General features: G+C 65.4%; 49 protein-coding genes (1 of these 49 cut by a window edge). 19 read left to right on the top strand and 30 right to left on the bottom strand.

What is annotated here, in order from left to right; translation table 11 throughout:
- The 4 genes from hemW to HNP98_RS08085 form a co-directional block, all read left to right on the top strand.
- Positions 1-276 carry the 3' end of a radical SAM family heme chaperone HemW gene (gene hemW / locus HNP98_RS08070; protein WP_173809556.1) on the top strand. 882 nt of this gene lie to the left of the window's left edge, so the window shows 276 of its 1,158 coding nt (coding positions 883-1,158); its start codon lies beyond the left edge, outside the window; its stop codon occupies positions 274-276.
- Between the two features lie 157 nt (positions 277-433).
- Positions 434-847 carry a hypothetical protein gene (locus HNP98_RS08075; RefSeq protein ID WP_173809557.1) on the top strand — a complete coding sequence of 138 codons (414 nt, stop codon included), beginning with the start codon at positions 434-436 and terminating at the stop codon, positions 845-847.
- Positions 844-1,530 carry an alpha/beta fold hydrolase gene (locus tag HNP98_RS08080; protein ID WP_173809558.1) on the top strand — a complete coding sequence of 229 codons (687 nt, stop codon included), beginning with the start codon at positions 844-846 and terminating at the stop codon, positions 1,528-1,530. The genes HNP98_RS08075 and HNP98_RS08080 overlap by 4 nt, the downstream gene beginning before the upstream one ends.
- Positions 1,531-1,564: 34 nt before the next feature.
- A complete protein-coding gene (locus HNP98_RS08085) occupies positions 1,565-2,212 on the top strand; it encodes a hypothetical protein (protein WP_173809559.1) in 648 nt (215 codons plus the stop codon).
- Between the two features lie 88 nt (positions 2,213-2,300).
- Here HNP98_RS08085 and rpmA read toward each other — a convergent pair whose 3' ends face one another.
- Positions 2,301-2,570, bottom strand: coding sequence for a 50S ribosomal protein L27 (gene rpmA, locus HNP98_RS08090; protein ID WP_173809560.1), 270 nt, complete (start codon positions 2,568-2,570; stop codon positions 2,301-2,303).
- A gap of 116 nt (positions 2,571-2,686) precedes the next feature.
- A complete protein-coding gene (gene rplU / locus HNP98_RS08095) occupies positions 2,687-2,992 on the bottom strand; it encodes a 50S ribosomal protein L21 (protein WP_173809561.1) in 306 nt (101 codons plus the stop codon).
- 520 nt (positions 2,993-3,512) lie between these two features.
- Here rplU and HNP98_RS08100 point away from each other — a divergent pair.
- Positions 3,513-4,472 carry a ribonucleoside-diphosphate reductase small subunit gene (locus tag HNP98_RS08100; RefSeq protein WP_173809562.1) on the top strand — a complete coding sequence of 320 codons (960 nt, stop codon included), beginning with the start codon at positions 3,513-3,515 and terminating at the stop codon, positions 4,470-4,472.
- Positions 4,473-4,681: 209 nt separating this feature from the next.
- On the opposite strand, the gene HNP98_RS08105 is transcribed toward HNP98_RS08100, so the two are convergent.
- On the bottom strand, positions 4,682-6,145 hold the full coding sequence (locus tag HNP98_RS08105; RefSeq protein WP_173809563.1) for an SGNH/GDSL hydrolase family protein: 1,464 nt from the start codon (positions 6,143-6,145) through the stop codon (positions 4,682-4,684).
- Between the two features lie 34 nt (positions 6,146-6,179).
- Positions 6,180-7,490 carry an OmpP1/FadL family transporter gene (locus HNP98_RS08110; RefSeq protein WP_173809564.1) on the bottom strand — a complete coding sequence of 437 codons (1,311 nt, stop codon included), beginning with the start codon at positions 7,488-7,490 and terminating at the stop codon, positions 6,180-6,182.
- Between the two features lie 201 nt (positions 7,491-7,691).
- Here HNP98_RS08110 and HNP98_RS08115 point away from each other — a divergent pair, with 201 nt between their 5' ends.
- Together HNP98_RS08115 and HNP98_RS08120 are read left to right on the top strand one after the other, a co-directional pair.
- Positions 7,692-8,852 carry an acyl-CoA dehydrogenase gene (locus HNP98_RS08115; protein ID WP_173809565.1) on the top strand — a complete coding sequence of 387 codons (1,161 nt, stop codon included), beginning with the start codon at positions 7,692-7,694 and terminating at the stop codon, positions 8,850-8,852.
- A 166-nt stretch (positions 8,853-9,018) separates the two neighbouring features.
- Complete coding sequence (locus HNP98_RS08120; protein WP_173809566.1) at positions 9,019-9,945, top strand: AraC family transcriptional regulator; 927 nt, start codon at positions 9,019-9,021, stop codon at positions 9,943-9,945.
- A gap of 152 nt (positions 9,946-10,097) precedes the next feature.
- On the opposite strand, the gene HNP98_RS08125 is transcribed toward HNP98_RS08120, so the two are convergent.
- The 3 genes from HNP98_RS08125 to HNP98_RS08135 are packed head-to-tail and all read right to left on the bottom strand — an operon-like array spanning position 10,098 to position 12,069.
- Entirely contained in the window at positions 10,098-10,871 is a 774-nt protein-coding gene (locus HNP98_RS08125) for a geranylgeranylglyceryl/heptaprenylglyceryl phosphate synthase (RefSeq protein WP_173809567.1), read from the bottom strand.
- Positions 10,846-11,670, bottom strand: coding sequence for a hypothetical protein (locus HNP98_RS08130; protein WP_173809568.1), 825 nt, complete (start codon positions 11,668-11,670; stop codon positions 10,846-10,848). Before HNP98_RS08130 ends, HNP98_RS08125 begins: the two co-directional genes overlap by 26 nt.
- A gap of 30 nt (positions 11,671-11,700) precedes the next feature.
- Complete coding sequence (locus HNP98_RS08135; protein WP_173809569.1) at positions 11,701-12,069, bottom strand: phage holin family protein; 369 nt, start codon at positions 12,067-12,069, stop codon at positions 11,701-11,703.
- 183 nt (positions 12,070-12,252) lie between these two features.
- On the opposite strand from HNP98_RS08135, the gene HNP98_RS08140 reads away from it, so the two are divergent.
- Entirely contained in the window at positions 12,253-13,392 is a 1,140-nt protein-coding gene (locus HNP98_RS08140) for a J domain-containing protein (RefSeq protein WP_173809570.1), read from the top strand.
- A 77-nt stretch (positions 13,393-13,469) separates the two neighbouring features.
- Here HNP98_RS08140 and HNP98_RS08145 read toward each other — a convergent pair whose 3' ends face one another.
- Complete coding sequence (locus tag HNP98_RS08145; RefSeq protein WP_173809571.1) at positions 13,470-14,045, bottom strand: fasciclin domain-containing protein; 576 nt, start codon at positions 14,043-14,045, stop codon at positions 13,470-13,472.
- Between the two features lie 536 nt (positions 14,046-14,581).
- On the opposite strand from HNP98_RS08145, the gene HNP98_RS08150 reads away from it, so the two are divergent.
- The 6 genes from HNP98_RS08150 (at position 14,582) to chrA (ending at position 21,933) form a co-directional block, all read left to right on the top strand.
- Positions 14,582-16,399, top strand: a complete 1,818-nt coding sequence (locus HNP98_RS08150) for an acyl-CoA dehydrogenase (RefSeq protein WP_173809572.1) — start codon at positions 14,582-14,584, stop codon at positions 16,397-16,399.
- Positions 16,400-16,575: 176 nt separating this feature from the next.
- Entirely contained in the window at positions 16,576-17,322 is a 747-nt protein-coding gene (locus tag HNP98_RS08155) for an SDR family NAD(P)-dependent oxidoreductase (protein ID WP_173809573.1), read from the top strand.
- A 70-nt stretch (positions 17,323-17,392) separates the two neighbouring features.
- The gene (locus tag HNP98_RS08160; protein WP_173809574.1) at positions 17,393-18,631 is read left to right on the top strand and encodes an acyl-CoA dehydrogenase family protein; all 1,239 of its coding nucleotides are present in this window, start codon (positions 17,393-17,395) and stop codon (positions 18,629-18,631) included.
- Positions 18,628-19,707, top strand: a complete 1,080-nt coding sequence (locus HNP98_RS08165; RefSeq protein ID WP_173809575.1) for a phosphotransferase family protein — start codon at positions 18,628-18,630, stop codon at positions 19,705-19,707. The genes HNP98_RS08160 and HNP98_RS08165 overlap by 4 nt, the downstream gene beginning before the upstream one ends.
- Before the next feature lie 99 nt (positions 19,708-19,806).
- Positions 19,807-20,559, top strand: coding sequence for an SDR family oxidoreductase (locus tag HNP98_RS08170; RefSeq protein ID WP_173809576.1), 753 nt, complete (start codon positions 19,807-19,809; stop codon positions 20,557-20,559).
- Between the two features lie 75 nt (positions 20,560-20,634).
- Positions 20,635-21,933 (top strand): chromate efflux transporter, encoded by a 1,299-nt coding sequence (gene chrA / locus HNP98_RS08175; RefSeq protein WP_317171066.1) that lies wholly within the window; start codon positions 20,635-20,637, stop codon positions 21,931-21,933.
- A 23-nt stretch (positions 21,934-21,956) separates the two neighbouring features.
- On the opposite strand, the gene HNP98_RS08180 is transcribed toward chrA, so the two are convergent.
- From HNP98_RS08180 to HNP98_RS08190, 3 genes are all read right to left on the bottom strand, one after another.
- Positions 21,957-23,372: a chloride channel protein gene (locus HNP98_RS08180; RefSeq protein ID WP_173809577.1), complete on the bottom strand. Its 1,416-nt coding sequence runs from the start codon at positions 23,370-23,372 to the stop codon at positions 21,957-21,959.
- 191 nt (positions 23,373-23,563) lie between these two features.
- Positions 23,564-24,571 (bottom strand): SDR family oxidoreductase, encoded by a 1,008-nt coding sequence (locus tag HNP98_RS08185; protein ID WP_173809578.1) that lies wholly within the window; start codon positions 24,569-24,571, stop codon positions 23,564-23,566.
- A gap of 223 nt (positions 24,572-24,794) precedes the next feature.
- Entirely contained in the window at positions 24,795-26,168 is a 1,374-nt protein-coding gene (locus HNP98_RS08190; RefSeq protein ID WP_173809579.1) for a lysophospholipid acyltransferase family protein, read from the bottom strand.
- A 336-nt stretch (positions 26,169-26,504) separates the two neighbouring features.
- Here HNP98_RS08190 and HNP98_RS08195 point away from each other — a divergent pair, with 336 nt between their 5' ends.
- The gene (locus HNP98_RS08195) at positions 26,505-27,947 is read left to right on the top strand and encodes a hydrolase (RefSeq protein ID WP_173809580.1); all 1,443 of its coding nucleotides are present in this window, start codon (positions 26,505-26,507) and stop codon (positions 27,945-27,947) included.
- Between the two features lie 160 nt (positions 27,948-28,107).
- Positions 28,108-28,599, top strand: a complete 492-nt coding sequence (locus HNP98_RS08200; RefSeq protein WP_173809581.1) for a tetratricopeptide repeat protein — start codon at positions 28,108-28,110, stop codon at positions 28,597-28,599.
- Positions 28,600-28,655: 56 nt separating this feature from the next.
- On the opposite strand, the gene HNP98_RS08205 is transcribed toward HNP98_RS08200, so the two are convergent.
- From HNP98_RS08205 to HNP98_RS08225, 5 genes are all read right to left on the bottom strand, one after another.
- The gene (locus HNP98_RS08205; RefSeq protein WP_173809582.1) at positions 28,656-29,318 is read right to left on the bottom strand and encodes an SOS response-associated peptidase; all 663 of its coding nucleotides are present in this window, start codon (positions 29,316-29,318) and stop codon (positions 28,656-28,658) included.
- 222 nt (positions 29,319-29,540) lie between these two features.
- The gene (gene glgP / locus HNP98_RS08210; RefSeq protein WP_173809583.1) at positions 29,541-31,190 is read right to left on the bottom strand and encodes an alpha-glucan family phosphorylase; all 1,650 of its coding nucleotides are present in this window, start codon (positions 31,188-31,190) and stop codon (positions 29,541-29,543) included.
- Between the two features lie 183 nt (positions 31,191-31,373).
- Entirely contained in the window at positions 31,374-32,231 is an 858-nt protein-coding gene (locus HNP98_RS08215) for an SPOR domain-containing protein (protein WP_173809584.1), read from the bottom strand.
- A gap of 789 nt (positions 32,232-33,020) precedes the next feature.
- Entirely contained in the window at positions 33,021-34,268 is a 1,248-nt protein-coding gene (locus HNP98_RS08220; protein ID WP_173809585.1) for an SUMF1/EgtB/PvdO family nonheme iron enzyme, read from the bottom strand.
- Positions 34,269-34,349: 81 nt separating this feature from the next.
- On the bottom strand, positions 34,350-35,408 hold the full coding sequence (locus tag HNP98_RS08225) for a PorP/SprF family type IX secretion system membrane protein (protein WP_173809586.1): 1,059 nt from the start codon (positions 35,406-35,408) through the stop codon (positions 34,350-34,352).
- Positions 35,409-35,581: 173 nt separating this feature from the next.
- Between HNP98_RS08225 and HNP98_RS08230 the strand changes: the two genes are divergently transcribed.
- Positions 35,582-38,602: an AsmA family protein gene (locus HNP98_RS08230; protein WP_173809587.1), complete on the top strand. Its 3,021-nt coding sequence runs from the start codon at positions 35,582-35,584 to the stop codon at positions 38,600-38,602.
- 192 nt (positions 38,603-38,794) lie between these two features.
- On the opposite strand, the gene HNP98_RS08235 is transcribed toward HNP98_RS08230, so the two are convergent.
- The 10 genes from HNP98_RS08235 to HNP98_RS08280 all read right to left on the bottom strand — a co-directional run bounded on the left by HNP98_RS08235 (position 38,795) and on the right by HNP98_RS08280 (position 49,886).
- Positions 38,795-40,234: an efflux transporter outer membrane subunit gene (locus HNP98_RS08235; protein ID WP_173809588.1), complete on the bottom strand. Its 1,440-nt coding sequence runs from the start codon at positions 40,232-40,234 to the stop codon at positions 38,795-38,797.
- A gap of 194 nt (positions 40,235-40,428) precedes the next feature.
- Positions 40,429-43,599 carry an efflux RND transporter permease subunit gene (locus HNP98_RS08240; protein WP_173809589.1) on the bottom strand — a complete coding sequence of 1,057 codons (3,171 nt, stop codon included), beginning with the start codon at positions 43,597-43,599 and terminating at the stop codon, positions 40,429-40,431.
- Between the two features lie 112 nt (positions 43,600-43,711).
- A complete protein-coding gene (locus tag HNP98_RS08245; protein WP_173809590.1) occupies positions 43,712-44,869 on the bottom strand; it encodes an efflux RND transporter periplasmic adaptor subunit in 1,158 nt (385 codons plus the stop codon).
- Between the two features lie 36 nt (positions 44,870-44,905).
- Positions 44,906-45,145 carry a hypothetical protein gene (locus HNP98_RS08250; RefSeq protein ID WP_173809591.1) on the bottom strand — a complete coding sequence of 80 codons (240 nt, stop codon included), beginning with the start codon at positions 45,143-45,145 and terminating at the stop codon, positions 44,906-44,908.
- A gap of 145 nt (positions 45,146-45,290) precedes the next feature.
- Positions 45,291-46,667 carry a sensor histidine kinase gene (locus HNP98_RS08255; RefSeq protein ID WP_173809592.1) on the bottom strand — a complete coding sequence of 459 codons (1,377 nt, stop codon included), beginning with the start codon at positions 46,665-46,667 and terminating at the stop codon, positions 45,291-45,293.
- A 148-nt stretch (positions 46,668-46,815) separates the two neighbouring features.
- Positions 46,816-47,493, bottom strand: coding sequence for a response regulator transcription factor (locus HNP98_RS08260; RefSeq protein ID WP_173809593.1), 678 nt, complete (start codon positions 47,491-47,493; stop codon positions 46,816-46,818).
- 197 nt (positions 47,494-47,690) lie between these two features.
- Positions 47,691-48,182 (bottom strand): DinB family protein, encoded by a 492-nt coding sequence (locus tag HNP98_RS08265; RefSeq protein ID WP_173809594.1) that lies wholly within the window; start codon positions 48,180-48,182, stop codon positions 47,691-47,693.
- A gap of 122 nt (positions 48,183-48,304) precedes the next feature.
- A complete protein-coding gene (locus HNP98_RS21850; protein WP_246275037.1) occupies positions 48,305-48,769 on the bottom strand; it encodes a DUF6970 domain-containing protein in 465 nt (154 codons plus the stop codon).
- Between the two features lie 147 nt (positions 48,770-48,916).
- The gene (locus tag HNP98_RS08275) at positions 48,917-49,306 is read right to left on the bottom strand and encodes a diacylglycerol kinase family protein (protein WP_173809595.1); all 390 of its coding nucleotides are present in this window, start codon (positions 49,304-49,306) and stop codon (positions 48,917-48,919) included.
- On the bottom strand, positions 49,299-49,886 hold the full coding sequence (locus HNP98_RS08280) for a GNAT family N-acetyltransferase (RefSeq protein ID WP_173809596.1): 588 nt from the start codon (positions 49,884-49,886) through the stop codon (positions 49,299-49,301). The genes HNP98_RS08275 and HNP98_RS08280 overlap by 8 nt, the downstream gene beginning before the upstream one ends.
- Before the next feature lie 328 nt (positions 49,887-50,214).
- Here HNP98_RS08280 and HNP98_RS08285 point away from each other — a divergent pair, with 328 nt between their 5' ends.
- Positions 50,215-50,787, top strand: coding sequence for an arylesterase (locus tag HNP98_RS08285; RefSeq protein WP_173809597.1), 573 nt, complete (start codon positions 50,215-50,217; stop codon positions 50,785-50,787).
- Between the two features lie 97 nt (positions 50,788-50,884).
- Positions 50,885-51,553: a hypothetical protein gene (locus HNP98_RS08290; RefSeq protein ID WP_173809598.1), complete on the top strand. Its 669-nt coding sequence runs from the start codon at positions 50,885-50,887 to the stop codon at positions 51,551-51,553.
- A 79-nt stretch (positions 51,554-51,632) separates the two neighbouring features.
- Here the strand turns inward: HNP98_RS08290 and HNP98_RS08295 are convergent, their stop codons facing one another.
- The 4 genes from HNP98_RS08295 to HNP98_RS08310 form a co-directional block, all read right to left on the bottom strand.
- A complete protein-coding gene (locus HNP98_RS08295) occupies positions 51,633-52,079 on the bottom strand; it encodes a YceI family protein (RefSeq protein WP_173809599.1) in 447 nt (148 codons plus the stop codon).
- The gene (locus HNP98_RS08300) at positions 52,079-53,620 is read right to left on the bottom strand and encodes a c-type cytochrome (protein ID WP_246275038.1); all 1,542 of its coding nucleotides are present in this window, start codon (positions 53,618-53,620) and stop codon (positions 52,079-52,081) included. The genes HNP98_RS08295 and HNP98_RS08300 overlap by 1 nt, the downstream gene beginning before the upstream one ends.
- 230 nt (positions 53,621-53,850) lie before the next feature.
- The gene (locus HNP98_RS08305; protein WP_173809600.1) at positions 53,851-54,765 is read right to left on the bottom strand and encodes a DUF72 domain-containing protein; all 915 of its coding nucleotides are present in this window, start codon (positions 54,763-54,765) and stop codon (positions 53,851-53,853) included.
- Positions 54,766-54,897: 132 nt separating this feature from the next.
- Positions 54,898-55,914: a hypothetical protein gene (locus HNP98_RS08310; protein WP_317171067.1), complete on the bottom strand. Its 1,017-nt coding sequence runs from the start codon at positions 55,912-55,914 to the stop codon at positions 54,898-54,900.
- Positions 55,915-56,262: the final 348 nt, after the last annotated feature.

The following is a 56,262-nucleotide window of genomic DNA, read 5'->3' on the forward strand; positions in this document are numbered from 1 at the left end:
GCCACGGTGGAGGTCCTCACCGCCCGCGACCGGGCCAACGAGTACCTGCTCACCACCTTGCGCACGGCCCGCGGCTGCGACCTGGCCCACCTGCGCACCGCCCTGGGCCTCGACCTGGCCGCCGCGCACCCGGCCTACCTGGCCGCGCTCACGGCCCAGGGCTGGGCCACCATCCAAAACGAAGTGCTTACTTTGACCGATGCGGGCAAGCTACTGGCCGACCAGATTACGCTGGAGCTGTTTATCGCCGACGAATCGCAGATTGTGCGGCTTTGAAATTGATTTCGCAGATTCAATTTCAACCAAATCGTAGATTACGACGGCCGGCCGGTGGCTACGCAGCTTTTATCTGCCGTAGTCGGACAAACACTGACCGCCTTTAGCACCGTTTCAATCTGCGAAACCTCCCTCAAATCTGCATAATCAGTGATTTATGAGACTTTTGAGCGACAGCATTGCCGACGACGCCAATTTCTTCGTGGAAGAAGTGCACGTGGTGGCCATCGTGTTCGACAACACCGACGACGTGACCGTGTGGGCCACCACCCACTTCGACGGCGAGCTGCACTTCTTTCACCTCGCCCTGCCGTTCCAGTCCCTCGACACGCTGCTGCGCCTGGCCACCGACCGCGCCGCCACCCTCCAGGAAGAAGTGGCCGACGCGCTGGCCGCCAGCGAGTGGCCCGCCCTGCTCGAGTTCAACTCCGACGAGGCCCCGCCCGTGCCCCTGCCCAGCGTGGCCCTCAAGCTGTCCGTGACCTATCCCGCCGACGAAGAAGGCGAAGACGACCCCCAGCCCCACAACATCTTCTACCTCGAAGGCGTGTACGTGCGCCTCGACCCGTGAGCGAGGAGCCCGTTTTCTACTTAATTCCCGGCCTGGGGGCCGACGAGCGGGTGTTTCAGCGGTGGCAGCTGGCGGGCGCGGTGCACGTGCTGCAATGGCTGCCGCCGCAGTCGGCCGCCGAGGGCCTGCCCCACTACGCCGCCCGCTTGGCCGCGGCCGTGCCGCCCGGGCAGCCGTGCTGGGTGGTGGGCGTGTCGTTCGGGGGCCTGTTGGCGCTGGAAGTTGCCCGGCTGCGGCCCCGGGCGCGGGCGGTGCTGGTTTCCAGCCTGGCGGGGCCCCATGAGTTACGGTGGCTGCTGCGCCTCGCCCGCGCCACCGGCCTGTACCGCCTCGTGCCCCCGGCGCTACTCCAGCAAATGCCCCGCCTGGCCGGGTGGGCCTTCGGGGTGAAAACCCGCGGCGAGTACGCGCTGCTCCGGCAGATTATCGCCGACACCGACCCCGCGTTTGCCCGGTGGGCCATCGGGCAGCTGCTGCGCTGGCCGGGCGTGCCGGGCCCCGGGCCCGCCGCCCGGCTGCACGGCGGGCGCGACCGGCTGCTGCCCGCGCCCAACGCCGGCATCGACTACCTAGTGGCCGACGCCGGCCACTTCCTGGTGGTCAGCCACGCCGCGCCAATCAGCCGGTTTCTGAACCAGCTGGCCGCCGCCGCGGGCCCCCAGGATGATTTGCGCCTAACTTAGGGAATTGATTGTACCCGGGATTTTACTGGTTCCCATGCGGCTGTTCAAATTAATGCTGGCGGTGGTGCTGGTGGCCGGCATGGGCCCCGGGCGGGCCCTAGCGCAGCAGAGCCCGCCGCCCCGGCTGCGGGTGAAAGTCGGCTTCAACCTAGCGCACCTGGTCGTCATCCCCGAAGTGCGGGGCCGCCTGGTGGTGCCGCTGGCGCTGGGCCTGGAGTACCGCGTGGCCCCTCAGTTCAGCTTCTACGCCCAGGCCGAGGCGTACTTGCCCACGGGCCGCGCCCCGCGCGGCCGCCGGGTGGGCGCGGCCCTGCCGCTGGCGGGCGGGGCCGGGGCCCTGGGCATGCGCTGCTACTACCACCACGCCCCCGCGGCCGATTCGCTCGCCCACCCCGCCCGCTTCGGCGATTACCTGGCCCTCGAAGGCAACGGCGAGTGGCAAGACTTGGCGGCGGCCCGGGGCCGGGGCCGGACCCGCGTCACCCCCGCCCAGCTCACGCCCGGGCTCTACCTGCTGGCCGGCACCCAGCGCGGTTGGGCCGGCCACCCGCTGCTGTTCGATGCCAGCGCCGGCCTGGGCCTGCAAGCCCCGGCCTACTACTACCACCGGCCCGAACAACTGCCCAGCCGCGCCTGGGCCGTGGCCGCTCAAATCAACCTGCGGGTATATTTCGGCCACTAGCGGTCCGGAGCCGCTCGAAACCACAAAAGGGCTGCCCCGGTGGGGCAGCCCTTGCGTTGGCCTTTAGGTCAATTTCTCAGCGCTAAGCTTACGCGGCTTCGGCCACGGCTGGCACCACCGTCACAAACGAGCGGTCCTTGCGGCCCTTGTTGAACTGCACGGTGCCGTCGACCAACGCGAACAGCGTGTGGTCCTTGCCCATGCCCACGTTGGCCCCGGGGTGATGGCTGGTACCGCGCTGGCGCACGATGATATTGCCGGCGATGAGCGCCTGCCCACCGAAAATTTTCACGCCGAGGCGCTTGGAATGCGATTCGCGGCCGTTGTTCGACGAGCCGACACCTTTCTTGTGAGCCATTTTGTTTGAGCGGTTAGCTAATAGCGGTTAGCTATTGGCCTTCGGGTTAAAAATAAGACAACTGCCAGTAGAACAGAAAGCCAACAGCTAACAGCTGTTGGCTAACCGCTCAATAACTAGCCGATGCTGTTAATCATTACCTTGGTGTAATCCTGGCGGTGGCCGTTCATCTTCTGGTAGCCCTTGCGGCGCTTCTTTTTGAAGACGAGCACCTTGTCGCCCTTCACGTGGGCGAGGATGGTACCGGTCACGGCCACGTCCAACGTGGGGGCCCCTAAGGTGATGGAGCCGTTGTCATCGGTCAGCAGGGCGTTGCCCAGTTGCACGGTGTCGCCGACGTTGCCGGCCAGCTTGTAGGCGTAAACGAATTTGTTGGCTTCAACTTTGGTCTGTCGGCCAGCGATATTGACAATAGCGTACATCGGTCTGCGCGGGGTTTCTGAAAATCGGAAGGCAAAAGTACGAGGGCGCTTTCGAAAAACCAAACCTAAGTCGTTAATCTTCATTCGCCCGGCGTTCGGAAGCCGTCGCTTCGTGCCCCAAATTTTGTAACAGCGCCCCCTGGCCCGGCAGCCCGGCCCAAACCAGCCCCACCCCAATTGGATTGAGGGAAGGTGCTTTTTGTGGACAAGTACCACTTATCCACAGGCCTCGTGTGGATAAGTACCTGTAAATGGGTGAATTTTCGATGTTTTTCTGTAGTATTACTGGAATGTTTCCCAATTGGAAGGAACGGCACACTACCGGGAAAAAGGGTTTAGGGCAGCGCTTATTTTTTACCCGAAAGCCCGGGTTTTTATAATTTTTTGGGGCCTCAGGTAGTCCTCCAGTTGCCTATCTTTGAAGTCGGAGGGGCCACCAGACGGCCAAAACAACCAGCGGCCCGGCCGGGTTGCTCCCCGTCAACCTTCCCGCTTCTTCGCCACCACTAGCCGCTACCGCATGGAACCGCTCCTCGCCGAAAACCCCAACCGCTTCGTGCTTTTTCCCATCCAGAACGCCGACGTGTGGCAGTTCTACAAGCAGGCCGAAGCCTCGTTCTGGACCGCCGAGGAAATCGACCTGAGCCAGGACCAGAAAGACTGGAACAACCTCAACGACAACGAGCGCCACTTCATCAAGCACGTGCTGGCCTTCTTCGCGGCCTCCGACGGCATCGTGAATGAAAACCTGGCCGTCAACTTCATGCAGGAAGTGCAGTTGCCCGAGGCCCGCTGCTTCTACGGCTTCCAGATTATGATGGAAAACATTCACAGCGAGACGTATTCGCTGCTGATTGACACCTACATCAAAGACCCCAAAGAGAAAGATTACCTCTTCAACGCTCTTGAAACGGTACCCGCCGTACAGAAAAAAGGCGAGTGGGCCCTGAAGTGGATCAACTCTGAGAATTTCGCCGAGCGCCTCGTCGCCTTCGCCGCCGTGGAAGGCATCTTTTTCTCGGGTTCGTTCTGCTCCATCTTCTGGCTGAAGAAGCGCGGCCTGATGCCCGGCCTCACGTTTTCCAACGAGCTGATTTCGCGCGACGAAGGGCTGCACTGCGACTTCGCCTGCCTGCTCTACGGTTACCTGCAAAACAAGCTGCCCACGGAGCGCGTGCAGGCCATCATCGCCGACGCGGTGGCCATCGAGCAGGAGTTCGTAACGGAGGCCCTGCCCGTGAGCCTCATCGGCATGAACGCCAAGACGATGTCGCAGTACATCGAGTTCGTGGCCGACCGCCTGCTGGTGGCCCTGGGCTGCGGCAAAATATACAACACCACCAACCCGTTCGATTTCATGGAAATGATTTCGGTGCAGGGCAAAACCAACTTCTTCGAGAAGCGCGTGGCCGAGTACCAGAAAGCCGGCGTGATGAGCGAGCGCAACGACAACGTGTTCTCGCTGGACGAGGATTTCTAAGCTGGTCGCGGTGTGGTGGCGCTGCGTGGCACCCACGCCAACGACTGCCGTCAAAAAAGCCGTCCGGCTTGGCTTGTGCGCCAGGCCGGACGGCTTTTTTGTGCGCTTTGCGCCCCTGCCAACCACCCGCCGCGCTGTAAAGCAAAGAGGCAGCCCTGCTTTGCACGGGGCTGCCTCTTTGCTTTGGGGCACGAAACCCTGCGGGAAAACTACGGGAAAACCACGCCGCGATAGTTGTTGACGTTCACGTCCTGGAACGTGCTGCCGTACTTGGCGTTGATGGCCCGCAGGATTTCGTTGGCCACCAAGGCGTAGCCGCGGGGCGTGGGGTGCACCCCGTCGAGGCCGAAGATGTTGCCCGAAACGTACGACGCCGTGTTGTTCACGGCATTGGCGGCCTGGCCGCCGGTGGCCACGCCCCGGAAGTAGGTGTTGGCATCGAACAGCGCCAATCCGCGGGTAACGGCCGCCGACGAGATTATGCCGTTGTAGGCATTGGTGGCGGTGGCCACGTTGGCTTGCTCGGTGCCGTCGAGCACCAGAATGCTCGGGAAGGGGTTGCCCGTGCTCTGGCCGAAGGCCTTGGTCGTGTCAACGCCCATGGCCAGCAGAAACACGCTCAGGTTGGGCACCGTGGCCGGCAGCGACGGCTTCAGCTGCCGATAGTAGTCGCGCCAGTACTTGCCGGTGGGCTGCCCGTAGAGGCCGGCGTAGTCCGAGGAAGTCAGCGTGAGCAGCAGCGTGCCCACGCCCCCGGTGCGAATGTCGGCCAGCGTACCCGCCACGCGGGTGTTGGGCTGGCCGGGGGCCAGGATGCCGGTGGTGTACACAAACGGGGCCGCCGTGGGCACGTTGGCGGCCGCCAGCGTGGCCCGGAACGAGGGCCCCACGGTGGTGAAGAACGGAATGCCCGTCACGTCGGGGATGGTGGACACCACGCCTTTCGCCCCGCCCGTAGTCAGCGCGTCCAGCACCAGCCCAAGGTTGGCCGTGAACGTGGCCGTGGACGTAATGGCGGCCGTAGGGGACGGCGAGCCCCCGCCGGCCGTGGCGTAGAGGAGCACGTCGTTGCTGCCCAGCCACTCGGTGAAAAACGTGGGCTTGAGCGCGCCCACCGTGGCCTGCACCCGCTGCAAGTAGGTTTGCCCGGCCGACGCATCGGGCGTGATGCGCTCAAAAAATGCGTTACCGGCCACGCTGCCGTAGCCCACGGTTTGGATATCGGCCAGGCGAATGCCGGGCACCCCCAGGTTGTTCACCGGGTCGGTGTACTTGGTGTAGAGGTACTGCCCGTTGGCGGAGCTAACGCCCCGGATGGCCAGGTTGGTGGTCACGTTGGCCGTGATGGGCTTGCCCGCGGCCGTGAACCCGGTCAGCTTGAGGTAGCCCGAGCCGTTGGACTGGGCCGGGGTGAACAGCGGCTGCGTGAACGCGCCGCCGCCCACCTGCGCGAACTGCTGCGACAGAATGTTGGGGTACGAGTTGAGCTGGCCGTCGAGGTAGAGGCCCCCGTCGGCGTAGCCCGACGTGAGCGAGTTGCCAACGGCCAGGTACGTGGTGAACGTGGCCGAGCCGGCCGAAATCTGGGGCGCGTCGATGTTGGGCTGGCAGCCGCCCAGCGCCAGGCCCAGCAGGCCCAGGGCCGGCACGGAGTGCTTAAAAACTGAGTTCATAAAGACTTAGGAATGGAGGCGAGTGGGAAGAAGCTTAGAACTTGTAGTGCAGGCCCAAGCCGGGCACGTAAGCATCGGTGCGGAAGGTGCCGGCCACGCGGTCGGTGGTGCCGGCGCTGATGAGGTCTTGCTGGGTCTGGGTCCGTTGCAGCAGCTTTTCAAACAGGAAGGAGGCGTCCACCCCAAAGTTGTCCGTGACGTGGTACGAGAGGCCAGCCGAGCCGGTGAGGCGGTCGGAGTCGGGCGTTTCGGGGCCCACGTAGCCGTCTTTCACGGCCGTGAAGTCGTAGGACGTGCCCAGGCGCAGGTACAGCTTGTCGCTGGCCTTGTACTGGGCCCCCAGCCGGAACGCCAGCGCGTCCTGGTAGTAGCGCTTCGAGCTGCTGACGCTGTTGCCGCCCACCAGGCCGGAGTTGGCGTCGGTGGCGGCGCCGGCGTTGCCGTTGTTGCCGCTGAAGTTGAAGTCCAGGGTGCGGTAGTCGCTCCAGAACGTGAGCGCGGCGTCGAGGCCGATGGTGAGCTTGTCGGTGGGCATGATGCCAATGCCCGCCGCCGCCACGGCCGGCAGGGGCAGCGTGGCCCCGAAGTTGGTGGCCGTGAAGCTGCGGTTGACTGCGGCGGCGCTGGCCCCCGTGGCCAGCCCGGAGTAGGTGACGCTGCCGTTTTCTACCTTGGCGTCCATCTTCGAGCGGTAGCTCAGGCCGAAGCTCAGCTTGTCGGAGGGCTTGAAAAAGATGCCGGCGTTCACGCCGAACTGCGTTTTGGCTTTGCCGTCCAGCTCAATATGGCCGGTGCCGGTGGGCAGGGGCAAGTCTTTCTGCAGGTTCACCGAGCCGTAGGCCAGAATCGTGAGGCCCGCGCCCACGCTCAGCTGCGGGGTGAGGGCGTAGGAGAAGGTGGGCTGCACGTAGATGGACTGCAAGTCGATGGACGTGAGGGCGTAGCGGCCTTCCCAGGCGGGGTCGTAAGTGAGCTTGTTGCCGTAGGGCGTGTACACGGCCACGCCGAACTTGTACTTGCCGTCCTTGGGGCCGAAGCCGGCGTAGAAGTTGAACGGCGTCACCACCGAGTTTTGCAGGTTGCGCTGGGGGCCGCCGTCGCCGCTGCGGTAGCTTACGCGGGCCAGGGCCCCGTTCACGCCCACCTGCACGCCGTTGTCGCGCACCAAAGCCAGCGCCCCGGGGTTGTAGTACATGGCGGCCTGGTCAAGCGACAAGCCCACGCCGACACCGCCCATGCCGATGTTTTTCTGGCCGCCCAGGTTCACCTGGAAGCCGCTGGCCGAAGCGGCGGTGGCGCTGCCCAGCAGGGTGCCCCCCGCAAGGAGTAAAATTTTTACCGTCATAATGAAAACCGTTGAGTGGGGGAGTGAATTTCAGGCCTTAAATGTAGTAGCAAAACGCGCAATCGATTTCCAAAATTGCTCGGCGTGCCGACTATCTTCCGCCGGCTTTGTATCTTGTTAGTACTAAAGGGCAACCCGCAGGTTAATTTTGTGTTGCTTGATTTTCTCACTCCCACCCCAGGCCCCGGCCGCTTTCATCATATGCTAACCGACACGACTTCCTCTATTTACCAGCTTAGCGAAGAGCAGCTGGCCGTGCGCGACGCCGCCCGCGACTTTGCCCAGTCCGAGCTGTGGGCCGGCGTGATTGAGCGCGACGAGCACCAGAAATTTCCCGCCGAGCAAGTCAAGAAAATGGGCGAGCTGGGCTTCATGGGCATGATGGTGAGCCCCGAATACGGCGGCAGCGGCCTCGACACCATCAGCTACGTGCTGGCGATGGAGGAAATCAGCAAGGTCGATGCCTCGTGCTCGGTCATCATGAGCGTGAACAACTCGCTGGTGTGCTGGGGCCTGGAGCAGTACGGCACCGAGGAGCAAAAGCAGAAGTACCTGCCCCGCCTGTGCTCGGGCGAAATCATCGGGGCCTTTGCCCTGAGCGAGCCCGAAGCCGGCTCCGACGCCACCAGCCAGCGCACCACCGCCGAAGACCGCGGCGACCACTACCTGCTGAACGGCACCAAGAACTGGATTACCAACGGCACCACCGCTTCGGTGTACTTGGTCATCGCCCAAACCCACCCCGAGCTGAAATCGCGCGGCATCAACGTGCTGATTGTGGACAAGGACACGCCCGGCTTCCTCCGGGGCCCCAAGGAGAACAAGCTCGGCATCCGCGGCTCCGACACCTGCTCGCTGATGTTCACCGACGTGGTGGTGCCCAAGGAGAACCGCATCGGGGCCGACGGCTTCGGCTTCAAGTTCGCCATGCAGGTGCTGGCGGGCGGGCGCATCGGCATCGCGGCGCAGGCCCTGGGCATTGCTTCGGGGGCCCTGGAGCTGAGTTTGAAGTACGCCAAGGAGCGCAAGGCCTTCGGCGTGCCCATTGCCCAGCACCAAGCAATCCAATTTAAGCTCGCCGACATGGCCACCAACATCGACGCCGCGCGTTTGCTGTGCCTGCAAGCCGCCGCCGACAAGGACCACCACGGCGATTATGCTAAATCCGGGGCCATGGCCAAGCTCTTCGCTTCCAAAACGGCGATGGACGTGGCCGTGGAAGCGGTGCAGATTCACGGCGGGTACGGCTTTGTGAAGGAATACCACGTCGAACGCTTCATGCGGGACGCCAAAATCACCCAGATTTACGAGGGCACCTCCGAAATTCAGAAAATTGTAATCTCGCGGGAAATCCTCAAATAAGCGGAATTGCCACATTTTCAGATTATTTGCACAAAACCCAGCCAATTTTTGGCTGGGTTTTTAGTTTTTCTCGTTGTTTATCTGTTGTATTGCACTGGGATTGTAACATTTATTTGTATTTGCACTAACTCTACAACTATTAACCGGCTAACCAACGCCAAACAAAATGGAAGATTACAATAAAGTCATTGAATCGTTAGGTGTCCGCTATATCAAATCGAAGAATCTGATATTGCAGCAGCCGTTTACCGTCCGCAATTCTTACGACGTCGGCAACACGCTTATCCTCCTGCACAAGGGCCGCATCACCTTCGGCGAAGACTCGCACCTGGTCGAAGAAGGCGAGATGCTGTTCATTCCCGGCGGCCGCGGCACGCGGGTGGGCTACGGCCCCGAGCCCGGCGGCCGCGTCATCACCAACGACGACCTGATTACCAACAAAGACAAGTTTTTTTCTTCGAACGACCACCTGGACCTGATTGGCGACGCCGAGCAGAGCCACAGCTTCGTGAGCTTCGACGCCAAGGTGTTCGATTCGGTGAACTTCTTCGCCTCGCTCGACGTGCCGGCGTTCCTCATCAACCGCAACGAGAAGCTGGGGGCCCTCATCAAGCAGGTGGTGGCCGAAAGCATCCAGGACCTGCCCGGCCGCGAGCGGCTCATCAACATCTACACCGAGAACATCGTGGTGGAAGTGGTGCGCTACGTGCTGCAAAACAACATGTTCGTGGAGCAGCTGGCCACCAACAGCACCTACTTCAAGGACCCCCGCCTGATTGACCTCTTCAACTACATCAAGGAGCACCTCGGCGGCGACCTGAGCAACAAGGTCCTCAGCGGCGTGGCCAACGTGAGCGAGGACTACGTGGGCCAGTACTTCAAGATGCTGACCAATATCAACCCGCAGGACTACATCGAGTACCAGCGCATGGAGCGGGCCGTGTTCCTGCTGCGCACCACCAAGAAAAGCATCCGCGAAATCGGCAAAGACGTGGGCTACAAAGACACGGCTTACTTCTGCCGCCGCTTCAAGATGATGTTCGGCATCCCCGCCGGCAAGATGCGCCGCCGCGAGTCGGCGATGAACATTTAACCGCGGATTTAGTGGGCCCGAACAAATTACTTACGACTCCTTACCGATAGGCATTGCTATTGAAAAGCCCCACTGGCGTTGACCAGCGGGGCTTTTTGCATTTCCACGGGGCGTGGAATAGCGGCAAGGGCCGCGCCACATGGCCACGCGGCTTACTGGCTCACCGCCAGCCGTTTTTTGGCGCCGCGCACGGCGGCCACGGCCTCGGCCAGAAAGGCCGGCTCTTCGGTGATGCGGTTGCCGACCACCACCACGTCGGCCCCGGCGGCCAGGGCGGCGGCAATTTTTTCGGCCGTATTGAGGCCCCCGCCCACGATGACGGGGGCGTCAACCGTGGCACGTACGGCGGCTATCATGGCCGCCGACACCGGGTGCAGGGCCCCGCTGCCGCCGTCGAGGTAAGTGAGGCGCAGGCCGAGCTGCTCGCCGGCCAGGGCCGTAGCGGCGGCAATGCCGGGCTTGTCGTGCGGCAGCGGGGCCGTGCCGCTCATGTAGGAGGCCGTGGTGGGCCGGCCGCTGTCCACGAGCAGGTACGCGGTGGGCAGCAGCTCCAGGCCGCTGGCCCGCAGGCGCGGGGCGGCCACCACGTGCTGCCCGATAAGGAATTCGGGGTTGCGGCCCGAAATGAGCGAGAGCAGCAGCAAGCCGTCGGCGGGGCCGTCCAGGTGCAGGCTGTGGCTCGGAAACAGCAGCACCGGCACGGGGCTATGGGCCTTCAGCAACGCAACGAGGGCCGCTTGGTGCGCGCTCAGCACCAAGCTGCCCCCCACAAAAAAGTAATCGACGGGCTGCGCGGCTACCCGCGCCAGCAAGTCCCGCACGCCGGCTTCGGTGAAGTCGTCGGGGTCGAGCAGCACGGCCAGTGCCTTGCGGCCGTGCCGCCGGAGGGCAACGAATGAATCAAGCAGGGTGCTGGCGGGGGGCATCCGGGGAGCTGGGCTGGGCGGGGGGAAACGGCCCCGCGGCCCCCGCATCGGCGGCGGCCGCATCGGCGCGGGCCGCAAGGTCGGGATTTTTGGGCGCTTGCGCATCCTCCACGGCCGATTTCACCGCCGAATGCCCGGCCACGGCCGCCACGCCCGCCGCCAGGGCCTGCGTGATGAGGCCCCGGGCGGTGTCCGACTGCCACGCGGCCTTGACCAGCGTGCCCAACGTACTCCCCGCCGCCGACTTAAGCCACGAACCGCGGGGCTCGCCCGATGCCGGAGCGTCCTTTTTGGGGGCAGCAGCTTTCGGTTTCACCGGTGTCAAAGGCTTGACAGCCGGGGCTTTCGGTAAGGCCGGGGCCGCGGGTTGGGGCTCGAAAGGGTCGGGGTCGTGGGCCGCCGGGGCCGGCGGCGGCCCGGCCGGCCGCACCGGGGCCCACTTGTCGGCCGGCTCGTCGAAACCCAGGACCTCCTGAAACACGGCGGCCGAAGCGGCCGCCGACTTGGGGGCGTTGGGGTCTTTGGGGCCCTTCTTGTCTTTTTTGCCCTTCGGCTCCCCGGCCGCGGGGCCGCTGTCGTTGTCGTAGCGGCGGGGCCGGTTTTTCTTGCCGCCCAGCAGGCGCGTAATCAGCCACACGCTGCCGGCCAGGCCCGCCCCGGCCGCGGCCACTTTGCCCACCTGCACGGTTTTTTCCTTGATTTGGGCAACGTCGCCGCGCAGGGCACGCTCGTATTCGCGTTTCTTTTGCTCCAAGAACTCTTTCTCGTTCTCAAAAAGCGGGTTGTGCGGGTCACTCATGGCAAAGAGAGGGGGTAAGGAGGGACGAACTTAGCGTTTGTCGGCTTTGTAAATGGCGTCTTTCAGCGTTTTGTCAGCCAGGCCCTGGAACGCCTTTTTATCGATGCCCACCAGCACCAGCACCAGCAGCAGCAAATAGAAACCCGCCACGGCCGCGAAGCCCAGCGAAGGGCTGTCGAACGCGTCGTTCAGGGCCAGGGCGGCGTACAGGTTCAGAAAAAGGAAGAACATCAGCCCGAAAAACGCCAGAAACACCCCGTGCAGCACGTTAACAAACAACGAGTTGACGCGCTGCTGCAATTCCAGCCGCACCAGGTCGATGCGGGTATCGAGGTAGCCGGTGAGGTTGCTGATAAGGGTGTCGGGGCGCGGGGCAGAGGATTGGTCGTCGTGGGCCATGATGCAAAAAAAAGCGGTACAACAGCGAAAATTCGGTGCCAGCGGGACGGCACCGCGCCACTTCTACGCAAAACCGCCGGGCAGGGCTGACTTTTGTGCCCGGTGGGGCACACGCAACTCCTCGCCTTGCTTTGGTGTTGCGTGTGCCGGGGGCCCCGGGCCCGTTGCGTTTCCAGTTTTCTCGTGAGCCAAACCCATTACCAGGTGCTGGGCGTTGCCCCCACCGCGTCGGCCGCCGACGTGAAGCGTGCCTACCGGCAGCTGGTGGTGCGCTACCACCCCGACAAGCACGGCGGCGACACCCGCTACGAAGAGGAATTCAAGGCCGTGGCCCGGGCCTACGGCGTGCTGGGCGACCCCGGCCGGCGGGCCACCTACGACTTCCAGCTGGCCCAGGCCGTGCGCCGCGCCGACGAAGAGCGCCGCCAGCAGCAGTACCGCCCCGCCGGCCAGCACGTGTACGGGGTGCCCATGCCGCCGCCGGCCCCGCTGCGCACCCGCCCGCCCGCCGGCAGCCGCGAGCGGCACTACCAAACCATTCCGCGCCAGCGGGCCCGCTTCGTGCGGCGCGACTGGCTGCTGACGCTGGCCTTTCTGGCCGCCACCACCTTGTTCAGCCTGTCGGTGAAGGCCACGATGGACCGCGTGACGGCCAACGCCCACTACCGCGACGGCATCGCGGCCTACGCCGCCGGCGACTGGGCCACGGCCTACAACGAGTTTGAGCAGGCCCTCGATTTCCGGCCCACGGCCGCCGCGGCCCTGCGCCGCCGCGGCGAGCTGAAGCTGCTGGTGGCCCACGACCCCGCCGGGGCCCGGGCCGACCTGCAAGCCGCCCTGCTCCAGCCGGCCCGGCCCGCCGTGGCGGCCCGCCTGCGCTACTACCTGGGGCGCTGCGAAACCGAGCTGGACCGCCCCGCCCGGGCCGACGCCGAGTACTCGCGGGCCCTGGCCCTCGACTCGGCCCTGGCCCCGGCCTGGCTGGCCAGGGGCCGGGGCCGCCTGCTGGACCTGCGCCACCCCGCCGCCGCCCTCGCCGACTTCGACCGCAGCCTGCGGCAGGGCCCCCCGGGCCGGCCCCAGCCCTGGCGGGCCTTGCAGCTGCGCGGCCTGGCCCTGGCCGCCCTGGGCCGCTACGCCGACGCCCGCGCCGCCTACGAAGCCGCGCTGCTGGTGCGCCCGCGCGACGGCCAGACGCATTTCCTGCTGGGCCGCCTGGCCCAGCACCTGGGCGAGCCGGCGGCGGCCTGCGAGTTTTTTCGGCGGGCGCTGGCCCTGGGCTACGCCTACGCCGGCCCGGCCTACGGGCAGGGCTGCCGCTAGCCCGGGGCCCCGTGCGAGCCCAAAAAAACCCCGCCGGCCAGGGGCCAGCGGGGTTTTCAACCGGTGCTAAGCGGTGCTTAGTTAGGCATCAGCACGGTGTCGACAACGTGAATCACGCCGTTGCTTTGGATGACGTCGGCGATGGTCACGGTCGACGTGCCGCCTTTCTCGTCTTTCAGCTCGATGGTTTTGGGGCCTTTCATCATAGCCGTCAGGGTGCCGCCGCTCACGGTTTTGAGGGTGGCTTTGCCTTTGCCCGCTTTGATGGCTTTCTTGAGGTCAGCCGCAGTCATACGGCCGGCTACCACGTGGTAGGTCAGGATTTTGGTGAGCGTTTCCTTGTTCTCGGGCTTCACCAGGGTTTCCACCGTACCGGCGGGCAGCTTGTTGAAAGCCTCGTTGGTGGGAGCAAACACGGTGAAAGGACCGGGGCCTTGCAGCGTCTCTACCAGGCCCGCGGCTTTCACAGCGGCCACCAGCGTGGTGTGGTCCTTCGAGTTTACGGCGTTCTCAATGATATTTTTCGTGGGGTACATGGGTGCGCCACCCACCATCACGGTGCCAGGAGTCATCGTGGCCTGGGCCGAGGCAGCGGTTGAAATACCAGCACTCAGCAGGGCGGCCGCAGCCAGGGAAAACAGAGTCTTTTTCATCAGAGTAAAAGAAAGTGGTAGGGGTTTGGAATTGATGACCCACCTACGCCGGAGCTTGGCCCGCCGGATTGCGGCACGATATTATTTTCCTGCATCTCTCCGGCCCCGCCTAACGGCTTGATTACATAATCAACAAATAGATAAGTATTTATGAAAACTAAAAATACTTTTTAATTACTCTTTTCCGTCTTTATCACCCGGGGCCGTGCCGCAGGGCGGGCCCCGGGCCGGGGGCTGGCGGCGGAACCGAAGCTTTTTTTGCCCGCGCACCGCGCACCTAAAACCGCAGCGGAGCGGGTTTGCTCCGGGCCGCAGCGGCGGGAGGGGTTGAAACCCCGCGGGGTGGCCGCGGACGGCTGGCCCGCCCCCGGGGCCGTGCCACGCCCGGGCCGGGAGCTGAGCGGGCCGGCCCCGCACCGGGGGCCGTTGCGCCCGCGAGCGCCGGCAAAACCCGGGGGCATTTCTTAACCTAGGTCATTGGGGCGGGTGCGGCGGGCGGGTACTTTTACCATCCCTCCCACCCGTTAGTTTTCCGCATGGCCACGCCCGCTTATTCCCGCCGCGACCTGGCGTTTCAGCTCCACGAGGTGCTGCACGCCGAGGCCCTAGCCCGCTTCCCGTACTTCCAGGACCACGACCGCGGCTCGATTGATTTGGTGCTGGACACGGCCGGCCAGTTCGCGGAAACCCTCTTGCGGCCCCTGCTCACGGAGCTGGACCGCCGGGAGCCGCAGCTCGTGGACGGCACCATCCGGCTGCACCCCGGCGTGCGGCCCATCATCCAGCGCTTCGGGGAAGACGGCTGGATTTCGGCCCTGTTTCCTTACGAAGAAGGCGGCCAGCAAATGCCGCACGTGGTGTACAGCGCGGCCGTGTTTGCCATGCAGGCCACCAACTACTCGGCCAGCGTGCCGCCCTTCCTCACGCTGGGGGCCGCCAACCTGCTGCGCAGCTTCGCCGCGCCCGCCCTGGCGGCCGCCTTTACCCCGCCGATGTACGCCGGCCAGTGGCAGGGCACCATGGCCCTCACCGAGCCCGACGCCGGCAGCTCGCTCTCGGATATTACAACTTCGGCCGAACCCACGGCGGACGGCTACTACCGGATGCGGGGGCAGAAAATCTACATCTCCTCCGGCGACCACGACGCCTGCGACAACGTGGTGCACCTGATGCTGGCCAAAATAAAGGGCGGGCCGGCGGGGGCCAAGGGCATCTCGCTGTTTGTGGTGCCGCGCCAGCGCGTGGCCCAGGGCCTGCCCACCGGCCTCGAAACGCCCGCCGATTTGGTATCCAACGACGTGGTGACGGCCGGCATCTACCACAAGCTGGGCTGCAAGGGGGCCCCCATTGCCCACCTGATGATTGGCGGGGCCGACGACTGCCGCGGCTACCTCGTGGGCGAGCCGAATAAGGGCCTCAGCTACATGTTCCAGATGATGAACGAGGCCCGGCTGGCGGTGGGCGTGAGCGCGGCGGCCATCGGCACGGCCGCTTACCACGCCGCCCTGGAGTACGCGCGGGCCCGGCCCCAGGGCCGCCCCATCGCCAGCCGCGACGTGGCCCAGCCCCAGGTGCCCATCATCCGGCACGCCGACGTGAAGCGGATGCTGCTCTTCCAGAAAGCGACGATGGAAGGGGCCCTGGGCCTGCTGCTCCAGTGCAGCTACTACATGGACGTGGCCCAAGTGGCGGAGGGTGCGGAAAAAGAAAATGCCGAGCTGCTGCTCGACCTGCTGATGCCCATTGCCAAAACCTACCCCTCGGAAATGGGCGTGCTGAGCACCAGCGCGGCCATTCAGGTGCACGGCGGGGCGGGCTACACCACCGATTTTCCGGTGGAGCAGTTTTTCCGCGAGTCGCGCATCCACCCCATCCACGAGGGCACCACCGGCATCCAGGGCCTCGACCTGCTGGGCCGCAAAATCACGCAGCACGGCGGCCGGGCCGTGGGCCTGCTGCTGGCCGAGATGCAGGCCGCCGGGGCCGCGGCCGGGGCCCACCCGGAGCTGGCCGGCCTGGCCGCGCAGCTCGCCAAAGCCGTGGGCACCTGGCAGCAGGTGACCGGCCACCTGCTGGCCGTGGCTGCCCGGGACCACGAGCGGTTCCTTGCCGACGCCACGCTGTACCTGGAGCTGGCCGGCCTGGTAGTAGTGGCCTGGCAGTGGCTGCGGCAGGCCACGGTGGCCCAGCAGGCCCTGCCCGCCGCCCACGCCGCCGACCAGGATTTCTACCGCGGCAAACTCATGGCCGCCCAGTACTTCTACGAGTACGAGCTGGTGAAAGCGCCCGGCCTAGCCAAGCGCCTCCAATCGGCCAACGCCGTGACGGTGGACATGCAGGAGGCGTGGTTTTAGGGAGCCGTTCAACGAAGCGCCTCACCCTCCAGCCCCTTCTCCGAAAAGGAGAGGGGGTGCGTTCAAGAGTTGATTTATTAAAAAAAGGTGCGTTCGCAATCGTCTATCTCCCCCTCTCTTTTTCGGAGAGGGGGCCGGGGGTGAGGCGCTCCGTTGAACAATTCAAATTCCCACCCATGAAAAAACTCGAAAACAAGGTCGTCTTCATCACCGGCGGGGCCTCGGGCCTGGGCCGCGCCGCCGCCGCGGCCGCCGCCCGGGAAGGCGGCCAGGTCGTCATCGCCGACTTGCCCGGCTCCGACTACCAGGCCGCGCTGGACGAGGTGAAGGCCGCCGGCCGCGACGGCTTCTTCGTGCCGCTCGACGTGACCGACCCGGTCAACGTGCAGCAGGCCGTGGCCGCTACCGTGGCGAAGTACGGGCGGCTCGACGTGGCCCTGAACAACGCCGGCATCGGCGAGGGCTTTTTCAGCTTTCTGGAAACCAGCGAGGAATCGTTTCGGCGCATTTTAGACGTGAACCTGACGGGCGTATTCGTGTGCATGAAGCACGAATTGGCGCAATTTATGAAGCAGGGCGGCGGCGTGATTGTCAACATGTCGTCGCTGGCCGGCCTGAAGGGGGCCCCGGGCCTGAGCGCCTACGTGGCCTCGAAGCACGGCGTATTGGGCCTGACGAAAACGGCGGCCCAGGAATTTGCCCGCCGCAACGTGCGCGTGAACGCGCTGTGCCCTTACTACATCGACACGCCGCTCATCAAAGACGCCAACCCCGACCAGCGCCAGCAGATGATTGCCGCCAGCCCGATGAAGCGCCTGGGCACGGCCGAAGAAGTGGCCAAGGCGTTCATTTACCTGGCCTCCGACGATTCAAGCTACACCAACGGCACCCAGCTGGTTATCGACAGCGGCGTGCTATCCTAGCAACCTTCGCTGCGAAACCCTGCGATGTTAACCCTGCGAAACCCTGCGTGAAAGCCCCACGCCTCCGCCAATGGATTTCACCCCCAGCCCCAAAACCCAGGACTACCTCGCCCGCGTGCGGGCCTTCGTGGCCGCGCACATTGCGCCCGTGGAAACGGCTTACCACCAGGAAAACCTGGCCGCCAACCCGGGCGGCGACTGGCACACTTGGCGGGTACTGCCGGTTATTGAAGAATTGAAAACCAAGGCCAAGGCTGCCGGCCTCTGGAATCTATTCCTGCCCGATGCTGCGCTCGGCGCGGGCCTGAGCACGTTGGAGTACGCCCCCGTTGCCGAGGAAATGGGCCGCAGCCTGCTGGCCCCCGCCGTGTTCAACTGCAACGCGCCCGACACCGGCAACATGGAAGTACTGCACTACTTCGGCAGCGACGCTCAGAAGCAGCAGTGGCTGGGGCCCCTGCTGGCCGGCGACATCCGCTCGGTGTTCTGCATGACCGAGCCCGACGTGGCCTCGTCCGACGCCACCAACCTGCAGGCCACCATCCGCGCGGAAGGCGACGCGCTGGTGCTGAACGGCAAGAAGTGGTGGGCCACCGGCCTGGGCCACCCCGACGCCCGGCTGGCCATTTTCATGGGCCTTTCGGACCCCGCGGCGGCGCCCCACGCCCGGCACAGCATGGTGCTGGTGCCGCTGCCCACGCCGGGCGTGCGCATCCAGCGCATGTTGCCCAGCTTCAGCGAGTTTGACCCGCCCTACGGCCACGGCGAAGTGTGGTTTGAAGACGTGCGGGTGCCGAAAAGCAACTTGCTGGTGGGGCTGGGCCAGGGCTTCGCCATTGCCCAGGGCCGCCTGGGGCCCGGGCGCGTCCACCACTGCATGCGCTGCCTCGGCGCGGCCGAGCGGGCCCTGGAATTGCTGGTGCGGCGGGGGCTGGCGCGCACGGCCTTCGGCCAGCCGCTGCTGCACCTGGGCGGCAACCTCGAGCGCGTGGCCGACCTGCGCATGGCCATCGACCAGGCCCGCCTGCTGACGCTGTACGCGGCCTGGAAAATTGATGCGCAGGGCGTGAAAGCGGCCATGAGCGAGATTTCGGCCATCAAAGTGGTGGCCCCCAACGTGCTGCAACGGGTGGTGGACGCCGCCATCCAGATTCACGGCGGGGCCGGCGTGTCGCTCGACGTGCCGCTTACGGCCCTCTTCACCGTGGCCCGCGTGCTGCGCCTGGCCGACGGCCCCGACGAGGTGCACCGCGCGATGGTGGCGCGGGTGGAGCTAGCGAAGTACAAACCCGCCGCGCCGCGCCCATGAGCCCCGAAATCGCACCCCGCTTCCTCGACACGGCCGGCCCGCTGCGGCCCGGCGAGGCGCTGGACGCGGCCGCCGTGGACGCCTGGCTGAAGCAGCAGCGGCCCGGGCTGCGCGGGGCCCCGCGCGTGACCCAGTACGCCGGCGGGGCCTCCAACTGGACCTATCGGCTGGAGTACGACAACGCTGACCTGATTTTGCGCCGCCCGCCGGCCGGCACCAAGGCCAAGTCGGCGCACGACATGGGCCGCGAGTACCGCGTGCAGCAGGCGCTGAAGCCGGTGTTTCCCTACGTGCCCGCGATGGTGGCGTACTGCGAGGACGCGTCTGTTATCGGGGTTGATTTCTACGTGATGGAGCGCGTGGCCGGCATCATCCCGCGCAAGAACCTGCCCCGGGGCCTGGTGCTGCCGCCCGCCACCGTGCGCCAGCTCTGCCTGAACGTGCTCGACGCCCTCGTGGCCCTGCACCAGGTGGACTACCAGGCCGCCGGCCTGGCCGGCCTGAGCAGCGGCAGCGGCTACACCCAGCGCCAAATCACGGGCTGGGGCAAGCGCTACGCCCAGGCCCGCACCTGGAATGTGCCCCGGGGCCGCGCCATTACGGCCTGGCTTGAAGCGAACCAGCCCCGCCAGGAGCGCATCTGCATCACGCACAACGATTTTCGGTTCGATAACGTGGTGCTGGACGCGGCCGACCCGACGCGCATCCTGGGCATCCTGGACTGGGAGCTGGCCACCCTCGGCGACCCGCTCATGGACCTGGGCAACCTGCTGGCCTACTGGGTGCAGGCCGACGACGACTTCCTGGCCCAGGCCACCCGCCGCCAGCCCACCCACCTGCCGGGCATGCTCACGCGCAAAGAAGTGGTGGCCTACTACTGCGAGAAAACCGGCTTCCGGCCCGAAAACTGGGCCTTCTACGAAGTGTATGGCCTGTTCCGCCTCTCGGCCATCGCGCAGCAGATTTACTACCGCTACCACCACCAACAGACCCGCAACCCGTCCTTCAAGAACTTTTGGATTTTTGTGCACTACCTGCACTGGCGCTGCCGCCGCGCCATGAAACAGAACTATTGACGGCCACAAGAAAACGTCATATCAAGAGAACGGTCATGTCGAGCGCAGCCGGGACATGACCGTTCAATTCTTATCACAGCAATACAAATTCCCACCCCAATGACCACCCGCCAAAACATTCTCATTACCGGGGCCAGCTCGGGCCTGGGCGAAGGCATGGCCCGCGAATACGCCCGCATGGGCCGCAACCTGGCCCTGTGCGCCCGGCGCACCGACCGCCTCGACGGACTGAAAGCCGAGCTGGAAGCCGCGCACCCGAACATCAAGGTATTTGTGCGGGCCCTGGACGTGAACAACCACGACCAGGTATTCGAGGTGTTCCGGGCTTTTAAGGCGGATTTGGGCACGCTGGACCGCGTGATTGTGAACGCCGGCATGGGCAAAGGGGCCTCGCTGGGCACGGGCTACTTCTACGCCAACGTGCAAACGGCCCAAACCAACTTCGTGGCCGCGCTGGCCCAGTGCGAGGCGGCGCTGGAAGTGTTTCGGGCCCAGAACGCGGGGCACTTGGTTACGATTTCGTCGGTGACGGCCATGCGCGGCATGCCCCGGGCCCAGACTACCTACGCCGCCACCAAGGCCGGCCTGGCGGCCCTCACCGAGGGCATCCGGGCCGATTTGCTGGGCTCGCCCATCCAGGTGAGCATCATGTACCCAGGCTACATCCGGTCCGAAATCAACGCCCGGGTAAAGAGCACGCCGTTCATGGTGGACACCGCAACCGGCTGCCGGGCCCTGGTGAAGGCCATTGAGCGCGAGCCGGTGCAGGCCTTCGTGCCCGGCTGGCCCTGGGGCCTGATGGCCCGCGCCATGAAGTGGCTGCCGCTGCGCTGGGTGATGAAAATGATTTAGCCGGGGCCCGAAACCCGGCCGGCCAACCGGCGGCCCGGCCCTACCTTCGGCGGCCGTTCCCTGCCCCACCCGCTTGTGCTGCCCTCTGCCGATGCCCCCCTCCTGCCCGTGCCCCTGGCCCCGCTGCGGCGCACGGGCCGCCGCCTGCGCCGGACGCGGAACTTCATTTTCCTGAAAGACGTGGCCGCGCTGGCCTGCACGGCCTTCGGGGGCCCCTCGGCGCACCTGGCCATGATGTTCCGGCTGCTGGTGGAAAAGCGCCGCTACCTGAGCGCCGCCGAGCTGCTGGAGCTGCAAGCCCTGTGCGCCCTGCTGCCGGGGCCCACCTCCACCCAAACCGTGACCGTGATTGGCTACCGGCTGGGCGGGCCCAACCTGGCCTACCTCACCTTGCTGGTCTGGATTACGCCGGCCACGCTGCTCATGACGCTGGCCGGCCTCACCCTCAGCCACTTGGACGCCGCGCGGGTGGGGGCCCTGGTGCAGTTCGTGCAGCCGGTGGCGGTGGGCTTCGTGGCGTTTTCGGCGTACCGGATTGGCGAGAAGGTCATTCAAACCAAGACCGCGGTGGCCCTGGTGGTGGCCTCGGCCATGCTGGCGTACTTCTTCCAGCTGCCGTGGGTGCTGCCGGTGCTGCTGCTGGCCGGCGGGGCCGTGACCACGGCGCGTTACCGCAAGCACGCCATCGAAACCGATAAAAAACCCTTGCAGGTGGAATGGGCCAACTTTGGGCTGTGGCTGGGCATATTGCTGGGGGCCGCCCTGCTGGGCCACTACACGCACTGGCTGCCGGTGCGCCTGTTCGAGAACTTCTACCGCAACGGCTCGCTGGTGTTCGGGGGCGGGCAGGTGCTGGCCCCGCTGCTGTTCGCCGAGTTCGTCGAGTTCAAGCACTACCTCACGGCCCCCGAGTTTTTGTCGGGCCTGGGCGTGGTGCAGCTCATGCCGGGGCCCAACTTTTCCATCGCCGCCTACATCGGGGCCCTGGCCATGCGGCCCGCGGGGGCCGGCCCGGCCGGGCAGGTGCTGGGGGCCCTGGTGGGCACGGCGGGCATCTTTTTGCCGGGCACGTTCCTGATATTCTTCGTGCTGCGCTTCTGGGAGCGGCTGCGGCAGTACCGCATCGTAAAAGCCTCGCTCGAAGGCATCAACGCGGTGAGCGCCGGGCTTGTCTGCGCCGCCACGCTGCTGCTCTACCACCCCCTGCCCGACCGCCTGCTGGCCCTGCCCTGGCACTGGCACGTAGGCCCCGTCGGCGCCGTGCCGCTGAACCCGCTGCTGGTGGGCACCACGTTTCTGCTGCTGCTCTGGGAGCGGGTGCCGGCCGTGGTGCTCGTGGGGGTGGCCCTGGCAGCGGGGGCCCTGGCGGGCTGAGCGCGGCCGGGCGCGGGCCCGGGCTACGGGGTGGGCGGGGCTTCGGCGGGCGCGGGCGGGGCTTCGGCGGAGGCGGGCGGGCGGCGCTGATCCATCGTTTCGCGCACGAAACCGGCCTTCAGGTGCTCATAGAGCGAGTGCTTGTCCACGAGGGCGGCCACGCCCTGGGCCAGCAAGCCGCTGAGCAGCAGCTGAAAGATGGCCCCGTGGCGGTCCGTCATCTCCAGCACCAGGATGGCGGCCGTGAACGGCGAGCGCACCACGCCGGTGAGGAAGCTCACCATGCTCACCAGAATCAGGATGTTGCGGTCGGCCACGGCCACGCCGGCCAGCCGGGCTATGCCGTCGCCCAGGATGGCCCCCGCGCTGAGTGAGGTGGCAAACACGCCGCCCGCCCCGCCGCTGCTGTAGCTGAGGGCCATGCCGGCAAACCGCACCGGAAACAAGTACCAGGGCGTCAGGCCGTTGTTTTGGAACAGCAGCCGGTTGATGATGGGCTTGCCCGTGCCCACGCCCTCGGCCCCCACGAAATAGGCCAGCGTGCCCAGCGCCAGCCCGCAGCCCAGCACCCAGCCCGCCTGGGCCGCCAGCGTGGTGAACCGCTTGCGGTAGGCGTTGAGCAGCAGCAGGCTTTTGGCGAACAGGGCCCCGGCCAGGCCACACACCCCGGCCACCGCCGCCAGCACCACCAGCACCCAGCCCCCGGGCGAAGTAATTTTGGGGTAGCCCAGGTAGAGGTACGGCCCCAAAAACTCCTGCGCCGTGAGCCCGGCGATAATAACGGCCGTGAACACGGCCATCCGAAACTGGCTCAGGTGGATTTGGGTCAGCTCTTCGACCACGAACACGATGCCCCCCAGCGGCGTGTTGAAGGCCGCCGCCAGGCCGGCCGCCCCGCCCGTTACCAGCGCAATCTGGCGCGAGAGCTGCGGCCAGCCCGCCGGCTGCAACCGGTTGATGGCCCGGAAGATGGCGGCCGACACCTGGATCGTGGGGCCCTCGCGCCCAATTACGCCGCCGCCCAGCAGCAGCACCACGCTGCTCAGCACCTTCACGACGGCCACGCGCAGGCTCAGCAGGTAATCGGTGTGGCGGTGGCGGGCGGGGGTCGACAGCTCGATGCCCGCCATCACCTGCGGAATGCCGCTGCCCCGCGCGGCCGGGGCCAGCCGCACCAGCCACCACGACAGCCCGAAGGCCAACGGGGTGAGCCCGAACGCCAGCCACGGGGCCCGGCCCAGCCAGGTGAAGCTGACCCGCTCGGCCCAACCAAATACTTTTTCGTAGCCCACCGCCATCAGGCCCGTCAGCAGCGAAGCCACCCAGAACGGCACGCTTTGTAAGATGAGCCGGCGCACCCGGGCCGTGTAAAACGGGCGGATGACCTGCTGGTCGAGCCAAGCCAAGGCTTGCGTGTAATGGGAGGGAGCGTCGGGCATCGGCGGGCAATAAGTGGCGAATGGAGCGCAAGTTCGCCCACAACCCGGCGCGTTGGATGAGCAAGGAAGCCGGGCAGCCTACTTCCGCAGCATACGGCCGTGGGGCAATACCGGCCGGCCTTACACACGAAAGCAGCGAAGGAATCCTCCGCTGCTTTCATTTTTTTACGTTTCAAAAAATACCCAGGGCCCTACGGCTGGCCCTTGCCGCCCGCCGAGCCGTACACCTGGCCATTGGCGTAGCTGGCGTCGCTGGCGGCCAGCTGCACGTAGATGGACGCCAATTCCGCCGGCTGCCCGGCCCGGCCCAGGGGCGTGTCCCCGCCGAAATTTTTTATTTTTTCCTGCGTGGCCCCGCCGCTTACTTGCAGCGGCGTCCAGATGGGGCCCGGGGCCACCCCGTTCACCCGAATGCCCTTGGGCCCCAGCTGCTTGGCCAGCGACTTCACGAAGTTCATGGTCGCCGCCTTCGTCTGGGCGTAGTCGTAGAGGTTCGCCGAGGGGTCGTAGGCCTGCTCGGAGGTGGTGGCGATGATGGCCGCACCGGGCGGCATGTGCGGCAGGGCCGCCTTGATGATCCAGAAGGGCGCGTAGAGGTTGGTCTTCATCGTCCAGTCGAACTGCTCGGTCGAGATGTCGAGGATGGATTCGTGGGCCTGCTGCCGGCCCGCGTTGCTCACCACGATGTCGAGCCCGCCCAGGCCGCGCACGGCCTCGGCCACCAGCCGCTGGCAGAAGGCCTCCTCGCGCAGGTCGCCCGGGATGGCGAGGCCCTTGCGGCCGGCGGCCTTGATGAGGGCGATGACCTCTTTGGCGTCGGCCTCCTCGGCCGGCAGGTAGTTGATGGCCACGTCGGCCCCTTCGCGGGCGTAGGCGATGGCAGCGGCGCGGCCCATGCCCGAGTCGCCGCCGGTAATCAGGGCCTTGCGGCCGGCCAGGCGGCCCGAGCCCTTGTAGCTGGTTTCGCCGTGGTCGGGCCGGGGGTCCATCTGGCTGGCCAGGCCCGGCCAGGGCTGCGACTGCCCCTTGAACGGCGGCCGGGGGTACTTGGTGGTCGGGTCCTGGAGCGGGGCCGGGGCCGCGCCGAGGGCCAGGGGGGCCGCTTGCACGCCCAAAATCGGGGCCGCGGCCGCGGCGGCCAGGCCCACGCCCAAGCCGCTCAGCGCTTTGCGCCGGCTCACGTTGCTGTCTTCGCTCATCTTGCTAATCGTTTTTTTGGGTGAACCCGCCGGGTAGCGGCGGGTGGTCCGGTGGGGGGCGCGCAGCGGCCGGTAACCGGACGCCGTTTGGCCAACCCGTCCGGCCCCCGCCTACTCCCACCGCCCACCGGACTACCCGCTTAAACGGGCCCCCGGACCGGGCGTTGCCCAAAAAAACCTGCACAGACGAGCTTGCGGGCACTTTTTTTCGTTTTTTTCCGCCTCACGCCTGCGCCAGGTACTGGGCCCGGGCGTCCTCCAGGTCGGCGAGCAGGGCGGCCCGCTGGGCCAGCAGGGCGGCCCCCTCGGCCGGGGCCCGCCGGAACAGCCGCAGGGCCCGCAGCCGCCGTAGGCGGGCGGCCAGCTCGGCCCCGTAGCCCAGGGCGTAGAAGCCGCTGACGGGCAGGCTGAGCACGTAGAGGGCCGTGAGCCACCAGCGGTGCGCGAGCCAGTGCTGCACGGCCGCAGCTTGCAGGGCGTAGCACAGCGGGAACACCACCAGTCCCACGCCCATCAGCACGGCGGCCCGGAACTCGGGCTCGGTGGGCGTGGCGCGGCGGGCCACCAGCGCGGGCAATTTGTAGGGCAAGTAGTTGTTGACCAGCCCGTAGGCCCACACGGGCAGGCCCAGCGCCAGGTTGAGCAGCCCGGCCAGCCGGCCGCGCCGCTGCGCGTCGAGGGCCGCGTCGTCGAGGCCGTGCCGGTGCAGGGCCCCCAGGTAGTGCGCCAGCCGGGGGCGGGCGGCGGCGAGGCGAGCGGGGTCGTGCCGGGCGAAGTAGGCCACGGCTTGCAGCAGGGTGCGGCTGAGCTGAAAGTTGTCGTAGAGCGTGTCGGGGTCGTCGTCGGGGTTGAGGTGGTCGCCGAAGGTGTGCTCGATTTGCTGGGCCAGCGCGTCGCCGGCCGCGTCGTGGCTGACGACGAGCTGCCACTCCAGCGCTTCCTGGATGGCGGCGGTGAGGGCCGCGGCTGCGGCGTCGGGGTCGGCGGCGTAGGCGGCGGCGTAGGCGGCCACCCGGATGGGCGGGGCCACGTTCAGCAGCACGTCGGAGCGGAAGCGGGTGGGGTCGAAGTAGTTGAGGCCCACGGGCAGCACGTGCAGCCCCAACTGAAAGTCGTGCCGGGCCTCGGCCCCCAGCGCGATGCGGGCGGCCCCGGTTTTGAGGGGCCGCAGCGTGCGCTCGTTCAGGCTGATGCCCTCGGGAAAAATCATGATGGCCCGGCCCTGCCCCAGGTAGTCGTAGCACTTGCCGAAGGCGGCCTCGTTCTGGGCGTGGAGCTGGGCGGCGTTGAGGGCCTGGCCGCCGGCGGTGGCGGCGGCCTCGGCGTCCTGCCGGCGGTAGATGGGCAGGCAGTTCACCGCCTCGAACACGGCCTTCGACACCGGGTTTTTGAAGAACGTGCTCTTGGCCAGGAAGGCCGCCGGGCGGGGCATGTGGGCGGCCACCAGCAGCGGGTCCATGAGGGTGTTGGGGTGGTTCACGGCCAGCAGCAGGGGCCCCGGCAGCGCCAGCCGGTCGCGGTGCCGCACTTCCGCGCGCCGAAAGAAAACGCGCAGGGCCACCTGCACAATGGGTTTCATGACGTGGTAAGCCAGCATAGGTAATGAGCGGTTAGCTTTTAGCTGCTAGCTATTAGCAGGGGCCGTTAAGCGGTCCTTGTTTGGATAAACAACGAGTTGCCAATAATGCAATGTTAGTTTAACGCCGCCTGACTGCTTAGCCGGCAAAATACGCACGCCGGGGCTTTGCCCGAGGCAAGGGCAAGCGCCCGGGCAAGCCCAACCGGAGCCGGCCGGAGCCGCCCCCGGCATTCGTCTACCTCATTCATCGCGGATTAACAATTTATTACCATGCGCTAACCTTGCTTCCAACGCTTCGCAACCGCCCTAGCTTTGTCCCGTACAAGCTCAAAATTTTCACATAATTACTTCTCAATGAAGCATTTGTTTCGTCCCCTGGCCCTGTTTTCGGCCCTGACGCTGCTGGGCGGCTGCGCCAAGCTCGACACGGCTCCCGCCGTGCTCACGGCCCAGGCCACCGCCCAAAACGCCGCGGCCGCAGGCTTCCCTGAGGCCTTCGAGACGGGCTCCAAAGCGGCCTACGCCAGCGCCACCGTGGCCCTGGCCTCGGGCACCTGGACGTTCGACGACGCGCTGCTGGGCACCGCCAGCGCCGACGCGAAGACCGGCAGCCAGTCGGCCCGGGTGCGCAACAGCGGCACGCTCACCATGAACTTCGACCTCACCGCCGGGGCCGGCGTCGTCACCCTCGACCACGCCCGCTACGGCACCGACGCGGCCGGCACCTGGGAGCTGTGGGTTTCTACCAACAGCGGCTCGTCGTTTAGCAAGGTGGGCAGCACCGTCACCAGCAGCGGCACCGCGCTGGCCACGGCCAGCTTCACCGTGAACCTGGCCGGCCCCGTGCGCCTGCAAATCCGCAAAACCGACGGCGGCACCAACCGCCTCAACTTCGACAACCTGACGGTGCAGACCTACGCCGGCACCGGCGGCGGGGGCACCACCCCGCCCGCCACGGGCAAGAAATTCCTGTTCGACGCCAGCCACGCCGAAACGGCCGGCAACGCCGACTGGGTGCTCGACGTGGACGGCGGCGCGGTGCCGCGCTTTCCCACCCCGGCCCAGAGCGGCATCACCAGCAGCACGGCGGAGAGCTACTGGACGGCGGCCCTCTCTTCGTGGGGCGTGGCCCTGGTGAAGCTGGGCGACACCGTGGAGAACCTGCCCGCGGGCACGGCCATCACCTACGGCAACGCATCCAACCCCCAGGACCTGAGCAACTACAGCGTGTTCGTGGTCGATGAGCCCAACACACTCTTCACCGCCAGCGAGAAAACGGCCATCGTCACCTTCGTGAAGAACGGCGGCGGCCTGTTCATGATTTCCGACCACGACGTGTCGGACCGCAACAACGACGGCTACGACTCGCCCGCCATCTGGAACGACCTGATGACCAACAACTCGGTGCAGGCCAACCCCTTCGGCTACAGCATTGCATTGACGAACATCTCCGAAACTACCACCAACGTGCTGGCCAGCAGCAGCAACGTGGTGCTGCACGGCTCGCAGGGCAACGTGTCGCAGCTCAAGTTCAGCAACGGGGCCACCATCACCAAAACCAGCGGCTCGCAGGCCCAACCGCTTATCTGGCAAAGCAGCTCGGCGCAGGGCAACGCCAACATCATGTGCGCCACGAGCACCTTCGGCACCGGCCGCGTCTTCGTCATCACCGACTCGTCGCCGGCCGACGACGGCACCGGCAGCCCCGGCAACACCGTGTACCCCGGCTGGACGGAAATTGCCAGCCACGCCCCGCTGCACCTCAACGCCTCGCTGTGGCTGGCCAAGCAGCAATAGGTTGGTTTGAACTGCTGGCTTTTAGCTGCTAGTTGTTAGCGCTGTTTAGGGCCCGCTGCCAATTTTGGCGGCGGGCCTTTTTGGTGGGCCCGGGCGGGGCTTGGGGCAAACGGTGGTTATTTGCCTCTCCGATTCGTTTAGCTCCCTCGCCCCCGTTTTCATGCGTTCTGTTTTGATTGCCTTTGGCCTGCTGCTGGCCGGGGCCCCCGCCCGGCTTTGGGCGCAGGCCCCCGGAGCAGTGCCACCCCCGGCCACGGCCCCCGCCGGCCCCTACGCGGCCCTTCGGGGCGAAGTAGCTGCGGCCGTTGCCGCCCACTCGCCCCAGGCCCCGACGCTGGCCGACAAGCTGTTTCGCCTCGACCCCAACAATGCCCAGGTGTACCGCGACCTGATGGACATCTACGAGGCGCAGAACGAAGCCCCGGCTCTGCTGGCTTTCTTCACCAGCAAGCTGCCCACGGCCCCGCCCACGCCCACTGCCCAGGGCTACCTGCACTACTACACGGGCATTTTACTGATGCAGCAAGGGCAGCTCGTCGCGGCCCACCCGCATTTCGCCCTGGCCAAAACCCAACTGCACCGGGTGCTGAAGCCCAACGACCCAGCCTTCCGCACCATCGAGCAGGGCTTGGGCGAAGCCAAGCGGCACTAACGGGTAAGCAGCAGGGCCTGGGCGAGGGCACCCGCGGGGCCCCACCCCGGCCCCAGCTACGCCGCTTCCAGTACCTCGGCGTCGTTGTGGGCCGGCGAGTTCACGCGCTTCGTAACCTCGTATTCGCGCATAGCGGCCGCGTCGTAGGGCACCAGCAGCTGCTGGTGGGCAGCGGGCCCCAGGCCGTCGTCGAGCCAGGCGCGCTCGGCGGCGGGGCCCGGCAGGATGACGGGCATGCGGTTGTGCAGCTTGGCCATCAACTCATTGGGCTCCGTCGTGACGATGGTGAAGGTGGGGTGCAGCTCGCCGGTGGCGCGGTCCAGCCACTCGTCCCACAGCCCGGCGAAGGCAAACGGGGCCTCGTCGCGCAGCAGGATGCGGTGCGGCACCTTGCCCGCGGGCAGCGCCTGCCACTCGAAGAAGCTGTCGGCCAGCACCAGGCAACGCCGCCGCGCCAGCAGCTGCCGGAAGCTGGGCTTCTCGGCCAGCGTCTCGGCGCGGGCGTTGATGGGCTTGGGGCCCGCGGCGGGGTCGCGGCTCCAGCTGGGCACCAGGCCCCAGGCCACCAGCTGGATGCGGCCCGGCGCGGCGTTGGTCACAACGGGCAGCCGCTGCGACGGCGCTGCATTATAGGTGGCCGGTGCGGGCGCGTCAAACTTTGCCCCGAAGCGCTGCTCGGCCGCGGGGGCCGGGGTAATGAAGGTGTAACGGCCGCACATAAGACCACAGATTTAACGGATTTTTAACGGATTTAACGGATTTTTAACGGATTTAACGGATTTTTTGTGGTTGTGACCTTTCTGCCGGACATAACTTGGTGATTGGGGTGTTTGATTGGGGCAAAAAAGGAAGGCCGCTCATATCGAGTGGCCTTCCTTTTTACACTTGCATGACGAACTTGAAAACCGGAAGAACTACAAAAAATCTATTCTATCCGTGGTTTAAATCTTGTACAGCTTTTCGTAGTATTCCCGGGCCATACGGCCGCTTTCGAAGGCCGGCTCCACGTCTTTCATGGCCGTTTTCACCACTTTGAGGAAGTTCTTGGGCTGGTCGTAGTACAGGGGCAGCACGTGGTTTTCGAGGATGTCGAGCAGGGCCGTGGCCTCGGCGTCGTCCTTCACGTTGTCGGGCTGCTCCACGGGGGCGTGGGCAATCACGAAGCCGTTTTCCCCATCTTTTATAAATTCGGGAATCCAGCCGTCGGCGATGCTCACGTTCACCGAGGCGTTCATGGCGGCCGTCATGCCGCTGGTGCCGCTGGCCTCGCGCGGGTAGCGGGGCGTGTTCAGCCACACGTCGGAGCCCTTTTTCAGCTCGGCCGACAGCTCCAGCTCGTAGCCCATGAGCACGGCGCAGTTGGGCAGGTTTTTGGTGCGGGAGATGAGGCTGTTGAACACGCTGATGGCCCCGTAGTCGAGCGGGTACGGCTTGCCGGCCCAAATCATCTGAATGGGGTGCTTGGCGTTGGTGGCCAGGGCCACGAAGCGCTCGAAGTGGTGCAGAATCAAGTCGGCCCGCTTGTAGGCCGCGAAGCGCCGGGCCCACACGATGGTCAGCACGTCGGGGTCGAAAATGTTGCCCGTTTGGTCGGCCACTGCTTTAAAGAGGGCCTGCTTCAGCTCGCGCTTGCGGGCCAGCAGGGCCGCGTCGTCCTTGCCCTTGAGGGCGGCGGCCAGCTGCGGGTCGCGCCAGTAGGTGCCGTTCTGGCTGTTGGTGATGGGGATGATGGGGCAAATGCCCTCGTAGTGGCCCCACATCTCGTTGGCCACCGTGCCGTGCACCTTGCTCACGGCGTTGGCGCGGTGCGCGAAGCGCAGGGCCGTGAGGGTGTAGTTGAGCGTGGTGCCGTCGAGCCGGGCCACTTGGCGGATTTCCGCTTCCGGCACCGGGCCAAAAAAGCTCATGTCCGTCAGCAGCTTCAGCGGGCGCTCCTCGTTGCCGGCCAGCTCGGGCGTGTGCGTCGTGAACACGAGGCGCCGCTGCACCTCGGCCAGTTGGCGGCCGTGCTTCTCGTATAAGTAGAAGGCCAGCGGCAGGCCGTGGCCCTCGTTGAGGTGGTACACGTCGGTTGGGCGCCCCAGCAGGTCGAGCAGCTTGCCGCCGCCCACGCCCAGCAGAATCGACTGCGCCACGCGGGCCGCCGCGTCCGGATCGTAGAGGTGGTGCGAAATGGTGCGCGAGAGGTAGTCGTTTTCCGGGATGTCGGTGGTCAGGAAAAACATCGGGGCCGTACCGAACGTCTCCGGGGCCAGGTACAGGGCCCGCACGTGCACGTCGGCCCCGTGGATGGTGATGGGAAACACCAGCCCGGTGTCCTGCAAAAACGAGTACTGCTTCTGGGTGTAGTCCACGCGCAGGGTGCGGTCCGGGTTGCGGCCCTGGTCGTAGTAGCCGTAGCTCCACAGGATGCCGATGCCCACCAGGTTCTGCTTCAGCTCAAAGGCCGAGCGCATGTGCGAGCCGGCCAGGAAGCCCAGGCCGCCGGAGTAGATTTTCAGCGCTTGGTCGAGCGCAAACTCCATCGAGAAATACGCCGCCGCCTGCTTGTACTTGGGCGCGGGCGCGTAAGGTTGAAACGTGAAAGCCATAGAGCGAAAGGGGGCCGCCGGGGCAGCAGTAAAAAGAAAAAGCGCAAAGCCAGGTACGGCCCCCGCCCGGGGCCCGTTGCCGCAAATGTGGCACAGGAACGCAAAAAAAGCGGCAACCGGACATGCATCCGGTTGCCGCTTGCGTTGTCGGCCGACGAAAAAGACGCGTCGGGGTGCCCGTACTTAGCGCAGGGCCACTTCGCGCACCTGTCCGCCAATGCCCCAGACAAGCAGCCAGCGGCGCACGGCTTCGGCCTGGGGCCGCTCGCCGAAGGTGCCCACCAGCACGCGGCTGCGCTGGCGGCCGTCGAGCAGGTCGTTGGCCAGCTCCACGTGCATGCTGGGGTCAAGGGCCTGGATTTTAGCCAGCACGGCCTGGGCTTCAACGGGGGTGGCAAACTCGCCCACCTGCACCAAGAACGAGGCCGGGGCAACGGTTGGCGCGGGCACGGCAACCACGGGCGCGGCGGGGGCTACCTCCGGGGTGGGGGCCACTTCGTAGGTTGTGAACGGGGCATGGGGGTGCGGGTCGCCCAGGCACAGGGCCAGCAGGTTGTCGGGGGCGGTGGTGGGGCCCAGGGGGGTGTCGGGGCTTACCACTTCGGCCACGATAGTGGCCGCGCCCAGCTCTTTCAGGTTTAGTTCCTGGCCCGCTTTTTCGCTCAGGTCGATGATGCGGCGGTTGCGGAAGGGGCCCCGGTCGTTTACACGTACCACCACCGAGTGGCCGGTGAGTACGCTCGTGACCCGCAGGCGGGTATTAAAAGGCAGCGTTTTGTGGGCGCAGGTGTAAGCAAACCGGTTGTAGCGCTCGCCGTTGCCCGTCTCCATGCCCTGGAAGTACTTGCCGTACCAGGAAGCCCGCCCCCGCAGCACCATGTTGGCGCTGGTGGCGTGCGGCTCCAGTACGTGCTTGCACATGTGCGTGTGCGCCGAGTGCCGCACCCGGGCCGTCCGCTTCGAGCGGGCCGAGCCGGGCAAGCTCAGCGTTAACGACAGGAGAAGAACGAAAGCGGAAGCAGGACTACGGAATAATTTCATCGATGTATAGGATGGTGAACCGGCCAAAAGTAGCCGGCCCTTCCTTGCTTGCTAACCCCAAAGCCCCACGCTGCCAAGCGAACTAGTCAAAAACTTGTCTTTTTTTAATAAAACTTGCATTTAATTTATTCAATTACTAAAAAGTAAAAGCTGCCTTACCGAGCCGGTGGGGTATTTTTTGAAAAACCAACCCGGTTTGGAGACCTCATGGCGAAATAAGATTCTGCGACGGGTACAAAATTTTGGCCTCGTGTGCCCGCCCCACGGGTTTGCCGGGTTGCACAAGTCGGCTTTATTTTGTAATGCCTGAAGTGGCACTTTAAGCCGACCACGGCCTTACGTAAGGAACTCGCAGCGCTCCCTCGAAGGCGGCTCCACCGGCCTTTGCAGAAGTATTTTCGAGCCGTTGCTTGTCGGTAGGCTGCCCGGGTTGCCCATCCCTGCCCGAGTGCGCCCGGCGGCCGCTGCGACCCGCAACAAGCGGCTTGGTCGCCCACCCCAGGTTTGCGGTCACAGCGCCCGGAGGCCTTGCAGGCATCGGCAAATTTGCGCGCTTACCGCGCCAATACCCCGCCCCCGCCAGGCGCTGCACTCCCGGCAGCAAATATCGTCCGCTCAGCAAAAAGCAACCGGCCGGAAAAGAGCCAAGCCGCTTTATCAGTTTTGCGGCTCAGTTGGCCCTTCGCGCCAAACGAAAGAAGGCCCCTCGGTGGAGGGGCCTTCTTTCGTTTGGCGGACCAGAAGGAATAAACCTTAGAGCGACTAATCCATTCAGCGAATCTGCGGGCTTTACTTGTTCGAGCCAGCGTTGATCATGGCGCAGCGGAAACCGATGGTGGCCGTGGCCGAATCCTGGGCCATGAAGCGGCGGGTGCCGGGCGCAAGCCAATAGGCCACGTCGCGCCACGAGCCGCCTTTGTACACGCGCACCTTGTCGTCAATCAGCGACTGGTAGCCTTTCTTGTCGTACTTGTCGGCGGGGTCGAGCACGCCGTTGCGGCGGAAGGGGTTCAGGTCTTCCACGTCCTGGAACGAGAGCGGGCGGTACACGTCCTGCACCCACTCGTTCACATTACCGGCCATGTTGTAGAGGCCGTAGTCGTTGGGCGGGTAGGCGTACACCTGCTCGGTAATCATGGCCCCGTCGTTCAGGCTACCGGCGATGCCAGCGTAGTCGCCGCGGCCGCGCTTGAAGTTGGCCAAGAACTGGCCCTGCTTGCTGCCGTAGGCGTTGCGCGTCGTGCGGCCGTCCCAAGGGTAGATGCGCTTCTCCTCCTGGTTCTCGTTGCCCACTTCCTGGGTGCCCACGAGGGCGAGGGCAGCGTACTCCCACTCGGCCTCGGTGGGGAGGCGGTAGTTGGGCAGCGTGTTGCCGTTTTCGATGGAGATGCGGTTTTTAGCATCGGCGGCCGTGGTGCCCTCGGCGGCGGTGCCTTTCTTTTTGCGCGAGAACAACCCGCCGCCTTTTTTCTTACCGGTGTCGCCCTCTTTCATGGCCAGGCCTTCGTTCACCTTGGCGGTGCGCCAGGTACAGTAGTCGTTGGCTTGCAGCCAGCTCACGCCCACTACGGGGAAGTACCGGAAACCAGGGTAACGCAGGTAATACGTCACGTAGGGGTCGTTGAACGATAGGTCGCGGGCCCACACGGTGGTGTCGGGCAGGGCCGACTTATAAAACTCCTCGGCCGAGTCGGTGCGGATAAAGTGCAAATACTCCAGCCAGTGAATGTTCGCTACTTCGGCTTCGTCCATATAGAACGAGGCAATGGTAACGGTGCGCTCCATGTTGTCGTGCGAGAGCGTCACGTCCTCCTCCTGGGTACCCAACACAGTGCGGCCACCCTCGATGAATACGAGGCCCGGACCGGCCGGAATGCCCTTGTAGCTGGACACCTGCATGCCCTTTTCGGTGTTGTATTCGACCCCCGTGGTCGAGGATTCCTTGCCGGGATTGGTGGCGCTACGCTGCCCGCCCGTGCAGCTGGCCAGGGCCCCGAGCGCAACCGCGCCCAGGCATAGATAGTTGGATAATTTCATGACTGGACTAGTTCGACTAGAGGTGAAAAAGTGTTATCAGTAGTAATTCGGTTGCAATTTAAATGCAATATTACAAATAATCTAGAAAGTTGGGCAAGGCGCAATAGGATAATTTCGGCGGCGCAGCCGTTGGTAGGCATTTTCGAGCTTGTCAAACGCACGGATGGCCAAAGTTATTTCGTGCGCCCCGCCCAAATTTGCGCTTAAGCTGCTCAGGCCCACGTCGTAGCTGTAGCCCAGGCGCAAGGCCCCGGCCTGCACGCCCACCACCACGGCCAGCAGCTGCTGCGGCCCAACGCCGGTGCTGCCGGAAAGGTTGCGGTACACGGCCCCCAGCGTGACGGGCGACGCGGTGAAGTACAATCCGGTTTCGAGGCGGTGCGAGCCGCCTTGCCGGCTGTAGGCCGCTACGGGCGTATAACTCAGCTCCTGGGTGGCGGTGCCGGCACCAGGTTTTTTAACGAAAAATTTGTAGCCGCCGCTCACGCTCAGCAGCAGCGGGAGCTGGCTTTGCTGCCGGAAGCCCAGGCTGGGCTGGTTGAGGTGCTGCCCGGCGAGGCTCAGCCAGGCCTGCTCGGTGTAGAGCACCGCGCCGGTGCCCACGCTGAGGTAGTTGACGGGCGCGAAGTCGGGGTTTTCGGCCGAGGGCCCGGTGATTTGGCCATCGGCCGAAATCTGGTCGCCGAACACAAAATTGCCGTAGCCCACACGCTGGCGGCCGTAGCCGGCGCTCAGGCCCCCGCTCAGGGCCACTTCGCGGGTGAGGCGGGTGTGGTAGGCGTACTGGCCGCTGGCTTCGAGGCGGGTGTAGCCCACGGCCCCGGCCCGGTCCTGGTCGATGAGCACGCCGAAGGCGTGGTGCCGGCCGGGCACGTCGGGCCGCCAGTCGGCCGCCGCCTCGCCGCTGTCGAACGAGCCGGCCAGCGTGGGCAGCTGGGTGCGGAAGCCCAGCGTGACGCTGTAATCGTCGAGCAAGCCTGCAAACGCGGGGTTGGTGTGCAGCCGGGTGGCAAAGGGCTGCGAGGAGTACACGTCCTGGGCGTGGGCCGCGGGCGCGGCCAGCGCCGCGCCCAGCAGCAGGGCCGCGCCGCGCCGCCGCCGCCGGGCCGCGGCCCCGCGCAGAGAATTAAAGCATAGCATAAGGGCAGACGAAACGCCGCGGGCCCCTGTTTTGGTACGGGCCGGCCAGCGAAAGTACGGCCCCTGCCCCTGGAAACGAACACCGACGGCCTCCCCCGCCGTTTAAGACCGGGGCCCCGCCGGTGGCGCTATTTTTGCCCTGCTCACTTTTTACGGTTTCATTACGGCTTGCTATGCGAAAGATACTGATTGGTTTGGGCGTGTTCGTTCTGCTGCTGGTGGTGGCCGTGGTGGCCGCGCCGTTCTTGTTCAAAGACCGGCTAAGGGCCCTGGCGGATAAGCAAATTGCCCAGCGCGTGCGCGCCAAGGTGCAGTACGACCCGAATAACATCGACGTGAGCGTGCTCCACTCCTTCCCGGACCTGACCTTGGACATCAAGGACTTGCGCGTGATTGGGCTCGACTCCTTCAGCCGCGACACGCTGGCCTACCTGCCCGGCTTGCGCGTGGGGCTCGATATTATGACGGTCATCAAGGGCCAGGAAATCAAGATTAACACCGTGGAGCTGGACCGGCCCGATCTCAGCCTGCGGGTGCTGAAGAGCGGGCGGACCAACTGGGACGTGATGATTTCCGACTCGGCTGCCGCCGCCAAGGGCCAGGACACCAGCCAGGTGCGGCTGGCCATCAAGGGCTGGAAAATGACCGACGGCCACCTGCGCTACGAGGACCTGACGCTGCCCTTTCGCATGGAGGCCCGCCAGGTGAACCACACCGGCAGCGGCGACTTCGCCAGCAACGTGTTCGAGATGACGTCGAAAACCACGGCCGGCCGCCTCGACATGACCTACGGCGGCGTGGCCTACGTGACGGACAAGCAGCTCGACGCCGACGTGACGATGAACATGGACCTGAACAAAAACCTGTACACGTTCAAAGACAACAAGATCAAGCTCAACGACTTCCCGTTCAGCTTTGCCGGGGCCATTGGGCTGCCCAACGCCACGGACATTACCTACGACGTGACGTTTAAGGCCCTGGAAACGGACTTCAAAACCCTGCTCAGCCTGGTGCCGGGCGTGTATACCGACAAGTTTAAAAACGTGGAAACCAGTGGGAAGGTGGCCTTCGACGGCTACTACAAGGGCGTGCAAAACGCGCTGCGCATGCCCGGCTACGGCGTGAACCTGGCCGTGACCAACGGCCGCTTCAAGTACCCGGATTTGCCGCAGGAGGCCAAGAACATCAACGTGAAGATGGTGGTGGACAACCCCTCGGGCTTCACCAACAACGTGAAAGTGAACGTGTCGCAGTTTCACCTCGACCTGGGGCCCAACCCCGTGGATGGCAACGTGACCATCGACGGCCTGGAGCCGATGAAGGTGGACGGCCGCGTGAAGGCCAACGTGAACCTGGCCGAGGCCCTGAAGGTGTACCCCGTGCCGGGCCTGAGCATGCGCGGCCAGCTGGCGGTGGACGCCACGGGCAAGGGCACGTACTCGAAAACACAGATGCCGGTGGTGAACGCCGCCATCAAGATGACCAACGGCTACGTGAAGTCGAACAAATTCCCGGCCCCGATTGAGGACATCAACCTGAGCGGCACGGTGGTGAACACCACGGGCCAGGTGAACGATACCTACGTGAACCTGCCCCAGTTCCACATGGTGCTGGAAGGCGAGCCGCTCGACGGCCGCCTCACCGCCCACAACATCAACCAGCCGGTGTTCGACGCCAACGTGAAGGGTACGGTGGACCTGACTAAAATCACCAGGATTTTCCCGCTGGCGGGCATGACCGTGACCGGGCGCGTATCGGGCAACATCGCCGCCGCCGGCAACATGGCCGACGTGGAGGCCGGCCGCTACCAGAACGTGAAAGCCAGCGGCACGGTGCAGGCCAAGAACGTGACCTACAAGAGCAAAGACCTGCCGCAGGGCGTGAACATCAGCAGCGCCGCGGGCACGTTCAACAACAACCAGATTGCCATTCAGAGCCTGAACGGCACGGCTGGCACCTCCGACTTCGCGGCCAACGGCACGGTGAGCAACTACCTGGGCTACCTCTTCACGCCGGGCCAGGCGCTGAAGGGCACGATGAACGTGACCTCGCACAACTTCAACGTGAACGAGTTCATGGTGGACCCGGTGAGCAATAAGTCGACGGCCACCGGCCAGGGGGCCCCGGCGAAGGCCACCGGCGTGCTGGAAATTCCGAAGTTCTTCGACCTGGTGCTGAACAGCAAGGTGGACAACGTGACCTACGACAACCTGAAGCTGACCAACGCCAGCGGCACAGTGGCCGTGAACAACCAGATTGCCACGCTGAAGAACCTGACCTTCAACACGCTGGGGGCCACCTTCGGCACCAGCGGCAGCTACAACACCCAAAGCCTGGCGCACCCCAAGTTCGACCTGGGGCTGAACATCAAGAACCTGGATTTCCAGAGTGCTTTCAAGGCCTTCAACACGGTGAAGGCGCTGGTGCCGCTGGCCTCGGCGGTGCAGGGCGTGTTCGGCACCAACTTCAACGTGAGCGGCGAAATGGGCCAGGACATGTTCCCCAAGCTGGCCACGCTGAGCGGCACGGGCTTGTTTGACATCGTGAAGGCGAGCGTGTTGCAGTCGCCGGTGCTGAGCCAGATTTCGAGCCTGACGACCCTGCCCGAGCTCAAGAACCTGCAAGTGCTGAACAAGATTGTGAACGCCCAGATTGTGAACGGCAACTTCGTGGTGAAGCCCTTCGACCTGGCCATTGGCGACGTGAAGATGACCGTGGGCGGCTCGAACAGCCTGGCCGGCCTGCTCTCCTACGTCACGGCCATCAACGCGCCCACCGGCAAACTGGGCAACGCGCTGAGCGGCAAGCTCACGCAGCTCACCGGCGTATCCAACATCCAGGGCACCGACCGGGTGACGCTGGGCCTGAACATCGGGGGCAGCATGACGAGCCCGGTGGTGAAGCTGACCGGCGGCAGCCTCAAGGACCAGGGCAAGGCCATCGTGACCAACGTGGTGAAAGCCAAGCTTACCGACGCCCTGCTGGGCCTGGCCACCAAGAACCGGGCGAAAACCGACAGCACCCAGAAAGCTACCGCCACCACCCAGCAAGCCTCGCAGGAGCAGCTGAACCTGGAGGTGCAGAAGAAGAAGCTGGAAGCGCAGGAAAAGGCCAAGCAAGCCATCGGCGCGGGCCTCAACAGCCTGTTCGGCGGCCGTAAGAAGGCCGCCCCGGCTGATACGGCCAAGAAGTAATGTCTGAACCACGGATTCGGCGGATTCAGCGGATTAGTCGGATTTTGGGGACGATTCTTCTTTCAACTCGCTCCGTTTGATTATTGCGACGCATGAAAAAGGCCCGGGCTACCGGGCCTTTCTTGTAAACGTCTGAATCGTCCCCAAAATCCGACCAATCCGCTAAATCCGATAAATCCGTGGTTCAGACATTTACTGCCAGCCGCCGCCCAGGGCCCGGTAGAGGCTCACGCTTTGCAGCAGCTGGGCCTGGCGGGCATCGGCGAGGCTGAGCTCGGCCTCGAGCACGCTGCGCTGGGCGGTAATCACTTCCAGGTAAGAGGCATAGCCGGCCACGAACAGCTCGTTGGACGTGGCCACGGCGCTTTGCAGCTGGGCCACTTCGCGGGTGCGGAGGTCGGTGACGGCGCGGTAGTTTTCGAGGCCTTGCAGGCCCACCACCACTTCGCGGAAGCCCGTTTGCAGGGCCTGCTGGTAGCGGTAGTAGCCCTCGTAGTTGTTGGCCACCGCCTGGCGGAAATCGGCCCGGTACTGCGCCCGGTTGAGAATGGGCCCGGCCAGGCCCCCGATGAGGCCATAGGTGACGGAGCCGGCATCGAGCAGCAGGTTGGCCCGGAAGGCGTTGAGGCCCAGGTAGGGCGTGAGGGTGAGGCTGGGCAAAAAGGCGGCGCGGGCGGCGTCTACGTCGGCGGTGGTGGCGCGCAGCTCCAGCTCGGCCTGGCGCACGTCGGGGCGGCGCAGCAGGGCCGTGGCGGGCAGGCCGGCCCCGAGGCGGGCGGGCAGGCCCTGCTGGTTGGGCAGCGCGGGGCCCCGGCCGATGGGCTGCGGGTAGCGCCCCAGCAGCTGGTTGAGGCTGGCCTCGGTTTCGGCGATGCGCTGGCGGGTGCCGTAGGCCAGGCTTTCGGTGCGCAGGGCCTGGGCGGCAAACTGCTGCACGGCCAGCTCGGTGACGCGGCCGGCCTGCTTCTGAATGCGAATCAGGCGCAGGCCCTCCTGCTGAAAGCGGGCGTTGCGCAGCAGCGTAGCCAACTGGTTGTCAAGGGTTAGGAGCTCATAATAGGCCCGGGCTACGTCGGCCACCACGTTGGTAACCACCAGGTTGCGGCCCTGCTCCGAGCCCAGCACGCGCAGGTAGGCGGCCTTGCGGCGGCTGCGCAGCTTGCCCCACAGGTCAATTTCCCACGAGCTGCGCAGGCCCACGAAGTAGTCGGGCGTGAGGCCGGTGGGCACGCGCTGGTTGCCGTCGATATTTTGCGAGAGGTTGGTGTCGAAGTTGCCCACGCCCGTCATGGTGTACTTGCCGTAGCGGTCGAGCCCAACGCTGCCCACGGCCGTAACCGACGGAAACAGGGCCCCGCGCCGCGCCAGGTACTGCGCCTGAAACACCTCCACCCGCTGCACGGCCACCCGCAAATCGAGATTTTGCCGCAAGGCCGTGTCGATGAGACCGGCCAGGGCGGGGTCCTGGAAAAACTGCCGCCACGGCGTGGCCCCGATGCTGCTGGTATCGGTGAGGGGCACCTGGGTGAAGGATTTAGGGGCCCCGGGGCTGGGGGCGGGGCCGGCGGGGGCGGCCACGCGGCAGCCGGCGGCCAGGCTGAGGAGGAGCGCAAAAGAGAGGAAACGGAGCATGGGGTTATCGTGCTGGCGGGGCGCCTCGCCCCCCGGCTCCCTCTCCGAAAAGGAGAGGGGGAGCCACGGTAGCGTTGGCGGTTGCTTTTTACTAATTGATTGATTCCGAAAATTCACGCATCGTCGATAATCGGTCGGCTCCCCCTCTCCTTTTCGGAGAGGGGGCCGGGGGGCGAGGCGTCCCGTGGGGCCGCTCAATGCGCCACCAGCTCCGCTGCCGGCGCGTGCGCTGGCTCGGTTGCTTCCTTAGCAGCATCCAGGTTCTTCACCTTCTCGAAGCTGGCAAACAGTACGTACAGGCCGGGTATCAGCACCATGCCGAACACCGTGCCGATGAGCATGCCGCCCGCCGCCGCCGTGCCGATGGAGCGGTTGCCCAGGGCCCCCGCGCCGCTGGCCGTGACCAGCGGGATGAGGCCGGCGATGAAGGCGAACGAGGTCATCAGAATCGGCCGCAGGCGCGATACGGCGCCCTGCACGGCGGCCTCCAGCACGGTGGCCCCGGCGCGGCGGCGCTGCTCGGCAAACTCGATGACGAGGATGGCGTTTTTGCCCAGCAGGCCGATGAGCATCACCAGCGCCACCTGGGCGTAAATATTGTTTTCCAGCCCCAACAGTTTGAGGCTCAGAAAGGCGCCGAATACGCCGGTGGGCAGGCTCAGCAGCACGGGCAGCGGCAGCAGCAGGCTTTCGTACTGGGCGGCCAGCAGCAGGTACACGAACACCAGCACGAGCGCAAACACGTACAGGGCCTGGTCGCCGCTCAGAATCTGCTCGCGCGTCATGCCGCTCCACTCGTAGGCGAAGCCCTTGGGCAGCACCTTGGCGGCCACTTTCTGGATGGCCGAAATGGCGTCGCCCGAGCTGTGGCCGGCGGCGGCGTCGCCGTTGATCATGGCCGAGGTGTACATGTTGTAGCGCGTCAGCTGGTCGGGGCCAAACACGCGCTCCAGCCGCACGAACGTGGAGAAGGGCACCAGCTCGCCGCGGTTGTTTTTTACGTGCAGGGCCAGCAGGTCGTCGGGGCGGCCGCGGTACTCGGGGCCGGCCTGCACCATCACCTTGTACATCTGCCCAAAGCGGATGAAGTTGGAGGCGTAGTAGCTGCCGAGCAGCGTTTGCAGCGTGCTCATGGCCTGGTCCACGGTCACGCCCTTTTTGGCGGCCAGGTCCTGGTCCACGTGAATGAGGTACTGCGGGAAGTTGGGGTCGAAGCCGGTGAACGCGCCGCTGATGGCCGGCTCCTTTTGCAGGGCCGTCAGGAAGGTTTGCGACACCTTGGCCGTTTGCTGCAAGTCGCCGCGGCCCGTCTTGTCAATCAGCCGCAGCTCGAAGCCGCTGCTGTTGCCGAAGCCCGGTACCGTGGGCGGGGGCAGGAACTGAATGTCGGCGTCCTTGATGCCTTTCGTCTTCTCCTCCAGCTCTTTGATGAACTCCGGCACCGACTGCTTGCGCTCCTCCCAGCCCTTAAGGTTAATCATGCCCATGCCGTAGCTGGAGCCCGCCGCATCGGTCACCAGGCTGTAGCCGGCCAGCGTCGAAACCGATTCTACCGGCTTGAGCTTCTGGGCGATGCGCTGCACCTGGGCCAGCACGGCCTCGGTGCGCTCCACGGTGGCCCCGGCGGGCGTGGTCACGTTGATGTACACCATGCCCTGGTCCTCGGTGGGGATGAAGCCCGACGGCAAAATGCGGCTGATGCCCCAGGTGGCCCCAAAAAACAGCAGCAGCACCCCGATGGTCACCACCCGGCGGCCGGCAATGCCGTGCAGCAGCCGCTGGTAGCCGCCGGCCAGGCCCTCGTACCGGTTATTAAAACCCTTGAAGAACTTGCCCACCAAACCCGTGCGCTCACCCTCGGGGTGCTTGAGCATGAGCGCGCAAAGCGCGGGTGTCAAGGTCACGGCGTTCACGCCCGAAATGACGATGGCAATGGCCAGCGTGAGCGAAAACTGGCGGTAGAACACGCCCACCGGCCCGTCCATGAACGACACCGGGATGAACACCGCCGACATCACCAACGTGATGGCAATCAGCGAGCTGCTGATTTCGTGCATGGCCTCGTAGGTGGCGGTGCGGACGTCCAGGTGCTTCTCCTGCATCTTGGCGTGCACGGCCTCCACCACCACAATGGCGTTATCGACCACGATGCCGATGGCCAGCACCAACGCAAAGAGCGTGAGCAGGTTAATCGAGAAGCCCAGCATCTGCATGAACGCCAGCGTGCCGATGAGCGCCACCGGCACGGCCAGCGCCGGAATGAGCGTGGAGCGCCAGTCCTGCAAAAACAGGTACACGATGAGGAACACCAGCAGAAAGGCCTCCACCAGCGTGCGCAGCACCTCGTGAATGCTGGCGTCGAGGAAGCGCGACACGTCGTAGGAAATGCTGTACTTCATGCCGGGCGGGAAGCTGGTGGCTTGCAGCTCGGCCATGCGGGTTTTCACGTTGGCAATCACCTCGCTGGCGTTGGAGCCGGGGCGCTGCTTGAGCATGATGGCCGCCGAGGGCTGCCCGTCGTTCTTCGACGACATGCCGTAAGTGAGCGAGCCAAACTCCACGTCGGCCACCGCCTTGAGGCGCAGCATCGAGCCGTCGGGGTTGGCCCGAATCACGATGTTGCGGTACTGCTCGGGCTCGAACAATTTGCCGGTGTAGCGCAGCACGTATTGCAGCTGCTGGGCCTTGCCGCCCGAGCTTTCGCCCGACTTGCCGGGGGCCGCTTCCACGTTTTCGGCCCGGATGGCCTGCACAATCTCGTCGGTGCCCACGTTGTAGGCGGTCATGCGGTCGGGCTTCAACCAGACCCGCATCGAGTACTCGCGCGAGCCCATAATCTCAGCGAAGCCTACCCCGTTGATGCGCTTCAACTCCTGCAATACGTTGATATCGGCGAAGTTGTAGATAAACTTCTCGCCCGTTGCCTTGTCGTCGCTCGTGATGTTGAGGTAGAGCAGCATGGAGTTAACTTCCTTCTCCGTCGTCACGCCGGCCTTGATGACCTCCTCGGGCAGCTCGTCAATCACGGTGGTCACGCGGTTCTGCACGCCCACGGCCGCCAGGTCGGGGTCGGTGCCCACCTCGAAAAACACCGTGATGAGCGTCACGCCGTTGTTCGAGCTCACCGAGTTCATGTACGTCATGCCCGGCACGCCGTTGATGGCGCGTTCCAGCGGCGTGGCCACGGCCTTGGCGCACACCTCGGCGTTGGCCCCGGTGTACTTGGCCGTGACGGTCACCGAGGGCGGCACGATGTCCGGGAACTGCGTGATGGGCAGCGTGAACAGCGCCAGCCCGCCCAGCAGCACCAGGAACACGGAGATGACCAGCGAGAGAATCGGCCGGCGAATGAAGATGTCGAACATAAATTAGTGCTTAAATAGCAATTCGTTGACCGTTCAGCGGAGCGCCTCACGGGCCCCCTTTGGGGCCGGCCCGCTGAACGATGACTGACTTATGGATACGTAGCCAAGAAACTCACTGCACGGCCACCGCCGCCGAGTCTAGCAGCACGGCTTTGGCCTGGATTTTCTGGCCGTCGTGCAGCTCCGGGGCCCCTTCGTACACCACCCGCTCGCCCGATTTCAGGCCGTCCTTCACCACGTAGAAATCGCCTAAGCGCGTCTGCGGCGCGAAGTTGCGGGTGTGCACCGTGCCGTTCGGGTCCACCACGTACACGTAGTTTTTGTCCTGAATCTCGAACACCGCCTTTTGCGGCAGCAGCAAGGCCGAGGGCAGGCCGTTGGTGAGGCGCACCTTGCCCGAGGCCCCGTGGCGCAGCAGCCGCTGGGGGTTGGCGAAGCGGGCCTTGAGGGCGATGGAGCCGGTGTTGGGGTTGAAGCCGCTCTCTGCCGCTTCGATGCGGCCGGCCAGCGGGTACTGCTCGCCGTTGGCCAGCGTGAGGTGTACCAAATCGGAGTGCTGCTCGGGGTGCAGCCGCCGGGCCTTGGTGTAGTCCATGTAGTTGCCCTCGGCCACGTCGAAGTAGGCGAACACGGTGCTCAAATCCGCCACTGTCGTGAGCAGGGTGCCTTCTTCCACCACGCTGCCCATCTTGAGCGGAATGCGGTCGATAACCCCATCGAAGGGGGCACGCACCAGCGTGTAGCTCAGGCTGAGGCGGGCGGCGGCCTCGCCGGCGCGGGCGGCGGCAATCTGGGCGTCGGCGTCGTTCACCTTGCTCGTTGAGAGGTCCGACTCCGTTTTGGCGATGATGTTTTTGTCTACCAGCAGGCGCACCCGGCCGCGCTCCACGCGCACGGCGGCGGCCTGGGCCCGGGCGCTGGCCACGGCGGCGCGGGCCTGGGCCAGCTTGTTCTGGTAGGCGCTGGCGTTCAGGCGAAACAGCAGCTGGCCCTTCTTTACGGGCTTGCCCTCCTCCACGTAGATGTGCTCCAGAAAGCCCGCCACCTGGGCCCGCACCTCCACGTTGCGCACCGCCTGGATGTCGGCCACGTAGTCGCGGTGCAGCTGCTGGCTGGAGGTTTTCAGCGTGACCACCGGCACCACGGGCGGGGCCTCGGTGGTGTCTTTTTCGGCCTTGGCCGAGCAGCCGGCCAGGCCGGCGGCCAGCAGGCCGGCCGCGGCAGCCAGCGCAAATGGGCGGGCGAAGGAACAGCGAAACAAAAAATTCATGGGGCAAGAGGTGAGTAAGCGAAAGGCCCCGGCCGGCTACTGGGCCGCGGCAGTAGCGGTGGGCAAAATGACTGGCGGCGCGGACCGCAGGGCCAGCAGGCTGTCCTGCTGGTGGTGGTCGGCCTGGCAGCGGGCCAGCAGCCGCTGCGTCAGGCGCAGGTCAGCTTCGGTTTCCTGGACGTCTTCGTAGTCGGCTGCCGCCGGGGCCCGGTTGTGCAGCAAAAAGCCGTTGAGCCCCAGCGACAAGGCCAAAGCCCCCGCCAGCAGCAGGGCCATGAAATTTAACGACCGGAACGGATTGGACATGGGCAGGCGAGGCAGTGGCAACTGCCCGCAAAGCACCCCCCGCGACATTAAAACGGTATGAGAACCGTATTAGAAAAGATGAAAACGGGATGAATAATTCACATCCCTGCCCGCCCTACACCGGCGACGCCGGCAGCCACACCGTGGCCGTGGTGCCCTGGCCCACGGCCGAAGTCAGCTCCAGCCGGCCTTCGTGGCGGCGCACGATGCGCTGCGTGAGGGGCAGGCCCAGGCCGTAGCCGGGGCGGCCCATGGCGCCGGCGGCGCGGTACAGCGGCTCGTAGATGCGGCCCAGCTCGTCGGGGCTGAGGCCGGGGCCGGCGTCGGTGACGCACACGCGCAGGGTGCGGGGGCCCTCGTAGGCCAGCTCGGCCAGCACCGGGCCGGCCGAGTACTTGGCGGCGTTGTCGAGCAGGTTGAGCAGGGCAGTGGTGAGCAGCTCGGCGTTGCCGGGCAGCATGAATACGTCGCCCTCGGCGGTGGGGGGCAGGGCCCCGAAGGCCAAGCGCAGCTCGCGGCTGGGGTACTTGGCGCGGGCAAAATCCAGGGCCTGGCCCAGGCACTCATCGAGGCGCACGGGCGCGAAGGGCGGCAGCGTGCCGTCGGCCTTGGCCAGGGCCAGTAGGCTGGCAGTCAAGCCCTGCAAGTGGCGGGCCGCGTCGAGCGAGTGGGCCAAGCTCTCGCGGGCGTCGGGCAGGGTGGCGTCGTAGGCCAGGGCCGTTTCGAGGGTGCCGGTGAGGGTGGTGAGGGGCGTGCGCAGCTCGTGCGAGGCGTGGGCCAGAAAGCTCCGCTGCGCCTCAAAGGCCTGCTCCAGCCCGGCCAGCATGGTGTTGAAGGCCCGCGCCAGCTGGGCCAGCTCGTCGCGCCCGTTGCCCTCCGACAGTCGCCGGCCCAGGTTGGTGGCCGAAATACGGCTCGCCTGCCGCCCGATGCGCGCCACCGGGGCCAGCGCCGCCCCCGCAAAGTGCCAGCCCGCCAAAATGCTGAGCGCCAGGGCCCCCACGTTGCCCAGCAGCAGCAGCAGCCCCAGCTGGTACAGGCGTGCCCAGCCCAGCTGGTCGTCGGCCGACACGAAAATGGCGTACTGCGTGCCCTCGTGGTCGTAGCCCAGGCCCACGGCCTCGCGCCGCCCGCCGGCCCCGAAGCCCGTGCGCTGGCCCGGCCGCAGGGCCCCCAGCCGCGCCCGGTTGGGGCTTTGGTCAATGTCGTCGGCGCTGCTGTAGCGCAGCTCGCCGCCGGGCCCGTAAATGCTGATTTGCTCCTCGGGCAGCGTCAGCAGGTCGCGGCGGCGCAGGCTGCCGAGCCGCCCGGTTTCGAGCTTGCCGGGCCGGACGAGCAGCCGCCCCGCCAGCGTGGCGCTGGTGCCCAGCCGGTGCTCGAAGCGCTGCGCCCGCGTGCTGTCATTGAAGTAATAAATGAACGCCGAAAAACTGACCTGAATGGCCAGCACCACCAGCGTAAAGCGCAGCATCAGCTTATTGCGAATCAGCATGTTGGGGCGAAAGTAAAAGGCGAAAAAAGGCCGTCATGACGGGCTTGCCGAGACATCTCGCTCGCTTCATCCAACGATTGAATTAGCGCAGCACGCGCGATGTCTCGGCAAGCTCGACACGACGGCCTTTTATGTCAAAGCGTCCACGCTACCCCTCGCGCATCACGTAGCCCATGCCCACTACGGTATGGATGAGCTTGGGCGAAAAATCGCGGTCCAGCTTTTTGCGCAAGTAGCTTACGTACACGTCGATGACGTTGGTGGTGGTGTCGAAGTCCAGGTCCCAGACGCGCTCGGCAATGTCCACGCGCGACACCACGCGGCCGCGGTTGCGCAGCAGGTGCTCCAGCAGCGAGTACTCGCGGGTGGTGAGGTCGATGCGCCGGCCGGCGCGGGCCACGGTTTTGGCGTCGAGGTCGAGCACGAGGTCGGCCATGCGCAGTTCGCGGCGCTCATCGCTGGCCGCGGCGTAGCGCTGGGTGAGGGCCCGGGCCCGCATCAGCAATTCCCTGAACTCAAACGGTTTGACTAAGTAATCGTCGGCCCCGGCCGCGAAGCCGGCCTCTTTGTCGTCGAGGCTGTCGAGGGCCGTGAGCAGCAGCACCGGCACCCGGCGGTGACCGGCCCGAATGCGCCGGCACAGCTCCAGGCCGTCGACGTAGGGCAGGTTCACGTCCAGAATCACCAGGTCGTAGGGCTGCTGGTCGTAGAGCGACCAGCCCGTGCGCCCGTCGTAGGCCACGGTGAGGTCGTAGCCCTCGTGGGCAAAGCCTTTTTTGATGAACGAGGCCACCGACGGCTCGTCTTCAACCAGCAGAATTTTCATGGGAACGGGCGTACTGCCCGGCTATACGCAGGGGCCCCCGGCGCGAACAGGCCGCCCCGCAACTACCTGCCGGGCGGCCTGCAAAATTGGTAAAACGGAGTGGCACTCCGTTTCCGCCGGAATGCCCCAACCGGAATCGGAGTACCACGCTACTTCCAGCCAAACACGCCTGGCCGGAAACGGAGTGCCGCTCCGTTTTACAGCTGCGGGGCTACCTGGCCGCTTTGCTCGCGGCAGTAGGTGATGAAGTCGGAATTGACGGGCTCCAGGCCGCCTTCGCGCATTTTGGTGGCCACCTGGCCGCGGTGGTAGCTGGCGTGCACCACGGCGTGGGTCAGGATGTCGCTCACCTGCGAGTCGAAGGCGTCGCCCTGCGAGTTGCTGTACTGGATGTGGCGCAGCAGCTCGGTTTCGTCGGCGCTGGCGCAGAGGTCAGCCAAGCGCTGCGAGGTCTGCTCGTGCCAGTGGTGCAGGCCGGCGAGGTCGTGCTCCTGCCACACCTTCAGGGGGCTGGCCGTGCCGCTGAGGCGGGCAATCCAGATGGCCTGGGCGTTGATGACGTGGCTGAAGATGCGCAGCGCGGGCGGGGGGGCCGGGTGGCCGGCGGCCACCGACGAGTCGAGGCGGCGCAGCAGCGTTTCGTTGGCCCACACGTTGAAGGCCCCCAGCTTGGCAATGGTGTTAATCATCTTTTTGAATTATGAATTATGAGTTGGCAGTGCTTGCCCGTGAGCCAAAGCTAAGGCCTGCTCCCATTGCTGGCGGCCAGACCAAAACTCATAATCCATAACTCATAATTCATAACTAGCTATTAACGTGGGTCTTGCCACACGATTTTTTCGTTGGTTTTGTGCTTGTCAAAATCGGCGCACTGGCCGTCGCCCTTGCCCGTAATGCCGCCGTCGGGGTGGCACAGCACGCTGCCTTTGGTATCGTACAGCGTCGAAGGCTGGTCACAGCAGGGCGCGGTTTCCCAGTACACCACCTGGTCGTGGTAGCGGTAGCGGTAGATGCGGATGATGGGGTACTGCTTGCGGTGGCCCAGCGTTGCGGCGATGCGGGCCTTCAGCCACTGGGGGCGGGCGGTGGTGTCTTCCACGGCCACGCGGGCGGGTACGGGGTCCACGGTGTTGGCCGAGGTGGGGGCCGGCGTGTCATTTTCGGTGATGCTGTTGCCGTTGGGCTGCGTAGTGGGCGTGCCCACCGTCACGCGGTCGGCCCCGCAGGCGGAGGCCAGAAGCAGCGTGGCGGCGCAAAGAGTAGGCAGGGTTCTCATTTAAGTGGTGAGCGGTTATCGGTGAGCAAGCGAGGGGCCCGGGCGGGCGGGGGTCTGCTGCTTACGCCCGGGGTTGGCAATGGTTCGCCGGTTGCCTTTCCGCTGGGCCCCCTTACCCGCCCGGCGCACTCAACCGTTCGCCGCTGGCTACGGCAAAAGGTGGGGCCCGAACACTAGGCCCCCCACCACCAGGGCCCCCAGCGCGGCCAGCAGCACGGCCCCGGCGGCCACGTCCTTGGCGCGGCCGGCCAGCGGGTGGTAGCTGGGCGAAGCCAGGTCGGTGAGGGCCTCCACGGCGGTGTTCACCAGCTCGGCCGTCCACACGCCGGCCACGGCCAGGGCCACCAGGGCCCACTCGAGCCGCGCCAGCCGGCAATACCACCCCAGGCCCAGCGCGGCGGCCGTGGCCAGCGCGTGGAAGCGCAGGTGCAGCTCGGAGCGCAGCGCCGCGCCCACCCCGCGAAACGCGTGGCCGAAGCTGGCCGCCCGCCGCCGCAGCACCTTGGCCGGCAGGCCCCGGGGCCAGGGGCTACGCATCGAACTCGGCGAACACCGAGTGCCGCAGCGCGTCCCACTCGGGCCGGATGATGCTGAAAATGACCGTATCGCGCCGCACGCCGCCCTGCGTGAGGCGGTGGCGGCGCAGGGTGCCTTCCTCGGTGGCCCCCATGCGGCGCATGGCCTGCTGCGACTTCAGGTTGCGGCTGTCGGTCTCCAGCTCCACCCGCTCGCAGCCGAGGGCCCCGAAGGCGTGGCACAGCAGCAGGTGCTTGGCGGCCCGGTTCAGGCCCGTGCGCTGGAAGGCGGTGCCCACCCAGGTGTAGCCGATGCTCAGGCGCTGGTCGTCGGGCACCACGCCGTAGTAGCTGGTGCTGCCCGCCAGCTGCCCGCTGGCCCGGTCGATGATGGCGAACGGGTAGCGCCGCTCGGCCTGGCGCTCCTGCACGGCCTGGGCCAGGTAGGCGGCCAGGCTCACCGCGTCGTCGGCACGGGTGAGGGTGTAGCGCCACAGCTCGGGGTCGAAAGCCACGGCTTTGAGGGGCTCAAAATCGGCCGTTTCGAGGGGGCGCAGGCGCACGCGGCTGTTTTCCAGCACAAGGTTCTTGGCAAAATCCATAGCCTTGCAAAGATGTCGATAAAAAACACTGCCGGCCGGGGGCAGGGTCGAATCGCCGGGCCGGGCCCGGGCCGGGCGGCCGGGGCCCCGGCCAGCAAAAGCAGCTACAGCAGCGCGACCCGTTCGAGTGTGTTAATGCTCAAAAGCGCGGTACCGGGCGGTACGCTGGGGGCCGCCGGCCCCGTAGTTAGGCGCAGGCCGGCGCGGCCGGTGGTTTCGCCGCGCCCGCGGGCCCCCGAGCGGCCGCCGGGCCCCGCACCGGGCCGCGGCAGCGAAAGCGGGGGCCGGCGTGTAACCGCCCGCCCCCCCCGCCGCGTTAGCAGGGCTTATGAAGAACATTATTTTTTTCGGCGACAGCCTCACGGCCGGCTACGGCCTGCCCGCCGCCGCCAGCTTCCCCGCCCTCATCCAGCAGAAACTCGACGCGGCCCAGCGGCCCTACCAAGCCCTCAATTACGGCGTGAGCGGCGACACCAGCGCCGGCGGCCGCGCCCGCCTGCCCGCCGTGCTGGCCCGCCAGCCCACCGACGTATTCGTGCTGGCCCTGGGGGCCAACGACGGCATCCGGGGCGTGCCAGTGCCCGACACCAGCACCAACTTGCGGGCCATTTTGCAGGCCGTGCAACAGCAGTTGCCGGCGGCGCAGCTGGTGGTGGCCGGCCTGGAATTCCCCTTCAACATCAGCCCGCTGGGCAACCACCGCCTCGTGCGCTACGCCGCCGAGTTCAAGGCCCTGTTCCGGCCCCTGGCCCAGCAGTTTGGGGCGGCTTTCGTGCCCTTTCTGCTCGAAGGCGTCCTCGGCCACCGCGACCTGAACCTGGCCGACGGCGTGCACCCCAACGCGGCCGGCCAGCGGATCCTGGCCGACAACATGTGGGCCGTGCTGGAGGGCGTGCTGTAGGGTATTGGACTGAATTAAAGAAGTCGCAAATGCGATGTAAAAACGAAAAATTAGGCAATTGAAGTATCAATGCGCTACGCGCGGTCTTTATTCATTGATGGAAATCCATAATCTACTTCACCACTTAGCTTATGGCAACGCCGAAGAATCGGCGGCGGCGGCGCATAATTTTGTCACCAATGACGCTACCCTAACACAATATAAGAAGTTGACGGCTACGCTAATAAAAGCTAATGACAGCCGCATTGTATTTTGGGGACTGGATGTGTTGATCAAAAACTTTCCTTTGCAACTTCAACAAGACGGTGAAGCCTTAATTCCTTGGCTGCTAAGCAATCTTACGCACGAATCCTTTCCTGTCGTTGACCGGGTTGTATGGGCATTAAGTGTTATCGGCGTAGCTGCCGTCGATGCTTTGATTTATACGGTGGAGCAGACGTCAAATCCCGTGCATCAAGCCGCTTGTCTGGGAGCGTTGCGCCGCAACCACCACTTGTACCTACGCGCCAAGCAGGTACTGGCACTTCTTGCGGCATCTTTGGGCAGTGCGACGGCCGAAGTGCGGCACTGGGCAATGATTACCTCAATGGACATCAGTCCTTTACGTTCCTGGTTCGACGAGCGTATGCAGCCACAGGATTTCGAGCCGCTTTACCGGCTAGTATTACCGGTTGCCCAAGAATTTATCGATAGCACGCAAGACGATATTTACATCCGCTACCGGGATCTTATCACCCAGCACTTGGCCAACAACCAAGCCCGCTAAGAATCCTTGGCCATTTTCAACTGGATGGTCACGAGCACGTCGTCGGACAGAATCAGGCTTTTTTTGCCCAGGTTGAAATTTAGCCGGTTGATGCGAGGGTGCCCCGGAATTCGTTGGCGGCCGACACGGTGAAGGGCAGCTTCACGTCGTGCGCAATGCCTTTCATGGTCAGCGCGAACGTGCCTTCGTACTGCCCGGGGCCCGTTTTGCGGAACGCCGTGGATTGCAGGGCAATGGTCGGGTATTTTTCGGCGTCGAACCAGTCGGGCTTCTGCAGATGCTTGTCGCGCAGGCCGATGCCCGTGTGGATGGTGCTCACCGGCACCGATGCCCGGATGCGGGCCTGGTCGAGGTGCGCGGGGTCGAACTGCACCGTGGCTTCCAGGCCCGCCAGCGTGCCCTCGACGGTGAAGCCGGCGTTGACAATCTGAAAGCTGATGACCGATTCCTTTACCTGGCGGCTGCTGGCGGGGGCCCCCGCCAGCAGCCAGCACAGCCAACCCAGTCCTACTAATAGCTTCATCATCACAGCGTTTTAAGGAAAGCTAAGAGGGCATCGCGGTCGGGGCTGGTCAGCTCCAGCCCGAACTCGTGGCCCGGCACGGCTTTGGTCGTCACGCCCGCGCCTTTAAAGCCGGTGGGCACGTAGTCGGCCCGCAAACGCTTGGGGTCCAGCACATCGCCCAGGGTGGCCAGGGAGCCGTCGTGCAGGAAGGGCCCCCGGTACCACACGCCTTTTAAGGAAGGCACCTTGTAGTAGCCGGTGCCGCGCCGGGTTTTGAGGGCGTAGCCGGGGTCGGTGCCGATGGAGATTTCGAAGATGTCGTACTTTTTCCGGTGCTCCTCGGGCACTTCGAAGCCGTCGGCGGGCGTGAGCATGTTGTTGGTGTAGAGCGGCGGCGTGTGGCAGCTCACGCAGCCTTCCTTGATGAACAGCTGGCTGCCGCGCCTGGACAGGGCCGTGGGCTGGTTGGGGTTGGCGGGCGGCGTCAGCGAGTACACGTACTTGGCCAGGGCAAACAGCTGGGCTTCGCTGTAGCGGTCAAAGGTGCCCGAAAAAGTAGCTTTGCCGGGCAGCGCCAGGGTTTTGTGCCCGATGCCGGCCGGGATGTAGCCGTCGTAGCTGGCCATGAAATCCAGCGCTTGGTTGATGGCGATGTAGCGCATCATATCACCGATGCTGCGGTGCCGCGCCAGGCCGCCGTGGTCGAGGTAGGTGCGGTCCTTCACCCCAACCAGGTCGGGCACGGTGGGTGGAAACAGGATGCTGGTGCCCTGCCGCCCCAGCGTGCCCGGTGGCAGCGCCTCAAAGGCCTGGCAGATTTCTTCTTTCGAGCGGTGGCTGAGCTGGGAGTTGGGGTCGTCTTTTACAAATGGTGCGTCGAAGAGTATTCCGGTTACAAACTGCACGGCTGGCTCCGGAAAACTGGGCGCGTGGCGGATGGCCCAGGCCGTGGCGCGGTCGCCCGGAAAATTGCCCTGCGCCCCTTTTAGCACCACGCCGTTTTTCTCCACGCGAGTATGGCACATGCCGCACGAGAGATTGCCGAGCAGCACCTTGCCTTTTTCGGTCACCACATAGCGGGCGTAGGGCATAATGCCGTCCTTGGTCAGGGGCATTTTGGTGGCCGCGTATAAGGCTGGGTTACGCACGTCGGCCTCGGAGAGTACGGCCCCGTCCACGTCGATGGGCATATCGAACAGCAGCTCGCCGGCCTTTATCCAGTCGGCCTCAGTGTGTAGCTTGGCGGCGTCAAATACCACCTGCGGCGCCTGCTTTTGCAGCCACTCCCAGTAGCCCTTGGGCTCGCGGCCGGGCGCGTACACGGGGTAGTCTTTGTAGGCCACGCGCTCGGGCAGCTGGTAGTAGTAAGCCGCGGACACGTGCCGGGGCGAGGCGCTGGGCGTGGCCAGCGGCAGCTCGGCCGCCGCCAGGGCCGTGCTGTCCCAGGTGCGCGGAATCACCGGCGCGTAGGGCAGCGCTCGCCGGGCCCGCTCGCCGCCCAGGCGGGTGGTGGCGCTGACAACAACGGCACCCAGGCCGGCCAACAGTAAAAAAACGGGCAAAGGCAAGCGCTGCTCCATAACGGACCGGGGGCCAGGGTGAAAGAAACACGCCGGAGCAGCCAGCCATAACAGCCACAACTACCCACAAACTAGGCAATTATAAACATTAAAAATCTAATATACTTAGGGTGCGCTGGTTTCAGAATTGCCGTACCGGCTGCACGCCAGGGAAACACCGCCAAACCCTGGCCCCGCGCCCCAAAGGGGCTGCCGCCGCGCCGCGGGGCTAGCTAAAACAAGCTGCCCTGCACCGCTTGCGGAATAATGGCCGGCGGGGCCACCGCGATGCCCGTCAATTCCCTCATGCGGGCCAGGAAGTGCTGGGCCCACACCGGGGCGTGGCGCACGTCGCGCTGGTGGATGAAGAAATAAGCCGCGTGCAGGCCCTGGGCGTACCAGGCGGCCAGGCGCTCGGCCCAGGCGTCGGCGCGTTGGTAGTCGGTGCTGTGCAGGCCGTGGCCGTTGAAGCGCACGAAGGCCGTGGGCGTGGTCAGGCGCATGGCCAGCACGTCGCGCCGCCCGGCCACGTCGGTGAGCACCAGCGTTTTGTTCAGCGCCTCCAGGGTGGCAAACACCGCGTCGGCCAGGCCGCGGTCGGCAAACCAGCGGGGGTGGCGCAGCTCCACGGCCAGCGGCACGGCGGCGGGCCAGTCGAGCAGGAAGCGCTCCAGCCGCGGCAGGTGCTCGGGGCCCAGGTGCGGCGGCAGCTGCAAAAACGCCCACCCCAGGTTGTCCTGCAATTCTTCAATGGAGCGCGTGAAGGGCACCACCAAATCGTCGGTCTGGAACAGCTCGCGCTCGTGGCTGATGCTACGCGGCAATTTGGGGCAAAATTTAAAGCCGGGCCCCACGGCCCCGCGCCAGCGCCGCACGGTGGGCGCGTCGGGGATGCGGTAGTGGGTGGTGTTCAGCTCCAGGCTGTTGAACTGCCGGGCGTAGTAGTGCAGGTAATCGGGCTCCTTGATGCCGAGCGGGAAGTACGAGCCCAGCCACTCCTTATTCGTCCAGATGGGGCAGCCCACGTGCAGGGCCGGCGGCCGGGGCTGCGCCGGGCGGGCGCGGGCCAGCAGGCGGGCCGTGTCGGGGTGGTCGGGGGGCAGGCTAAAATTGACGTAGCGCAGGTCGGGCAGGCGGCCAAAATCCATGCGGCAAAGGTACGGCCCGGGCCCGGGCCCGGGGTCACCGCCGCGCACCAATTTCTGCGCCGGGCCTGAGCCAAAAGCCCCGCCCGGAACATCCGGGCGGGGCTTTTGGCTCAGCTACTGCGGCCGCGGCGGCTACTGGTACTGGATGTAGAGCGGCTTGGGGTTCAGCTCGGCCAGCACTTCGGAGGGCGTCATCAGGTGGTTGGGCTTGCGTTTGATGTCGTACTCGTAGAACAGCTTGAAGCCGGTGTACTGCACGGGCTGCTTTTCCACGTAGGCCTTGTACGAGTCCTTTTTCAGGGTCGGGTCGCCCCAGCCGTCCATGTCCATCACGACCTGCACGCGCGGGTCGAGCTTGATATTTTTGTAGTTCGTGAGCATGTTCTGCGTGAAGCGGTGCACGACGAGAATTTTGGGCGGCAGGTGGTTTTCGCTCACGATGCGGGCCAGGAAGTTGATGGCGAAGTTCACGTCCTTGGCGTCGTAGGTGCCGATTTTCTTGCCCGGCCGCGCGCCCTTGGTTTCCATCGCAAACTCGGGGTCGATGCCCAGGTGGATGGTCGGGTCCTTCAGGTACTCCGTCAGCTTGGGCAGCTCGTGCGCCAGGTTGCTCAGGCCCACCTGCACGTCCATGAACAGGAGGCAGTTGTGCTCCTTGGCCCAGCGGCGGGTTTCCTCAATGGTCGAGCCAGAGTTCATCAGGCGGTACTTGCCGTCCTTGCCGGCCGCGCCCTGGGCCGTGATGGTGACGCTGTGGATGGCCGGCTGGATGGGCAGGCCCGGCTCGGCGGCTTGCCACTCCTTCAGCACCCCGTCGAACTTGCGGAACATCTGGTCCTTGGGCTCGCGCCCCAAAATGCCCATGCCCTTCGAGCGGATGTTGCCGTAGAACGCCACGATGCGGTGGCCCGGCAGGATGGCCCCCGGCAGCTGCCCGGTTTTGCGGGCGATGCTGTCGGCCTTCAGCGAGTCGCGCTGCATGGCCAGGCGCTTGATTTTGATGGTATCGACGGGGGCCGGCTTGGCCGGCTGCGCGGCGGCAGCGGTGGCCTGCTCGGTAGCAGTGGTGCTGGACTGGCAGGCGGGCAGGCCCAAGCCCACCAGCAAGGCGCAGGCGGCCAGGGGGCCGGAAGCTTTGGTAAAAAACACTGAACGAAAATGGGTTAGTAGGGGCAAATGTCGTTTCAAAGGTAAACGGATTTCATCCGGTGTGAGCACCCGGGGCCCCGGCGCACGAGATTGTGGGCCCGACCCGCGCGGTTTGGCACGGTTTTGCCATGTACCCCCTTGCGTCCTACCCCCGGGAGTCACACCGCCCGGCCATTTACGTGTTTTTATCATTTGGTGACTTATCCTCCCTTTGAGGCCCCGCTGCGCTGGCAGCGGGGCCTTGTTATTTTCCGGGCCCCCGCGGGGGCTTCGGGACTACCCAGGTGGGCATGACCGCTCTTTCCGCTTAGTCGGACAGGTTCTTCATGTAAAACGATTGAGTTAGCC

This window comes from Hymenobacter caeli (assembly GCF_013294115.1).
Taxonomy (GTDB): Bacteria; Bacteroidota; Bacteroidia; order Cytophagales; family Hymenobacteraceae; genus Hymenobacter; species Hymenobacter caeli.

Excerpts from the sequence above, each read along its gene's own strand:
- HNP98_RS08110 (WP_173809564.1), bottom strand. The coding sequence starts at position 7,490 with ATGACGGTAAAAATTTTACTCCTTGCGGGGGGCACCCTGCTGGGCAGC.
- HNP98_RS08260 (WP_173809593.1), bottom strand. The coding sequence starts at position 47,493 with ATGAAAATTCTGCTGGTTGAAGACGAGCCGTCGGTGGCCTCGTTCATC.
- HNP98_RS08240 (WP_173809589.1), bottom strand. The coding sequence starts at position 43,599 with ATGTTCGACATCTTCATTCGCCGGCCGATTCTCTCGCTGGTCATCTCC.
- HNP98_RS08085 (WP_173809559.1), top strand. The coding sequence starts at position 1,565 with ATGCGGCTGTTCAAATTAATGCTGGCGGTGGTGCTGGTGGCCGGCATG.
- HNP98_RS08230 (WP_173809587.1), top strand. The coding sequence starts at position 35,582 with ATGCGAAAGATACTGATTGGTTTGGGCGTGTTCGTTCTGCTGCTGGTG.
- HNP98_RS08275 (WP_173809595.1), bottom strand. The coding sequence starts at position 49,306 with ATGCGTAGCCCCTGGCCCCGGGGCCTGCCGGCCAAGGTGCTGCGGCGG.
- HNP98_RS08130 (WP_173809568.1), bottom strand. The coding sequence starts at position 11,670 with ATGAGTGACCCGCACAACCCGCTTTTTGAGAACGAGAAAGAGTTCTTG.
- HNP98_RS08205 (WP_173809582.1), bottom strand. The coding sequence starts at position 29,318 with ATGTGCGGCCGTTACACCTTCATTACCCCGGCCCCCGCGGCCGAGCAG.
- HNP98_RS08120 (WP_173809566.1), top strand. The coding sequence starts at position 9,019 with ATGGAAGATTACAATAAAGTCATTGAATCGTTAGGTGTCCGCTATATC.
- HNP98_RS08135 (WP_173809569.1), bottom strand. The coding sequence starts at position 12,069 with ATGGCCCACGACGACCAATCCTCTGCCCCGCGCCCCGACACCCTTATC.
- glgP (WP_173809583.1), bottom strand. The coding sequence starts at position 31,190 with ATGGCTTTCACGTTTCAACCTTACGCGCCCGCGCCCAAGTACAAGCAG.
- HNP98_RS08155 (WP_173809573.1), top strand. The coding sequence starts at position 16,576 with ATGAAAAAACTCGAAAACAAGGTCGTCTTCATCACCGGCGGGGCCTCG.
- rplU (WP_173809561.1), bottom strand. The coding sequence starts at position 2,992 with ATGTACGCTATTGTCAATATCGCTGGCCGACAGACCAAAGTTGAAGCC.
- HNP98_RS08220 (WP_173809585.1), bottom strand. The coding sequence starts at position 34,268 with ATGAAATTATCCAACTATCTATGCCTGGGCGCGGTTGCGCTCGGGGCC.
- rpmA (WP_173809560.1), bottom strand. The coding sequence starts at position 2,570 with ATGGCTCACAAGAAAGGTGTCGGCTCGTCGAACAACGGCCGCGAATCG.
- HNP98_RS08200 (WP_173809581.1), top strand. The coding sequence starts at position 28,108 with ATGCGTTCTGTTTTGATTGCCTTTGGCCTGCTGCTGGCCGGGGCCCCC.
- HNP98_RS08075 (WP_173809557.1), top strand. The coding sequence starts at position 434 with ATGAGACTTTTGAGCGACAGCATTGCCGACGACGCCAATTTCTTCGTG.
- HNP98_RS08115 (WP_173809565.1), top strand. The coding sequence starts at position 7,692 with ATGCTAACCGACACGACTTCCTCTATTTACCAGCTTAGCGAAGAGCAG.
- HNP98_RS08215 (WP_173809584.1), bottom strand. The coding sequence starts at position 32,231 with ATGAAATTATTCCGTAGTCCTGCTTCCGCTTTCGTTCTTCTCCTGTCG.
- HNP98_RS21850 (WP_246275037.1), bottom strand. The coding sequence starts at position 48,769 with ATGAGAACCCTGCCTACTCTTTGCGCCGCCACGCTGCTTCTGGCCTCC.
- HNP98_RS08105 (WP_173809563.1), bottom strand. The coding sequence starts at position 6,145 with ATGAACTCAGTTTTTAAGCACTCCGTGCCGGCCCTGGGCCTGCTGGGC.
- HNP98_RS08125 (WP_173809567.1), bottom strand. The coding sequence starts at position 10,871 with ATGCCCCCCGCCAGCACCCTGCTTGATTCATTCGTTGCCCTCCGGCGG.
- HNP98_RS08150 (WP_173809572.1), top strand. The coding sequence starts at position 14,582 with ATGGCCACGCCCGCTTATTCCCGCCGCGACCTGGCGTTTCAGCTCCAC.
- HNP98_RS08305 (WP_173809600.1), bottom strand. The coding sequence starts at position 54,765 with ATGGATTTTGGCCGCCTGCCCGACCTGCGCTACGTCAATTTTAGCCTG.
- HNP98_RS08265 (WP_173809594.1), bottom strand. The coding sequence starts at position 48,182 with ATGATTAACACCATTGCCAAGCTGGGGGCCTTCAACGTGTGGGCCAAC.
- HNP98_RS08225 (WP_173809586.1), bottom strand. The coding sequence starts at position 35,408 with ATGCTATGCTTTAATTCTCTGCGCGGGGCCGCGGCCCGGCGGCGGCGG.
- HNP98_RS08195 (WP_173809580.1), top strand. The coding sequence starts at position 26,505 with ATGAAGCATTTGTTTCGTCCCCTGGCCCTGTTTTCGGCCCTGACGCTG.
- HNP98_RS08180 (WP_173809577.1), bottom strand. The coding sequence starts at position 23,372 with ATGCCCGACGCTCCCTCCCATTACACGCAAGCCTTGGCTTGGCTCGAC.
- HNP98_RS08170 (WP_173809576.1), top strand. The coding sequence starts at position 19,807 with ATGACCACCCGCCAAAACATTCTCATTACCGGGGCCAGCTCGGGCCTG.
- HNP98_RS08185 (WP_173809578.1), bottom strand. The coding sequence starts at position 24,571 with ATGAGCGAAGACAGCAACGTGAGCCGGCGCAAAGCGCTGAGCGGCTTG.
- HNP98_RS08285 (WP_173809597.1), top strand. The coding sequence starts at position 50,215 with ATGAAGAACATTATTTTTTTCGGCGACAGCCTCACGGCCGGCTACGGC.
- HNP98_RS08145 (WP_173809571.1), bottom strand. The coding sequence starts at position 14,045 with ATGAAAAAGACTCTGTTTTCCCTGGCTGCGGCCGCCCTGCTGAGTGCT.
- HNP98_RS08295 (WP_173809599.1), bottom strand. The coding sequence starts at position 52,079 with ATGATGAAGCTATTAGTAGGACTGGGTTGGCTGTGCTGGCTGCTGGCG.
- HNP98_RS08290 (WP_173809598.1), top strand. The coding sequence starts at position 50,885 with ATGGAAATCCATAATCTACTTCACCACTTAGCTTATGGCAACGCCGAA.
- HNP98_RS08280 (WP_173809596.1), bottom strand. The coding sequence starts at position 49,886 with ATGGATTTTGCCAAGAACCTTGTGCTGGAAAACAGCCGCGTGCGCCTG.
- HNP98_RS08100 (WP_173809562.1), top strand. The coding sequence starts at position 3,513 with ATGGAACCGCTCCTCGCCGAAAACCCCAACCGCTTCGTGCTTTTTCCC.
- HNP98_RS08165 (WP_173809575.1), top strand. The coding sequence starts at position 18,628 with ATGAGCCCCGAAATCGCACCCCGCTTCCTCGACACGGCCGGCCCGCTG.
- HNP98_RS08235 (WP_173809588.1), bottom strand. The coding sequence starts at position 40,234 with ATGCTCCGTTTCCTCTCTTTTGCGCTCCTCCTCAGCCTGGCCGCCGGC.
- HNP98_RS08245 (WP_173809590.1), bottom strand. The coding sequence starts at position 44,869 with ATGAATTTTTTGTTTCGCTGTTCCTTCGCCCGCCCATTTGCGCTGGCT.
- HNP98_RS08190 (WP_173809579.1), bottom strand. The coding sequence starts at position 26,168 with ATGCTGGCTTACCACGTCATGAAACCCATTGTGCAGGTGGCCCTGCGC.
- HNP98_RS08160 (WP_173809574.1), top strand. The coding sequence starts at position 17,393 with ATGGATTTCACCCCCAGCCCCAAAACCCAGGACTACCTCGCCCGCGTG.
- HNP98_RS08255 (WP_173809592.1), bottom strand. The coding sequence starts at position 46,667 with ATGCTGATTCGCAATAAGCTGATGCTGCGCTTTACGCTGGTGGTGCTG.
- HNP98_RS08250 (WP_173809591.1), bottom strand. The coding sequence starts at position 45,145 with ATGGCCCTGCTGCTGGCGGGGGCTTTGGCCTTGTCGCTGGGGCTCAAC.